48 protein-coding genes (2 of these 48 only partly in view) are annotated in these 57671 nt (G+C 65.7%); 34 read left to right on the top strand and 14 right to left on the bottom strand.

Going from position 1 to position 57671, the window contains the following annotated elements; translation table 11 throughout:
- A protein-coding gene (ileS, locus tag ACRVY7_RS19930) for an isoleucine--tRNA ligase (RefSeq protein WP_431818431.1) crosses the window boundary here: on the top strand, positions 1 to 3160 show its 3' portion. The gene continues 29 nt to the left of window position 1, outside the view; the window shows 3160 of its 3189 coding nt (coding positions 30-3189); its start codon lies off the left edge, out of view; its stop codon occupies positions 3158 to 3160.
- 23 nt (positions 3161 to 3183) lie between these two features.
- On the opposite strand, the gene ACRVY7_RS19925 is transcribed toward ileS, so the two are convergent.
- On the bottom strand, positions 3184 to 3888 hold the full coding sequence (locus ACRVY7_RS19925; protein ID WP_431818357.1) for a TetR/AcrR family transcriptional regulator: 705 nt from the start codon (positions 3886 to 3888) through the stop codon (positions 3184 to 3186).
- 116 nt (positions 3889 to 4004) lie between these two features.
- On the opposite strand from ACRVY7_RS19925, the gene ACRVY7_RS19920 reads away from it, so the two are divergent.
- Entirely contained in the window at positions 4005 to 4466 is a 462-nt protein-coding gene (locus ACRVY7_RS19920) for a nitroreductase/quinone reductase family protein (protein ID WP_431818356.1), read from the top strand.
- A gap of 95 nt (positions 4467 to 4561) precedes the next feature.
- Positions 4562 to 5980 carry a DNA polymerase IV gene (locus tag ACRVY7_RS19915; protein WP_431818430.1) on the top strand — a complete coding sequence of 473 codons (1419 nt, stop codon included), beginning with the start codon at positions 4562 to 4564 and terminating at the stop codon, positions 5978 to 5980.
- Positions 5981 to 5998: 18 nt separating this feature from the next.
- Here the strand turns inward: ACRVY7_RS19915 and ACRVY7_RS19910 are convergent, their stop codons facing one another.
- Positions 5999 to 6949, bottom strand: a complete 951-nt coding sequence (locus ACRVY7_RS19910; RefSeq protein WP_431818355.1) for an asparaginase — start codon at positions 6947 to 6949, stop codon at positions 5999 to 6001.
- A gap of 23 nt (positions 6950 to 6972) precedes the next feature.
- On the opposite strand from ACRVY7_RS19910, the gene ACRVY7_RS19905 reads away from it, so the two are divergent.
- Positions 6973 to 7107: a hypothetical protein gene (locus tag ACRVY7_RS19905; RefSeq protein ID WP_268760660.1), complete on the top strand. Its 135-nt coding sequence runs from the start codon at positions 6973 to 6975 to the stop codon at positions 7105 to 7107.
- Between the two features lie 116 nt (positions 7108 to 7223).
- Positions 7224 to 7760 carry a WKL family lipoprotein gene (locus tag ACRVY7_RS19900; RefSeq protein WP_049698224.1) on the top strand — a complete coding sequence of 179 codons (537 nt, stop codon included), beginning with the start codon at positions 7224 to 7226 and terminating at the stop codon, positions 7758 to 7760.
- Positions 7761 to 7865: 105 nt separating this feature from the next.
- Here the strand turns inward: ACRVY7_RS19900 and ACRVY7_RS19895 are convergent, their stop codons facing one another.
- The gene (locus tag ACRVY7_RS19895) at positions 7866 to 8855 is read right to left on the bottom strand and encodes a hypothetical protein (protein ID WP_431818354.1); all 990 of its coding nucleotides are present in this window, start codon (positions 8853 to 8855) and stop codon (positions 7866 to 7868) included.
- 39 nt (positions 8856 to 8894) lie between these two features.
- Here ACRVY7_RS19895 and lspA point away from each other — a divergent pair, with 39 nt between their 5' ends.
- The 5 genes from lspA to ACRVY7_RS19870 all read left to right on the top strand — a co-directional run bounded on the left by lspA (position 8895) and on the right by ACRVY7_RS19870 (position 16405).
- Complete coding sequence (gene lspA, locus ACRVY7_RS19890; RefSeq protein WP_049698223.1) at positions 8895 to 9503, top strand: signal peptidase II; 609 nt, start codon at positions 8895 to 8897, stop codon at positions 9501 to 9503.
- A complete protein-coding gene (locus ACRVY7_RS19885) occupies positions 9496 to 10422 on the top strand; it encodes an RluA family pseudouridine synthase (protein WP_431818353.1) in 927 nt (308 codons plus the stop codon). Before lspA ends, ACRVY7_RS19885 begins: the two co-directional genes overlap by 8 nt.
- Positions 10423 to 10681: 259 nt before the next feature.
- A complete protein-coding gene (gene dnaE / locus ACRVY7_RS19880) occupies positions 10682 to 14227 on the top strand; it encodes a DNA polymerase III subunit alpha (RefSeq protein ID WP_431818352.1) in 3546 nt (1181 codons plus the stop codon).
- A gap of 22 nt (positions 14228 to 14249) precedes the next feature.
- Positions 14250 to 15929, top strand: a complete 1680-nt coding sequence (locus tag ACRVY7_RS19875; protein WP_431818351.1) for an NAD-binding protein — start codon at positions 14250 to 14252, stop codon at positions 15927 to 15929.
- Positions 15930 to 16126: 197 nt separating this feature from the next.
- The gene (locus ACRVY7_RS19870) at positions 16127 to 16405 is read left to right on the top strand and encodes a hypothetical protein (RefSeq protein ID WP_049698220.1); all 279 of its coding nucleotides are present in this window, start codon (positions 16127 to 16129) and stop codon (positions 16403 to 16405) included.
- Here the strand turns inward: ACRVY7_RS19870 and ACRVY7_RS19865 are convergent.
- Positions 16366 to 17373: an SMP-30/gluconolactonase/LRE family protein gene (locus tag ACRVY7_RS19865; protein ID WP_431818429.1), complete on the bottom strand. Its 1008-nt coding sequence runs from the start codon at positions 17371 to 17373 to the stop codon at positions 16366 to 16368. The genes ACRVY7_RS19870 and ACRVY7_RS19865 overlap by 40 nt on opposite strands.
- A gap of 159 nt (positions 17374 to 17532) precedes the next feature.
- Here ACRVY7_RS19865 and ilvA point away from each other — a divergent pair, with 159 nt between their 5' ends.
- On the top strand, positions 17533 to 18936 hold the full coding sequence (ilvA, locus tag ACRVY7_RS19860) for a threonine ammonia-lyase IlvA (RefSeq protein ID WP_431818350.1): 1404 nt from the start codon (positions 17533 to 17535) through the stop codon (positions 18934 to 18936).
- 18 nt (positions 18937 to 18954) lie between these two features.
- Here ilvA and treZ read toward each other — a convergent pair whose 3' ends face one another.
- Positions 18955 to 20886, bottom strand: a complete 1932-nt coding sequence (gene treZ / locus ACRVY7_RS19855) for a malto-oligosyltrehalose trehalohydrolase (protein ID WP_431818349.1) — start codon at positions 20884 to 20886, stop codon at positions 18955 to 18957.
- 216 nt (positions 20887 to 21102) lie between these two features.
- Between treZ and ACRVY7_RS19850 the strand changes: the two genes are divergently transcribed.
- The 9 genes from ACRVY7_RS19850 to ACRVY7_RS19810 all read left to right on the top strand — a co-directional run bounded on the left by ACRVY7_RS19850 (position 21103) and on the right by ACRVY7_RS19810 (position 30855).
- A complete protein-coding gene (locus ACRVY7_RS19850) occupies positions 21103 to 21972 on the top strand; it encodes an MlaE family ABC transporter permease (protein ID WP_152930027.1) in 870 nt (289 codons plus the stop codon).
- A gap of 1 nt (position 21973) precedes the next feature.
- Positions 21974 to 22840: an MlaE family ABC transporter permease gene (locus ACRVY7_RS19845; protein ID WP_049698217.1), complete on the top strand. Its 867-nt coding sequence runs from the start codon at positions 21974 to 21976 to the stop codon at positions 22838 to 22840.
- Between the two features lie 10 nt (positions 22841 to 22850).
- Positions 22851 to 24200, top strand: a complete 1350-nt coding sequence (locus tag ACRVY7_RS19840) for an MlaD family protein (protein WP_431818348.1) — start codon at positions 22851 to 22853, stop codon at positions 24198 to 24200.
- Positions 24197 to 25231 carry an MCE family protein gene (locus tag ACRVY7_RS19835; protein WP_431818347.1) on the top strand — a complete coding sequence of 345 codons (1035 nt, stop codon included), beginning with the start codon at positions 24197 to 24199 and terminating at the stop codon, positions 25229 to 25231. The genes ACRVY7_RS19840 and ACRVY7_RS19835 overlap by 4 nt, the downstream gene beginning before the upstream one ends.
- A gap of 8 nt (positions 25232 to 25239) precedes the next feature.
- The gene (locus ACRVY7_RS19830; RefSeq protein ID WP_313318875.1) at positions 25240 to 26220 is read left to right on the top strand and encodes an MCE family protein; all 981 of its coding nucleotides are present in this window, start codon (positions 25240 to 25242) and stop codon (positions 26218 to 26220) included.
- Positions 26214 to 27347 (top strand): MCE family protein, encoded by a 1134-nt coding sequence (locus tag ACRVY7_RS19825; protein ID WP_431818428.1) that lies wholly within the window; start codon positions 26214 to 26216, stop codon positions 27345 to 27347. Before ACRVY7_RS19830 ends, ACRVY7_RS19825 begins: the two co-directional genes overlap by 7 nt.
- Positions 27348 to 27451: 104 nt before the next feature.
- Positions 27452 to 28624: an MlaD family protein gene (locus ACRVY7_RS19820; RefSeq protein WP_431818427.1), complete on the top strand. Its 1173-nt coding sequence runs from the start codon at positions 27452 to 27454 to the stop codon at positions 28622 to 28624.
- Positions 28612 to 29784 (top strand): MlaD family protein, encoded by a 1173-nt coding sequence (locus ACRVY7_RS19815; protein WP_431818346.1) that lies wholly within the window; start codon positions 28612 to 28614, stop codon positions 29782 to 29784. Before ACRVY7_RS19820 ends, ACRVY7_RS19815 begins: the two co-directional genes overlap by 13 nt.
- 120 nt (positions 29785 to 29904) lie before the next feature.
- On the top strand, positions 29905 to 30855 hold the full coding sequence (locus ACRVY7_RS19810) for an Rv1363c family protein (protein WP_431818345.1): 951 nt from the start codon (positions 29905 to 29907) through the stop codon (positions 30853 to 30855).
- Here ACRVY7_RS19810 and treY read toward each other — a convergent pair.
- From treY to ACRVY7_RS19790, 4 genes are all read right to left on the bottom strand, one after another.
- Positions 30820 to 33243 (bottom strand): malto-oligosyltrehalose synthase, encoded by a 2424-nt coding sequence (treY, locus tag ACRVY7_RS19805; RefSeq protein WP_431818344.1) that lies wholly within the window; start codon positions 33241 to 33243, stop codon positions 30820 to 30822. The two genes, ACRVY7_RS19810 and treY, sit on opposite strands and share 36 nt — an antisense overlap.
- Positions 33240 to 35885, bottom strand: a complete 2646-nt coding sequence (gene glgX / locus ACRVY7_RS19800; RefSeq protein WP_431818343.1) for a glycogen debranching protein GlgX — start codon at positions 35883 to 35885, stop codon at positions 33240 to 33242. Before glgX ends, treY begins: the two co-directional genes overlap by 4 nt.
- Before the next feature lie 157 nt (positions 35886 to 36042).
- On the bottom strand, positions 36043 to 38241 hold the full coding sequence (locus ACRVY7_RS19795) for an acyltransferase family protein (protein WP_431818342.1): 2199 nt from the start codon (positions 38239 to 38241) through the stop codon (positions 36043 to 36045).
- Positions 38242 to 38420: 179 nt separating this feature from the next.
- On the bottom strand, positions 38421 to 38984 hold the full coding sequence (locus ACRVY7_RS19790; RefSeq protein ID WP_431818341.1) for a TetR family transcriptional regulator: 564 nt from the start codon (positions 38982 to 38984) through the stop codon (positions 38421 to 38423).
- Positions 38985 to 39119: 135 nt separating this feature from the next.
- Here ACRVY7_RS19790 and ACRVY7_RS19785 point away from each other — a divergent pair, with 135 nt between their 5' ends.
- From ACRVY7_RS19785 to ACRVY7_RS19760, 6 genes are all read left to right on the top strand, one after another.
- Positions 39120 to 40421 carry an adenosylmethionine--8-amino-7-oxononanoate transaminase gene (locus ACRVY7_RS19785; protein ID WP_431818340.1) on the top strand — a complete coding sequence of 434 codons (1302 nt, stop codon included), beginning with the start codon at positions 39120 to 39122 and terminating at the stop codon, positions 40419 to 40421.
- Between the two features lie 56 nt (positions 40422 to 40477).
- The gene (locus ACRVY7_RS19780) at positions 40478 to 41647 is read left to right on the top strand and encodes an 8-amino-7-oxononanoate synthase (RefSeq protein WP_431818426.1); all 1170 of its coding nucleotides are present in this window, start codon (positions 40478 to 40480) and stop codon (positions 41645 to 41647) included.
- Positions 41644 to 42408 (top strand): dethiobiotin synthase, encoded by a 765-nt coding sequence (gene bioD / locus ACRVY7_RS19775; protein WP_431818339.1) that lies wholly within the window; start codon positions 41644 to 41646, stop codon positions 42406 to 42408. The genes ACRVY7_RS19780 and bioD overlap by 4 nt, the downstream gene beginning before the upstream one ends.
- Positions 42405 to 43463: a biotin synthase BioB gene (gene bioB / locus ACRVY7_RS19770; protein WP_431818338.1), complete on the top strand. Its 1059-nt coding sequence runs from the start codon at positions 42405 to 42407 to the stop codon at positions 43461 to 43463. Before bioD ends, bioB begins: the two co-directional genes overlap by 4 nt.
- A gap of 85 nt (positions 43464 to 43548) precedes the next feature.
- A complete protein-coding gene (gene bsaP, locus ACRVY7_RS19765; protein WP_431818337.1) occupies positions 43549 to 43824 on the top strand; it encodes a biotin synthase auxiliary protein BsaP in 276 nt (91 codons plus the stop codon).
- Positions 43821 to 44441 (top strand): DUF2567 domain-containing protein, encoded by a 621-nt coding sequence (locus tag ACRVY7_RS19760; RefSeq protein WP_287004993.1) that lies wholly within the window; start codon positions 43821 to 43823, stop codon positions 44439 to 44441. Before bsaP ends, ACRVY7_RS19760 begins: the two co-directional genes overlap by 4 nt.
- Here the strand turns inward: ACRVY7_RS19760 and ACRVY7_RS19755 are convergent.
- Both ACRVY7_RS19755 and ACRVY7_RS19750 read right to left on the bottom strand, forming a co-directional pair.
- Positions 44425 to 45222 carry an NUDIX hydrolase gene (locus ACRVY7_RS19755; RefSeq protein WP_431818336.1) on the bottom strand — a complete coding sequence of 266 codons (798 nt, stop codon included), beginning with the start codon at positions 45220 to 45222 and terminating at the stop codon, positions 44425 to 44427. The two genes, ACRVY7_RS19760 and ACRVY7_RS19755, sit on opposite strands and share 17 nt — an antisense overlap.
- 97 nt (positions 45223 to 45319) lie before the next feature.
- The gene (locus ACRVY7_RS19750; protein ID WP_287004995.1) at positions 45320 to 45844 is read right to left on the bottom strand and encodes a response regulator transcription factor; all 525 of its coding nucleotides are present in this window, start codon (positions 45842 to 45844) and stop codon (positions 45320 to 45322) included.
- Between the two features lie 225 nt (positions 45845 to 46069).
- On the opposite strand from ACRVY7_RS19750, the gene nadA reads away from it, so the two are divergent.
- A complete protein-coding gene (gene nadA / locus ACRVY7_RS19745; protein ID WP_431818335.1) occupies positions 46070 to 47128 on the top strand; it encodes a quinolinate synthase NadA in 1059 nt (352 codons plus the stop codon).
- A 4-nt stretch (positions 47129 to 47132) separates the two neighbouring features.
- The gene (nadC, locus tag ACRVY7_RS19740) at positions 47133 to 48029 is read left to right on the top strand and encodes a carboxylating nicotinate-nucleotide diphosphorylase (protein ID WP_431818334.1); all 897 of its coding nucleotides are present in this window, start codon (positions 47133 to 47135) and stop codon (positions 48027 to 48029) included.
- Between the two features lie 162 nt (positions 48030 to 48191).
- Here nadC and ACRVY7_RS19735 read toward each other — a convergent pair whose 3' ends face one another.
- The 3 genes from ACRVY7_RS19735 to ACRVY7_RS19725 form a co-directional block, all read right to left on the bottom strand.
- Positions 48192 to 49931, bottom strand: coding sequence for an MDR family MFS transporter (locus tag ACRVY7_RS19735; protein ID WP_488184325.1), 1740 nt, complete (start codon positions 49929 to 49931; stop codon positions 48192 to 48194).
- 307 nt (positions 49932 to 50238) lie between these two features.
- The gene (locus ACRVY7_RS19730; RefSeq protein WP_049698562.1) at positions 50239 to 50736 is read right to left on the bottom strand and encodes a MarR family winged helix-turn-helix transcriptional regulator; all 498 of its coding nucleotides are present in this window, start codon (positions 50734 to 50736) and stop codon (positions 50239 to 50241) included.
- A 316-nt stretch (positions 50737 to 51052) separates the two neighbouring features.
- Positions 51053 to 53011, bottom strand: coding sequence for an HNH endonuclease signature motif containing protein (locus tag ACRVY7_RS19725; protein ID WP_431818332.1), 1959 nt, complete (start codon positions 53009 to 53011; stop codon positions 51053 to 51055).
- Between the two features lie 241 nt (positions 53012 to 53252).
- Here ACRVY7_RS19725 and hisD point away from each other — a divergent pair, with 241 nt between their 5' ends.
- The 6 genes from hisD to priA all read left to right on the top strand — a co-directional run.
- Positions 53253 to 54590, top strand: a complete 1338-nt coding sequence (gene hisD, locus ACRVY7_RS19720) for a histidinol dehydrogenase (RefSeq protein ID WP_431818331.1) — start codon at positions 53253 to 53255, stop codon at positions 54588 to 54590.
- Positions 54587 to 55732, top strand: coding sequence for a histidinol-phosphate transaminase (locus ACRVY7_RS19715; RefSeq protein ID WP_431818330.1), 1146 nt, complete (start codon positions 54587 to 54589; stop codon positions 55730 to 55732). The genes hisD and ACRVY7_RS19715 overlap by 4 nt, the downstream gene beginning before the upstream one ends.
- On the top strand, positions 55729 to 56352 hold the full coding sequence (hisB, locus tag ACRVY7_RS19710; RefSeq protein ID WP_431818329.1) for an imidazoleglycerol-phosphate dehydratase HisB: 624 nt from the start codon (positions 55729 to 55731) through the stop codon (positions 56350 to 56352). Before ACRVY7_RS19715 ends, hisB begins: the two co-directional genes overlap by 4 nt.
- Positions 56349 to 56990 (top strand): imidazole glycerol phosphate synthase subunit HisH, encoded by a 642-nt coding sequence (hisH, locus tag ACRVY7_RS19705; protein WP_431818328.1) that lies wholly within the window; start codon positions 56349 to 56351, stop codon positions 56988 to 56990. The genes hisB and hisH overlap by 4 nt, the downstream gene beginning before the upstream one ends.
- Positions 56987 to 57253 carry a hypothetical protein gene (locus ACRVY7_RS19700; protein WP_431818327.1) on the top strand — a complete coding sequence of 89 codons (267 nt, stop codon included), beginning with the start codon at positions 56987 to 56989 and terminating at the stop codon, positions 57251 to 57253. Before hisH ends, ACRVY7_RS19700 begins: the two co-directional genes overlap by 4 nt.
- 103 nt (positions 57254 to 57356) lie before the next feature.
- Positions 57357 to 57671: the start of a bifunctional 1-(5-phosphoribosyl)-5-((5-phosphoribosylamino)methylideneamino)imidazole-4-carboxamide isomerase/phosphoribosylanthranilate isomerase PriA gene (gene priA, locus ACRVY7_RS19695; RefSeq protein ID WP_049698196.1), read on the top strand. It continues 429 nt past the right edge of the window; only the first 315 of its 744 coding nucleotides appear in the window; it begins with the start codon at positions 57357 to 57359; its stop codon lies off the right edge, out of view.

Here is a 57671-nt window from a genome sequence, read left to right as displayed (position 1 = left end):
TTCATTCCCCGACGTCGAGCTCAACGTGCTCGACTACTGGAAGAACGACGACACGTTCGCCGCATCCATCGCCAACAGAGCCGACGCCCCCGAGTTCGTCTTCTACGACGGGCCGCCGTTCGCCAACGGCCTGCCCCACTACGGTCACCTGCTGACCGGTTACGTGAAGGATCTGGTACCGAGGTACCAGACGATGCGCGGCAAGAAGGTCGAGCGTCGATTCGGCTGGGACACACACGGTCTGCCCGCAGAGCTCGAAGCCGAACGTCAACTCGGAATCACCGACAAGTCGGAGATCGAGAAGATGGGCGTCGAGAAGTTCAACGACTTCTGCCGCGACTCGGTGCTTCGTTACACCGGTGAGTGGCGTGACTACGTCACCCGCCAGGCTCGCTGGGTCGACTTCGACAACGACTACAAGACCCTCGACATCGACTTCATGGAGTCGGTGATGTGGGCATTCAGGCGGCTCTGGGACAAGGGACTCATCTATCAGGGATACCGCGTGCTGCCGTACTCCTGGTACGAGCAGACACCGTTGAGCAACCAGGAATCCAAGCTCGACGACGCCTACCGCATGCGCCAGGATCCCGCCCTCACGGTCAGCATGCCGCTGGTCGTCGACTCCGACGGTCCGTTGTCGGCACTGAACGGGGTCAACGCGCTGATCTGGACGACGACACCCTGGACGCTGCCGTCGAACCTCGCGATCGCCGTCAACCCCGATGTCTCCTACGTGCATGTGCGCGCGGCGGACGGTCGCGAGTACCTGCTCGCCGAGCCTTTGCTCGGCAGCTACGCCAAGGAGATCGTCGACCCGGAGGTGCTGGGCACGTATCAGGGCCGCGACCTGGAGGGTTTGGCCTACACACCGCCGTTCGACTTCTTCGTCGGGCATCCCAACGCGCACCGCGTCTTGCTCGGTGATTACGTCACCACCGACAGCGGCACCGGAATCGTCCATCTCGCGCCCGCTTTCGGTGAGGAGGACATGGAGCTCTCGACCGCCAACGGCATCGAGGTCGTGCAACCACTCGACGCCGGTGGCCGATTCACCTCGCAGGTCCCGCCGTACGAGGGTCTCATGGTGTTCGACGCCAACGCGCCGATCATCAAAGACCTCAAGGCCGGTGGGTCGCACGTTCTCGCTGCGCCGGACGGGCACGAGGGGCGCGTTGTCCGGCACGAGACCATCGAACACTCCTACCCACACTCGTGGCGGTCGGGAAAGCCGTTGATCTACATGGCCGTTCCGTCGTGGTTCGTCGCGGTCGACCCGATCAAGGACCGCATGATCGAGCTGAACAAGCAGATCACCTGGTCGCCGGCACACATCCGCGACGGGCAGTTCGGCAAGTGGCTCGAGGGTGCACGCGACTGGAACATCAGTCGTAATCGCTACTGGGGCGCGCCGATCCCGGTGTGGGTCTCCGACGACCCGGAGTACCCCCGCACCGACGTCTACGGCTCGCTCGACGAGCTCGAGCGCGACTTCGGCGTGCGCCCGAACAACTTGCACCGGCCCTACATCGACGAGCTGACGCGGCCCAATCCCGATGACCCGACCGGAAATTCGACGATGCGTCGCGTTCCCGAGGTCCTCGACTGCTGGTTCGAGTCGGGCTCGATGCCGTACGCCCAGGTGCATTACCCGTTCGAGAACTCGGAATGGTTCGACGGGGCGAGCGACGGCTCGGCGCCTGCGCATAATCCGGGTGACTTCATCGTCGAGTACAACGGTCAGACGCGTGGATGGTTCTACAACCTGCACGTGCTCGCGACTGCGCTGTTCGATCGTCCGGCATTCAGAACCGTTGCGGCGCATGGCATCGTGCTCGGCGACGACGGCCAGAAGATGTCGAAGTCCAAGCGCAATTATCCCGACGTCAACGAGGTGTTCGACCGCGACGGCAGCGATGCGATGCGGTGGTTCCTGATGGCTTCGCCGATTCTGCGTGGCGGCAATCTCGTGGTGACGGAGAAGGGAATCCGCGAGGGCGTGCGTCAGGCGCTGCTCCCGTTGTGGAATGCCTACAGCTTCCTGCAGCTCTACGCCGACCGGCCCGCCACGTGGCGCACCGATTCGTCGAACGTGCTCGACCGGTACATCCTGGCGAAGCTCGCCGTCACGCGCGACGCCATGACAGAGGCCCTCGACGTCTACGACGTCTCCGGGGCGTGTGATGCGTTCCGCGAGTTCGTCGAGTCGCTCACCAATTGGTATGTGCGCCGTTCGCGGGCACGTTTCTGGGCGGGCCAGGATGAGGACCCGGAGGCTTTCGACACCCTGTACACGGTGCTGGAGGTTGCGAGTCGCCTTGCGGCACCGCTGCTTCCGCTGGCGACCGAAGCGATCTGGCGTGGGCTGACCGGTGAGCGGTCGGTGCACCTGACCGACTGGCCGACGAGTGACGAACTGCCTGGCGACCCCGACCTCGTTGCGGCGATGGACGACGTGCAAGCGGTGTGCTCGACGGCGTCGAGCGTGCGCAAGGCCAACAAGCTCCGTGTGCGACTGCCGTTGCCGCAGTTGACCGTCGCGTCGCCCAACGCCGATCGCCTCGCGCCCTACACCGATCTGATCGCCGATGAAATGAACGTCAAGTCCGTGGAATTGTCCACTGACGCAGATCAATACGGTCATTACGAGCTCGCGGTCAATGCGCGCGCCGCAGGACCACGCCTCGGCAAGGATGTGCAGCGCGTCATCAAGGCGGTCAAGGCGGGGAATTGGAGCGTGCGGACCGCCGACGACGGTAGCGAGATCGTGTCGGCCGACGGCATCGACCTCGAACCGGGCGAGTACAGCAGGAAACTCGTTGCGGAGGAACCGGATTCGACGGCCGAACTCCCCGGTGGGGGCGGACTCGTCGTCCTCGATACGAACGTCACCGAAGACCTCGAGTCGGAGGGTTGGGCGAAGGATCGCGTGCGTGAACTCCAGGAGGCACGTCGCAATCTCGGGCTCGACGTGTCGGATCGCATCGAGGTGCGCTTCGTGGTGCCCGAGCAGCGACTCGAATGGGCTCGACGCCACGCCGACATGATTGCCGGTGAGGTGCTCGCGACGTCGTTCGTCGTCGAATCGGCAGACGACTCGGCCGCGGGTGCGATCGAACTCGGCGACGGGGTGACGGCAGACGTCAACAAGGCGGGCTGAGCAGCAGTCCGTCGGTGCGGCAGTCAGTCGTCGAACAGCAGCGACAGGACGGCGTCGACCTGCGTGGTGAACAACGCGTCAGGATGTGTGAAGGTGTCGGCGCCGTACTGTCCGAAGACGTCGAGGCTGATCCCGCCGATGATGGTCGCCCAGAGGGTTGTCGCCGCGGCGACGACCTCTGCGGGCATGTCGACGCCGAACTCGTCGAGGATCTGTCGCATGTCGGCGGCGATCTCCGGCGAGATCGGCGGCAGTTGCGCACGCAGGTCACCGTCCCGGTGCGCGGCCGCCAGCTCGACGACGAGTCGACCGACCACGCGCGTTCCGGGAAGCGTCGTACGCTCGGCCGGTGCCGAGTACCCGGGCACCGGACTGCCGTACAGCAGCGCCCATCGCGCGGGGTCGTCGACTGCCCACGCGCGCATCGCAACGGCCATGCGCCGCAGACGTTCCCGCGAGTCGCCGACGCCGTCCGGGCTATCAGCGTCAGCGGCGGCGTCGACGGTGTCGGCGAGGTCGCTGTAGCCCTCCACCAGAAGTAGGGTCAATAGCTCGTCGCGGCTGGGAACGTACCGGTAGACCGCGGAGGAAACGACGCCGAGGTCGCGAGCGATCGCCCGTAGTGACAGCCCGGCAGCGCCCTGCGTGCGCAGGTGCTCGCGGCCAAGCCGCATGATCCCGGCCTCCATCGCCGCGCGATTGTCGGCCCGTGTCCTTCCCGTTCCCATGCCGACAGTCTGCCAGGTCAGAGAGCGGTGCTCTTGCATTTCCTCGACGCAGGGCGCACACTCGACTATCGAGAGCGGTGCTCTCAGTTCATCTGCGACGTCGAGGAGTAACCGCCATGCACTCAACGCAACACCACGTCACGCCCGGCCGCTCGGACCGCGTCTTCAATTCCGTCGTGCGCTGGCTCGCCGACCGTGGGGTCAACCTCGCCGGTGCGCAGACACTGACCATCGTCGGACGAAAATCTGGTACACCACAAAGCATTCCGGTGAATCCCATTGCGTTCGACGGTCGCGAGTACCTCGTGGCGGTACGGGGCAACACCCAGTGGGTCCGCAACGCCAGAGCCGCGGGGACCGCGCACCTGCGTCGTGGGCGCAACGATCGAACGGTGAAGCTCGCCGAGGTCGACGTCGCCGACCGTGGTCCGATCATCCGCGCATATCTGGAGCGTTGGGGGTGGGAGGTCGGCCGATTCCTGCCCGACGGCATGACGACCGACCCATCCGACGAACAACTGCACACACACGCGGCGTCGATCCCGGTCTTTGCCGTCGGCAGGGCGACTACCGGGTAAGTCCCCAATGAGGCTCTGATCGACCTGCTTAGTCTTGATGTGTGTCAGCAGTGTCCGGTTCGCCCGCAGACGGGGAACGCAGCACCCGGTGGGTGATGCATCTGGACATGGACGCATTCTTCGCCTCGGTGGAGCAGCTGACGAGGCCGACGCTCGCCGGTCGCCCCGTGCTCGTCGGTGGGACAGGGGGCCGCGGTGTCGTCGCGGGCGCCAGCTACGCCGCACGCCGATTCGGAGCGCACTCGGCCATGCCGATGCATCAGGCCCGACGCCTCGTCGGAGCGTCGGCGGTGGTGCTTCCACCACGCGGCTCGGTGTATCGCGTGGTGAGCAGCAGGATCTTCGGCATCGTGCGTGACGCCGTGCCGGTCATCGAGATGTTGTCGTTCGACGAGGCATTCGGTGAGCCCGTCGACCTCGTCGGTGCCACCGCGGCCGATGCCGAGGCCTTCGCGCAGGAGATCCGTGCCCGCATCTTCGAGGGCGTGGGGTTGGCCGCCTCCGTCGGTGTCGGCAGCGGCAAGCAGATCGCGAAGATCGCCTCGGGAATGGCCAAACCCGATGGGGTCATGGTCATTCCGCCGAGCAGACAACTCGACTTCCTCCACGCACTGCCGGTCCGCAAACTCTGGGGGATCGGGCCCGTCTCCGGAGAACGGTTGGCGCGCCTCGGTATTGACACGATCGGCGACCTCGCCGCGATGTCTGACATCGAGGTCGCCTCGGTACTCGGTTCCAGTGTCGGACCGGCACTGCACATGCTCGCGCGCGGACACGACGACCGGCCCGTCACCGAACGCGCAGCGGCCAAACAGATCAGCGCCGAATCGACCTTCGCACGCGACATCGTCGACCTTGCCGGCCTGCGACCCGCAATCGACAAGTCGGCGGCGGACGCGCATCGTCGACTCCTCTCCGACGGACGCGGTGCGCGCACCGTCGTACTGAAACTCAAGCGATCGGACATGTCGATCCTGACCCGGTCGTCGACGCTGCCCGCCGCGACGACCGATCTCGACACCCTTACATCGATGGCCCGTCGGCTTGCCCTCGATCCGCACGAGGTTGGCCCCATTCGCCTTGTCGGAGTTGGCTTCTCGGGTCTGTCCGCCGTCGAGCAGTACGCACTGTTCGGCGACGGTGATATCGCACCGACAGCCGACCTCGCGCCGATCACCGACGCAGATCTCGAAGCGCCAGATCGTGAAGGCGCCATCGCCATCGACACGGTTCCACCCTCGGACGGCTTCGAAACCACCCACTCCGCCGTCTCCGACAGCGGCGCTGGATCTGCTGTCTCCGACAGCGGGAGCTGGGCGACGACCGGCGTCGACGTGGTGCACCCCGAGTTCGGGCACGGCTGGGTGCAGGGGAGCGGGCACGGCGTGGTGACCGTGCGATTCGAAACGCGGGCAACAGGACCCGGCATCGCGCGCACATTCTCAGCCGACGATGACGCGTTGCGACGCGGTGACCCACTCGACAGTCTCGCGTGGCCCGATGTACCGCGCTGAGCCCTCAGGCCACGACAGTCAGGCGGCAGGTTCCGAACGGCGGAAGAAGTCGGCGACGTCGTCGGCGTCATGCCCGGTGGACAGCAGCGCGATCAGGGCCATGCGTGCCTGTGGCGCGCGCAACCAGCGGGACACCACCGCGCCTGCGCGTTCGAGGTCGACGGCTCCGCCGCCACCGCCATAGGTCGCGACGACCGGGCCGTAGGGAACGCGTGTCGTGACGACGACGGCGACCCCCGCGCGTCGCGCGGCGACGACCTCGGCGGTGATGTCGGGATGGGTGTTGCCCGAACCCGTCGCCGCGAGCACGATTCCCGAGGCACGCTGCGCGACGGCTGCGGCGATGATTCCCGCGGCGACGCCGGGATACAACGCGTAGGTATCCACGCGGGCCAGGCGTTCGGGGAGCGCGTCGACGACGAGGGGGCGCGGAAGCGCGGCGTGCACGGTGTCGAAGGCCTCGGTCGCTGTGGTCGAGACCTTGAACGCTCCCCGAACCGGCAGCACGCGTCCGCCCAAGGCAAGCACGACGCCTCGTCCACGACTATCCGGATCGGCTGCCACCTCGATGGCCGCCGCGATGTTCGCGGGCCCGTCGGCCTCGGGGGTGTCGGCGGGGTACTGGGCACCGGTGAACACGATGGGGCGGGGATCGTCGGAGACGAGGTCGGCCAGAAATGCCGTCTCTTCCATCGTGTCGGTGCCGTGGGTGACGACGACCCCGGTCACGTCGGGATCGGCAAGCGTGGCCGTGACCGCGCGCACGACCTGCGCCTGCTGAGTCACCGTCATCGCCGAGCTGTCCACGGACATGAGGTCGTTGGTCTCGATGACGGGAGTGACCGCCGAGGGCGTCGTTGCTTGGGCAAGCAGTTCGGACGCGCTCAAGACCGGCACCGCCCCGTCAGCGCTCTGGCGAGCTGCGACCGTTCCGCCCGTGGTGATCAGCGCGATTCGGGGTTGCGTCATGCCAGACAGCGTCCCTGGAACCGATGTCGGCCGTCAACCGTTTCACCCGTCGGCACTGCTCGTACGACGCCGCAATGCTCATCGAGATCGCGACAACTGGCGATCTCGGCGGGTACGCGTCGTGGGGCGGAGTCGATGTGTTTGGCATAGTGGTGTGAGTTTGTGGCCACGGGGGTGGATATGGCGACCGTTGTGACGGTCGCCGTGAACCGCGTACGACTCGCGAATCACCGCCGAACACGATCATCGCCGACGTTGAATGTGAGGAAGATCCTTGAAGTTCCCTAAGTTCGTAGGTGCCGCCATCATGGCTGCCGCAGTCGCCACGTCCCTCGCGGCGTGCAGCAGCAGCGACGATTCCGACGACGTCCCCACGGTCGCCACGACGACCAGTGCCGCAGCCACCTCTGAGGCAGGCGCGTCGGGTGCCGACGCCGGGGTCACCAACCCGAACGTCCGCCCGAGCGTCGCGACACTGAACGCGATGCTGGACAAGGCTCTCGATCCGAACGTGCCGAACTCGGAGAAGACCGAACTCGTGCAGGGTTCCGAGAAGGATCCGCAGCTCTTCGACAAGCTCGTCAAGGCACGCGAGGACAACAAGGACGTCACCTACCAGATCTTTCCGCCGGTGATCCCGGCCGGACCGAACAAGGCCACGGTGAAGGTTCAGGTGAAGCTCCCCGACAACCCGCCGACCAAGCTCGACGCCCAGATCGTGTACGCGGACGGACGTTGGAAGCTCGCGAGCGACTCGGTGTGCCCGATCCTGTCCGGCAACAACATCAAGAGCGCCATGTGCACCCAGTGATTCAAGTGCACGCCTGGATTCAAGTGCACGCCTGAGCGCGCTTGCACCACAACGAGAGCCCCTGTCCCGCCCGGGACAGGGGCTCTCGTGTGTGTGAGGAGCTCTTTACTTCCAGGTGTAGGAGAAGCCGATCTTCTGGAGCAGCGGGTTGGCAGGGTCGGCTCCGACCAGTTCACGCGCGCCTGTGTATGTGCCGGAGCCGCTGAGCGGCAGACCGCGGGTCACGTCGGAGACCAGGGTCCCCGAGCCGGTGTAGGAGTAGCGGGAGATGGTCAGCGTGGTGTCGGAGCCGGGAATCGCGTACACCGAGTTGACCGGTGATTCCTCGGTGGTGAAGTCGATGGTCACGCGGTTGCCGTCCCACGCCTTGAGCGTCGCGGTGATCGTCTGGGTGAGTGTGGTCGCAGCCGTGATGGTCCGCTCGGTTCGCCACGTCGCACCCACACCGATCGGCTCTGTGGGCAAGGGAATCGAGTTCTGGAACGCCTGAACCAGCGACTGCTCGATCGCGCTCCTCGCTTCCGAACCCGAATCCTTCGTGGGGATCAGTCGTAACGAGACAGGCGCCGCGCCGGGTCCGAGCGCTACGCCGGCCTTGGCGTCCCTGGCTGCCTTCAGTTGGTCGTTCAACGTCGGGTCGGGAGAGGTCGACGCGCCGAGTGTCATCTCGAGATCTGTGTTGTCGGTGCAATGGAACGTCGCAGTGATCGGGATGTCGACGGTCTGCTCGGTCGTGCCGTCGGCCGCTGTGACAGACGACGTCGTCGACAACGTCGAATGCTGGGGCGTCGAACGGTCGGGCGCGCCGCCGACCACTCGTTGTGGTTGATTGCCCGTGGATGTGACGGTCACCGCTGCGGGAGGGATGGGGATCAGATTGGCGTCGCGTTGACCGGAGGTCGAGGTGGTAGTGCAGCCCGATTGGGCTCCCGACGACTGCCCCGACTCGGCATCAGAACCCGAGTCGGTGCCGCACGCCGACACCAGGAGCCCGCACACCAGTGCTGCTGCGGTCGACCCGAGCGTGACCCGGCGGCGAACCGAGCGGCGTCGAGGGGGTGGTTCTTCGGCAGTTCGACGGGTCGGATCGGACACGCCAGTCAGCGTATTGCACGTGTCAGGGATGATGGTGGGGTGGATGACCGACCCGACCAGACGCACAACCTCTCCGACGCCGAGGACACCAGCGAGAACGACCGTGGCGGAATGCTGCGCAGCTCGACCTCGGTACTGGCCTGGCTCGCGGGCATCGCCCTGACGGTGATCGCGCTCGACGTGCTCACCAAGTCGCTGGTCGTCGCGCTGCTCGACCCGCAGCGACCGGTGCACATCATCGGTGATGCGGTCACGCTTCGGCTCGTGCGAAACAGCGGCGCGGCATTCTCCATGGCATCCGGCTACACCTGGATATTGACGCTGATCGCGCTCGCTGTCGTGGTGGTCATCATCCGGTTCAGCCGCAGACTCCGCTCGGGGTGGTGGGTCCTCGGCCTCGGTCTGGTCCTCGGCGGAGCCATCGGCAACCTGATCGATCGCATCTTCCGCGACCCCGCACCGTTGCGCGGGCACGTCGTCGACTTCATCTCGGTCGGCTGGTGGCCCGTGTTCAACGTCGCCGACTCATCGGTTGTCTGCGGTGCCGTGCTGCTCGTCGTGCTGTCGCTGCTCGGATACGACTACGACGGCTCGCGCTCCGGCTTCGCCGCTCGGCGCGCCGAGAAGGTCGAGGCCGAGAATGCGTGAATCGCGTGCCATGCCGGTTCCCGACGGGATCGCGGGCATGCGCCTCGATGCCGGGGTCTCCCGCATCCTCGGCTTGTCGCGGACCGTCGTGGCCAATCTCGCCGACGCGGGCGACGTGACCGTCGACGGCGTCGCAGTCGGCAAGTCGCACAAGCTCGCGGCCGGAAGTTGGCTCGACGTGTTGCTTCCCGAGCCGGACGAGCCGCTGCGAGTAGAGCCGACACCTGTCGAGGACCTGTCGGTGATCTACCACGACTCCGACATCATCGTCGTCGACAAGCCCGTCGGCGTGGCTGCCCATCCGTCACTGGGGTGGAGCGGGCCAACCGTCGTCGGCGCGTTGGACGCCGCGGGTTTCCGGATCTCGACCTCCGGCGCAGCCGAACGGCAGGGCATCGTGTCGCGCCTCGACGTCGGAACGTCGGGGTTGATGGTGGTCGCGGCGTCGGAGCACGGATACACGTTGCTCAAGCGCGCGTTCCGCGACCGTGAGGTCGACAAGGGGTACCACGCGCTGGTGCAGGGTCACCTCGATCCGCCGACCGGGACCATCGACGCGGCGATCGGACGTCATCGGGGAGCCGACTGGAAGTTCGCGGTCACCGCGAACGGCAAGCCGAGCATCACCCACTACGACACGCTCGAGATGTTCGCCGCGGCGTCGCTCCTCGACATCCACCTCGAAACGGGACGGACGCACCAGATTCGCGTGCACTTTTCCGCGCTGCACCACCCGTGCTGTGGTGACCTGACCTACGGAGCCGACCCGGTGTTGGCTGCGCGACTCGGGCTCGAGCGCCAGTGGCTGCATGCTCGTTCGCTCGGGTTCGCCCATCCTGCCGACGGGCGCTGGGTGGAGTTCGTCAGCCCCTATCCGGCCGACCTTCAGCACGCTCTGGACGTCTTGCGCGACACCTGAGTTCGTCGCCCGCGCCGACACGCCGCGAGCGACACTCCGGGATCCTCGCCTCATCTGTCACAGCCTGGCGCGGCACGTTCGTGAGTGTCAGAGGCGAGTCCTACAGTGGTTGGGATCGACCAGTGGCTGGGTTCGACCTGAGATTGGGTGCGACCTGAGTTTGGGCTCGACCTGAGGTTGGTATCGATCACGCACATAGCAAGACACGCACATTCAGCGACGTTCCGTTCGGAACGTTCCTTCGAGGTGAGAGGCATCCGTGGCCGGTTCGTTTGTCCACCTGCACAACCACACCGAGTATTCGATGCTCGACGGTGCAGCAAAGGTGTCGCCCCTGTTCGCGGAGGCCAAACGCCTGGGCATGACCGCGATCGGGATGACCGACCACGGCAACATGTTCGGTGCGAGTGAGTTCTACAACACCGCGATCAAGAACGAGATCAAGCCGATCATCGGCATCGAGGCGTACATCGCACCGGAGTCGCGGTTCAACACCAAACGCATCCAGTGGGGTACGCGCGATCAGAAGGGCGACGACGTCTCGGGTTCGGGTGCCTACACCCACATGACGATGGTCGCCGAGAACGCGACCGGTCTGCGTAACCTGTTCAAGCTGTCGTCGCTGGCGTCCATCGAGGGCCAGCTCGGCAAGTGGGCCCGAATGGATGCCGACCTCATCGCCGAACACGCCGAGGGAATCATCGCCACTACAGGCTGCCCGTCCGGCGAGGTCCAGACCCGTCTCCGCCTCGGTCATGACCGCGAAGCCCTCGAAGCCGCCGCCAAATGGCAGGAGATCTTCGGTAAGGAGAACTTCTACCTCGAGCTGATGGAACACGGACTCGAGATCGAACGCCGGGTCCGCGACGGCCTGCTCGACATCGGCCGCAAACTCGGCATCAAGCCGATCGTCACCAACGACTGCCACTACGTCACCAAAGACCACGCCGCGAGCCACGAGGCGCTGCTGTGTGTGCAGACCGGTAAGACCCTGACCGACCCGACACGATTCAAGTTCGACGGGGACGGCTACTACCTGAAGTCCGCCGACGAGATGCGAGCCCAGTGGGACTCGGTCATCCCGGGGGCCTGCGACAACACCCTCGAGATCGGCGAGCGGGTGCAGTCCTACGCCGACGTCTTCACCCACCGCGACCGTATGCCCATCTTCCCGGTCCCCGATGGCGAATCGCAGCAGACGTGGCTGCGCAAAGAGGTCGCCAACGGTCTCGCCGAGCGTCGTTTCCCCGGCGTCGAGGTGCCGGAGGACTACCTGCGTCGCGCCAACTACGAACTCGACGTCATCATCCAGATGGGTTTCCCCGCCTACTTCCTCGTGGTCGGCGACCTCATTCGGCACGCCCACGAGGTGGGTATCCGCGTCGGCCCCGGCCGTGGTTCCGCGGCGGGCTCGCTGGTCGCGTGGGCGCTCGGGATCACCAACATCGACCCGATCCCGCACGGACTGCTGTTCGAGCGATTCCTCAACCCCGAGCGTGTGTCGATGCCCGATATCGATATCGATTTCGACGACCGTCGGCGCGGCGAGATGGTCCGCTACGCCACCGACCGGTGGGGCAGCGACAAGGTCGCCCAGGTCATCACATTCGGAACGATCAAGACCAAGGCTGCGATCAAGGACTCCGCGCGAGTTCAGTTCGGCCAGCCCGGCTTTGCCATCGCCGACCGCATCACCAAGGCGTTGCCGCCGCCGATCATGGCCAAGGACATCCCGGTGTGGGGTATCACGAACCCCGAACACGAGCGGTTCGGTGAGGCCACAGAGGTTCGCACCCTCATCGAGACCGATCCCGACGTCAAGAAGATCTACGACACCGCGATCGGCCTCGAAGGTCTGATCCGTAACGCGGGCGTTCACGCGTGTGCGGTCATCATGTCGTCCGAACCGCTGACCGACGCGATTCCGGTGTGGAAACGCGCACAGGACGGCGCGATCATCACCGGCTGGGACTATCCGTCGTGTGAGGCCATCGGTCTGTTGAAGATGGACTTCCTCGGCCTGCGCAACCTGACAGTCATCGGCGACGCGCTCGAGAACATCAAGCTCAACCGCGGCATCGATCTCGACCTCGACACCCTGCCGCTCGAAGACACCAAGACCTACGAGTTGCTCGCCAAGGGCGACACCCTCGGTGTGTTCCAGCTCGACGGCGCGGCGATGCGCGAACTGCTGAAGATGATGCAGCCGACCGGCTTCGAGGACATCGTCGCCGTGCTCGCGCTGTATCGCCCGGGACCGATGGGCGTGAACGCGCATACCGACTACGCCAAGCGTAAAAACGGGCTGCAGCAGATCAAGCCGATCCATCCCGAGCTCGAAGAGCCGCTCAAGGAAATCCTGGCCGAGACCTACGGTCTGATCGTCTACCAAGAGCAGATCATGCAGATCGCTCAGAAGGTGGCGGGCTACTCGCTCGGCCAGGCAGACCTGCTGCGCCGCGCGATGGGTAAGAAGAAGAAGGAGATCCTCGACGAGGCCTACGACGGCTTCGCAGAGGGGATGCGCAACAACGGGTTCTCCCAGGCCGCCATCACCGCCCTGTGGGACACGGTGTTGCCCTTCGCCGGCTACGCGTTCAACAAGTCGCACGCGGCGGGCTACGGTCTGGTCTCCTTCTGGACCGCCTACCTCAAGGCGAACTACCCGGCCGAATACATGGCAGGACTGCTCACCTCCGTCGGCGACGACAAGGACAAAGCAGCCATCTATCTCGCCGATTGCCGCAAGCTGGGCATCACGGTGCTCCCGCCGGACGTCAACGAGTCGCAGCACAACTTCGCCGCAGTCGGAACCGACATCCGCTTCGGCCTCGCCGCGATCCGCAACGTCGGGTCAGGCGTCGTGTCGTCGATCCTCGCCGCGCGCGATGAGAAGGGGAAGTTCACCAGTTTCTCCGACTACCTCAACAAGATCGATGTCACGGCGTGCAACAAGAAGGTCACCGAGTCGTTGGTGAAGGCGGGCGCATTCGATTCGCTCGACCATCCCCGTAAGGGCCTGTTCCTGATCCACGTCGAGGCTGTCGAGTCGGTCATCGGCACCAAAAAAGCCGAAGCGATCGGACAGTTCGACCTCTTCGGCGATGCAGGCGGCGGAGCCGATGACACCATGGCCGAGGTGTTCGCGGTCAAGGTGCCCGACCAGGAGTGGGATTCCAAACACAAGCTCGCACTCGAACGAGAGATGTTGGGGCTCTACGTGTCCGGGCATCCGCTCAGCGGCGTCGAGCACGCGATCGCGGCCCAGACCGACACCTCGATCACGCAGTTGCTCGAGGGCAACATCTCCGACGGCGCGCAGATCACCATCGGCGGCATCATCTCGTCGGTGACCCGCAGGGTGAACAAGAAGGGCGAGCCGTGGGCGGCCGTCACGCTCGAGGACATGGTCGGTGGCGTCGAGGTCTACTTCTTCCCGCGCGCGTTCCAGACGTACGGGATGGACATCGTCGCCGACAACATCGTGTTGGTGAAGGCGCGCGTCAACATGCGCGACGACTCGATGATGATCAGCGCCAACGACCTCGCCGTTCCCGATCTCAATGCCGCGGGGGCCACCAAACCGGTCGCGCTGACACTTGCGGCTCGTGCCTGCACACCTGATCGCGTGCAGGCACTCAAGCAGGTGCTCACCCGACATCCCGGCCCGGCCGACGTGCACGTCACGCTGGTCAGCGACGAGCGGTCGACGGTGCTGAAGCTGACCGAGTCGTTGCGCGTCACGCCCAGTTCGGCGTTGATGGGCGACCTGAAGGCGCTACTCGGGCCGACCTGCCTGGGCTGACCAACGCGGGTACGCTCCATCAATGCCCGGCCACATCATCGTGCACGGCGATGACGCCCTCACCGAGCGCATCACCGAAGAACTACGGCTCGCGGGAGCGACCATCGTGTCGCTGCACGACCCGGCAGAACTGCCGGACGTCGGCGTCGAGACCGCCGCGGCCGTCGTCTGTGCGGGTTCCGACGACGCGCTCAACCTCGAGATCGCCCTTCTGACACGTCAACTCAGCGCCGAAGTGCGCGTCGTGACCAACCTGTCGAGCGGTGTCCTACGCGACGCTGTCGCGCTCGGCAACGGTCCGGGGGCGGTGCTCGATGTTGCAGAACTCGCGGGTCCGTCGGTGGTCGAGGCGTGCTTGGGCCGCACCACACACCCGATTCCCGTGGCGGGCAACGACTTCCTCGTCGCGGGCGACTACGCGCCCCGCGACGCCACGTTGCGCGAGCTCTACGGCGATCTCGCTCCCGTCGCTGTGCTGCGCGGTGAGCACAGCGCCGAGCCGGGGGAGGTGGTTCCCTGTCCCGGACGCGATCTGGCCGTGACAGCGGGAGACTGGGTCGCGATGATCGGCACCGCCGACGAGTTGGCGGACCAGAGCATCGCAGTCAACGGCGATACCGAGCGTGTGCACCGTCGACGCTACCGGCCCTTCTCGATGCGTCTGCTCGGCGGACTCCGTGCGTTCCGAGACGACGTGAATCCCAACCTGTTCCGTGCACTCGGTGTCTCGTTTGCCCTGTTGCTGGGCGCCACGGTGCTGCTGCGCTTCACCTACCACCGACCGGGAATGAGCTTCGTCGACGCCCTCTACTTCTCCACCGAAACCATCGCGACCGTCGGCTACGGCGACTTCAGCTTCGTCGGACAGCCGACGTGGCTGCGTCTCTTCGCGATCGTGTTGATGTTCGCGGGTATCACCACGACGGCGATCCTCATGGCGTTCATCGCCGACCTGCTCCTGTCGCGTCGTATCGAGACATCAGCCGGACGACGGCGCGCGAGCCAGATGTCGGGCCATGTGATCGTGGTGGGTCTCGGCTCATTCGGTATCCGGGTCGCGACCGACCTCGTAGCGCTCGGTCACCCGGTCGCGGTCGTCGAGCGTAACGACGACAACCGTTACCTCGGTGCGGCAGCGGAACTCGATATCCCGGTCGTGTTCGGTGATGCGACCCTCCGCGACACTCTGCACGACGCCGGCCTCGCGCGGGCGCGGGCCGTGGCAGTGCTGACCCACGACGACATGGTGAACATCGAGAGCGGCATCGTGCTGCGCGAACTACTCGGCGCACGGTGGTCTCGCGGCGTCGACGGCCGACCGGGGGTCCCCGTCGTCATGCGCGTCTACGACCACTCGCTCGGTACGGCCGTCGCGCATCGTTTCGGATTCCAGAACGTCCGATCGACGGTCGATCTCGCGGCGCCGTGGTTCATCGGGGCGGCCCTGGGCCTGCAGGTGATCTCGACGTTCTCCGTCGGACAGCGCTCGTTCATGGTCGGTGGTTTGTTCATCCGCGCCGGCAGCCCGCTCGACGGCATGACCATGGCCGACCTGCCGACGCGCACACGCATCATCGCCATCGTGCGGGGCACCGAGACCATCGTGCATCCCCGCCGCGACGATCGCCTCGCCGCAGAAGACACCGCGTACCTTGTCGGTCCCTATCACGAACTCTTCGACACCCTGCGTGACGGACGCTGACAGACGCTGACAGACGCTGAGGGATGAGGACGAGGACGAGGGCGAGAACGAGAACACCGGCTGACCAGCAGTTCCAGGTATGTCGGGCTGCAAGGTTTCGGCTCACCGAACATTTTCTCGTGGGTATGTCTATACTCGACGCATAGCCAACCCGAACGGGTAGACGAACAGCCAGCCGAATCGTTGCGAGGTATCCGATGACAGTCCTGATCGAGTCCAACGGAGCTCACCGCGGACACGCAACCGGCCACGGCCACACCGTCGACATCGCCGGCGTGAGCTGGCCCGTCCACAAGCTGTACGCCGCGGTGGCGGCCACCGTGGTCGCGTTGATCGCCCTCGTCGTGACCCGTTCGCCCGAGATCGCCGCATGGTCGTCGGCGGCAGCAGGCGTCGCCGTGTGGATCGTCGCCGCGAGCCTCACGCGCCAGTCAGCTCAACGGCCGGGGAACGCCGCCACCGATCCGGCCGAGTAGCCACTCGGGATCTCGAAGATCCGGCCGTCGAAGCCCGCCCGGTACAGATGTCCGGCCGAGAAACCGCTCGCGGAACGCCCGTACGACACCACGCTCGACAGCGGTAGGCCGCTCGCGAGAACGCAGTAGCGTCCGGGCGAGGTGATCCGCACGATCTGACCACTCGCGTTGAACGGAACCACCGGACGGTCGGCGGCGTCGAGTGTCAATCCGTCTGGTGCGGCGAGCGTGTCCGCCCCGCCCAGCGTCAACAGGCTCTGCACGACACGGGGATTGCCGGTGGAGATTCGGCTGACTCCCGGGTTGCTGAACGTGCGCGACACGTACAGGAAGCTGTCGTCACGATTGAGGACGGCGCCGTTCGCGCTCGGAATCGAAGCCCAGTTGGCCTGCACCGCCCCGGCGGGCGTGATGCGTCCGACCAAATTGCCGAAGTCGTTGGTGGCGTACACATTTCCACGTGCCGACACGTCCATCCCGTCGGCTGCGGAGAGGCCGCCGACCCACGGGCGCAGGGCCAGGCTGTTGACGTCGAGCCGTGCAATCGCGCCGGGACGGATCGCATCGCCGAGGAACACGCGTGGGTCCGACCCGTAGCCGACGAGGAGCGTGCCGTCAGGGGTCCACGCGAGTGCTCCTGCGCCACCGGAGGGGACCTTGGCTATCGGCACGGCACCCGCGCCGGGCCGATCGAGTCGGAACACCCGACCGCTCACGAGGTCGGTGGTGTAGAGCCGTCCGCGCGAATCGACGGTCAATCCCTCCAACGCTGCTCCGGGGACGGTGCCGACCAGCCGTGCCGGTGCGGCGCCACCCGGACACGGCGCCGCGGCATTCGCGGTACCGGTGCCGGTGACGGCGGTGACGATCACCGTCGCGCAGGCTGCCGCGCAGGCGGTGGCAAGAGCGGTGGTCCGCCGAAGAGTTGCCGTCCGAAGGGATGGTGTCAGAACGCGGTGTCGGAGCATGCCGACCTCCTGCTTGTCGTCCGCCGCGATGCGGTGAGGTGTCGCCACTGTGCTGGACGACGGCGTGTCGACGACGCGCGGCGAAATGGGTGGACGCCACCGATGCTACGTCGGTCGGGTCGCGCGACGAGGGATTTCGTGAGGTGAGACGATAAGAGGGTGAGTACGCAACACCTCGGAATCGACAATTCGCAGCCCACAGCGTCGGATCAGCAGCTCTCCGCCGACGCGATCGAAGCGGCTGTCGAGCGAATTTCGCCCGCGGTCACTCGTACCCCGCTCGAGGCCGTACCGCGTATTTCGGAGGCGTACGGCGCTCGTATCCACGTGAAGCGCGAAGACCTGCAAACCGTTCGGTCCTACAAGATCCGCGGCGCGTACAACACCATGTCGCTGCTGTCCGAGGACGAGCTCGCGCCGGGCGTCGTCGCGGCGAGTGCGGGCAACCACGCGCAGGGCGTCGCCTATGCCTGCCGCACGATGAAGGTGCCGGGGCGCATCTACGTACCCACCACGACGCCCAAGCAGAAACGCGACCGTATCCGTTGGCACGGAGGCGAATTCGTCGAACTCATCGCGGTCGGCGACACCTACGACGCTGCCGCGGCGGCTGCGCAGGACGATGTGATCCGGACCGGTGCCGCGTGGATTCACGCATTCGACGACCCGCGGACCGCAGCCGGGCAGGGCACCAGTGCGGTGGAAATCGTCGAGCAACTCGGCAGGGTTCCCGACGTCGTCGTCCTTCCGGTCGGCGGAGGTGGTTGTCTGGCGGGCATCGCCACCTACCTGCGGTCGAAATCCGACGACGTCGCGATCATCGGCGTCGAACCGCACGGTGCGGCATCGCTGTCGGCCGCGCTGGTGGCGGGAGGGCCGGTCACGCTCGGCGCGATCGACCCGTTCGTCGACGGTGCTGCGGTCAAGCGGATCGGCGCACTCGGTCACCGCGTACTCGCCTCGATGGGTGCGACCGTCGCCGACCATCCCGAGGTGCGACGGCAGGTCGCGCGGCAGGGCGGAACGTCGCACGTGCCGGTGCTGTCCGTCGACGATCCGCTGGTCGTGACACCGGGTACCACTCACATCACCCACGTCGACGAGGGCGCGATCTGTTCGGAGATGCTCGACCTGTACCAGAACGAGGGGATCATCGCCGAGCCCGCGGGCGCGTTGGCCGTCACCGGGCTGTCGAGACTGTCACTGCCTGCCGACGCCGACGTCGTCTGCCTGATCTCCGGCGGCAACAACGACGTGTCGCGGTACAACGAGATCATCGAAAGGTCCCTCGTCCACAAGGGACTCAAGCACTACTTCCTCGTCGACTTCCCGCAGGAGCCGGGCGCACTGCGGAGGTTCCTCGACGAAGTCCTCGGTCCCGACGACGACATCACGGTGTTCGAGTACGTCAAACGCAACAACCGTGAGACGGGTGCGGCGCTCGTCGGCATCGAGCTCGGTTCACCGGAGGGGCTCGGCGACCTCATGGAGCGGATGTCGCACTCCCGACTCAACTGCGAGCGACTCGAGCCGGGCTCGTCGGCGTACAACTATCTGACCTGAACCGGGGTGACGTGGCCGTCACCGAACTCGGGTGCCGACAACCACGTTGTGGCCGGGGCTGTGCAGACCGTCGTCGGTGATGTCGACCTCGGCCCAGCTCAGCGCCGGTTCGAGCCGGATCGGCACGTCGGTCGGCTCTGCGCCGATCACCGCGACGACGCTCTGGTCGCCACGGTGCATCGCGAACCAGCCCGCCTGCTCGTCGTACTCGACGTCGAGTGAGGCAAATGACGTGTCGGCGAACGCGTTTCGGGTCTTGCGCAGCTCGATGAGTGCTCGATAGAACTCGAGTACCCGCGCGTGGACTCCGGTGCCGGGCTCGCTCCAGTCGAGCTTCGAGTCGGCAAACGTCTGCGGTGATTGCGGATCGGGGATCTCGGCACTATCCCAACCGTGCTCGGCGAATTCGGCCTTGCGTCCCTCGGCGGTTGCGCGGCCCAGCTCGGGCTCGGGATGCGAGGTGAAGAACTGGAACGGGGTACTCGCCGCCCACTCCTCACCCATGAACAGCATGGGAGTGAACGGGGAGAGAAGCACCAGAGCCGCTTTGATGGCGAGTTGGCCGGGATCGAGATAGGCCGACGGTCGGTCGCCGATGGCGCGGTTGCCGATCTGGTCGTGGTTGCAGGTGTAGGCGAGCAGGGTCGCTGCCGCGATCTCGTCGGTCGGAATGGGCCTGCCGTGGTGTCGACGTCGAAACGACGAATAGGTGCCGTCGTGAAAGAAGCCGCCCCGCAACACCTTTGCCAGCGCGTCGTAGCTGCCGAAGTCGGCGTAGTAGCCTTGCCGCTCCCCGGATATGAGTGTGTGGATCGCGTGGTGGATGTCGTCGTCCCACTGCGCGGTCAGTCCGAAGCCGCCACGATCACGCGGTGTGACCAGACGGGGGTCGTTGAGGTCGCTCTCGGCGATGAGTGACAGCGGTCTGCCGAGTTCTGCTGCGAGAGAATCTGTTTCGGTGGCAAGCTCCTCGAGGATGTGTACCGCCCGGTGATCGTTGAGGGCATGGACGGCGTCGAGTCGCAGTGCGTCGATGTGGAAGTCGCGTAGCCAGCGCAGTGCGTTGGAGACGATGTAGTCGCGCACGGTGTCGGAGTCCGGCCCGGCCAGGTTGAGTCCGGCGCCCCACGAGGTGGCGCCGTCGCTGAGGTACGGCCCGAACTCCGGCAGATAGTTTCCCGACGGCCCGAGATGGTTGTAGACGACGTCGAGGACGACTCCGATCCCGCGCGCATGGCATGCGTCGACGAACCGCACGAGCGCGTCGGGACCACCGTAGGATTCCTGGACGGCGAACCAGTCGACGCCGTCGTATCCCCATCCGACGTCGCCGTTGAACGCATTGACCGGCATGAGTTCGACGAAGTCGACGCCGAGGTCGACGAGGTAATCGAGTTTGTCGATGGCGGAGTCGAGTGTGCCTGCGGGAGTGAACGTCCCGACGTGGAGCTCGTAGATGATCGCGCCGAGAACCGACCGTCCGTGCCACTCGTCGTCGGTCCAGATCGATTCGTCGACGACGTGCAACGCCGACATGCCGTGCACGCCGTCGGGCTGGCGGACAGACCTGGGGTCCGGACGCACCGGGGCGTCGGCGCTCGAGTCGTCCGATGTCGCGGCGTCGCGGAAGATTCTGAAGCCGTAGCGGCGCTGCGGCTCCGAACCTGATTGCAACGCCGCACCGGAACCCGCGCCGCCGACAGTGTCGACCCGCCACCAGCCCGGTGCGTCGGTCACGGGCGTCATCGGACTGCCGTCGGCGTCCGGTGTGTCGGTCACGAGAATGACCGAACTCGCGGCCGGGGCCCACACCTCGACATCGTCGATGAGACGGGGTGGGTCGAATCGTCTCTGTGGTGAACTCCTGTGAACGTTTTCCTCCGACCTCGAGGCGCCTGTCGCTATGGTGTCTGCGTCGCGAGGGCTGCGGGGTCCGGGGGTGGTCTCCATGGCCCAACCGTAGATCCGCTGGCGCGTGAGCGCCGACTCGCCGCCATGTGACCCATCGCACATGCCGTCGGTCGGGCGATGTATATTACCGCGCAGTTAGTTCGGTAAAGGTAAACAGCTTGTTGGCGTGGTGCCAACAGTGGCATGATCTCCGGCATACGCGACACCGGAGGTGCGCACAGCACGGGCAGGGGTGGTTGTCATCGAGAGTCGGGCATGAGTGAAACCGCGGAGCAGGAGAGTACGGCGCCAGACCGTGGCGTGACCATCAGGTCTCGTCATAATGGCGCTGCCGTGTGGTTTCGCGAGCATGTCGTGGCCTCGTTCGACACGTTCGGGCGGCAACTCGGTCTTTTCGTCGAGGTGTTCCGGACCCTCTTCGTCGACATCGCCAAGAGGCGGTTTCCGTTCGCGGAGTTCATCCGTCAGTGCGCGTTCATGGCCAGCACGTCCGTCTTGCCGACCCTGCTCGTCGCCATCCCGATCGGCGTCATCGTGTCGATCCAGGTGAGCAACATCGCCGGACAGATCGGAGCAACGTCGTTCTCCGGCGCGGCAACGGGTCTGGGCGTGATTCGTCAGGGTGCACCCCTGGTGACGTCGCTATTGCTCGCGGGTGCCGTCGGCTCTGCCATCGCCGCCGATCTCGGCTCGCGGACGATCCGCGACGAGATCGATGCGATGAAGGTGATGGGCGTCAACCCGATCGAGCGCCTCATCTCGCCGCGACTCCTCGCGACGATGGTCGTGAGTTTCCTGCTATGCGGCTTCGTGTGCTTCGTCGGCTTCATCACCGGCTACGTGTTCAACGTGTACTTCCAGGGCGGCACACCCGGTAGCTATACCGGAACCTTCGCATCGTTCGCCTCTGTCTCCGACCTCTCGTTCGCGCTCATCAAGTCGGTCATCTTCGGGGCGATCGTGGCAATCGTCGCGTGCGACCGCGGGTTGTCGACCAAGGGTGGGCCTGCGGGAGTGGCGAATTCGGTCAACGCCGCCGTCGTCAATTCGGTCCTCCTCTTGTTCACGGTGAACGTCATTCTCACGCAGATGTTCGCTCTCCTCGTCCCGACAAAGGTGGTGTGAGGTGACTGCATCACGGTATGTGGCACCGGTTCTGCGTCCGCTCAACGCGGGCAAGGTGGTCGTCACCGCACCCCGCGACGCGCTCGCCCGGATGGGGCATCTCGTCACGTTCCTCGTGCGGTCGATCGGTGCGGTGCCGCTGACCTTCGTCCACTACCGCAAAGAAGTCTGGCGTCTGCTCTCCGACGTCGCATGGGGCAATGGGGCGATCGTCGTCGGCGGTGGAACCGTCGGGGTGATGCTCATCCTCGGTGTCATGGGTGGCGCGACGGTCGGTATCGAGGGCTACACCGCGCTGAATCTGCTCGGCATGGCACCGGTGACCGGCGGACTCTCGGCCTTCGCGACGACCCGCGAGATAGGACCACTACTCGCCGCTACGGCGTTCACCGCGCAGTCGGGATGTCGGTTCACCGCACAGCTTGGGTCGATGCGAATCAGTGAGGAGATCGACGCCCTCGAGTCGATCGCGATTCGGCCGATGCCGTATCTCGTGACCACGCGCATGCTCGCGGCCGTGATCGCGATCGTGCCGCTCTACTCGGTGTCGTTGGCCGCGAACTACATTGCGTGCCAGGTCATGTTCCAGCTCCAGAGCGGCAAGGGGGCAGGTGACTACCTCTCCTACTTCGACTCGTTCATCCGCTCTCAGGACGTGTTCTTCTCGTTCGTCAAGGTGATCATCTTCGTGCTGCTGACCACCTTCATCCAGTGCTACTACGGGTATTTCGCTTCAGGCGGACCGGAGGGAGTCGGCGTTGCGGCGGGCCACGCGATCCGTCTCGCGATCATCGTCATCGTCTTCGCGAACCTCATCATGACGCTCGTCTTCTGGGGCATGTCGTCGGGCGTTCGGATATCGGGATGAGGGGAGACCGATGAACATCGCCACCGACGGACGCAACCCGTCGCTACGCCAGTACATCCTGCGCGGATTGATCTTCGTGGTCGTGCTCGCCATCATGTTCGTCGTCCTGTTCATGCGGTATCAGGGTGCGTTCGACTCGGTCGTCGGGGTGCACGCCGAAATGGAGGACATCGGCGACGGACTCGTCGACAGCGCGGACGTTCGATACAACGGCCTGATCGTCGGCGAGGTCAAGACCATGCAGCTCTCCACCGAGACGGGGGCGGGCGGCAAACAGATCAAGGTCGTCGACATCGACCTCGATCCCGCACAGGCCGAAGGGATTCCGGCCAATGTGACGGCGCGGACCGTGCCGTCGAATCTGTTCGGCGTGAACTCGGTGGAGTTGGTCGCCCCGGGACAACCAGCACAAGAACGTCTTTCCGACGGCGCGACCATTCCCGCCGACCGGTCACTTGCGACGATCAAACTGCAAGACGCGCAGAACGATCTGCAGACGCTGCTGACGGCTGTGCCTCCTGAGCAATTGGCGGCCGTGCTCGGCACCATCGCGGACGCGCTTCGCGGCGGTGGCGCGGTGTTCGGGATGTTCTCCGGCGAACTCAAGACATATTTCGAATCCATCAACGCGCAGTTCCCCACGGGGGCGCCGTCCGGGTTCGACAACTTCAACGATTCGGTACTCGGACTGGCGAAGTCGGCGCCCGAATTGCTGAATACTCTGGGCCGCAGCATCATCCCCGCGATGACCATCGCATCACATCAACGTGACCTCACCGCGCTCCTCACCGCGGCGTCGGGCACGCTCGACCAGGCGCAGACCCTGTTCGCGCGCAACGGCGACGTGGCCAAGCGGTTGGTTCCCGATTTGGACACGATGATCGGCGCGGTGACACTCGAGCCGAACTCGCTTCCGCAGGCGCTCACCGCGCTGAATCAACTGGCCGCCAAGGCGGTCACGGTGTTCACCGGGCTCAACGGCCTCGTGCAGGTCAACATCGGTATCAGTTTCGGTGCGCTGCAGCACTATTCACGTGCCAACTGCCCGGTCTACAACGGTGGGCCGTATGGTCAGGCGCGTGGTCCGGGATGCGTCGGGCCGGGAACAGGTACCGGCCCCACCAGTTCCGGACCGCTGCTCGTCGCGCCTGCATCGAACCAGCAGGGATTGAACCAGCAGGGATCGAATGCCGACCGGTCGTCGGCGGGTGCGGTCACGACCAGCGCTGACAACCGGACGCTGACGACGGCACTCGACCGCGCGCCGCGTGCCGCTGACACGTTGATGCTGGGCCCGCTCGTGCAGTCGGTGTCACTCGAACGAGACGGCGACGGCAACGACACTGGGGGAGGACGATGAGCGCGGTTGAGGGATCGATCCGAAAGCCGTTGATAGGCTTCACCATTTTCGCGCTGGTCGCGCTATTGCTGACCTACATCATCTATTCGACGCTCGAGCGTTCCGTGCCGGGCCCGACACGGGATTTCTCGGCCTATTTCAACGACACGTCGGGGCTCCTCTCCGGCGACGACGTGCGTATGGCCGGGGTTCGCGTCGGACGCGTCCAGTCGATCGACCTCGACCACGGACGCGCCAAGGTGACGTTCGAGGTGCAACAGGACCAGCCGGTGTTCACCACCACGCAGGCGGCAATTCGATACCAGAACCTCGTCGGACAGCGCTACCTCGCGCTCTCGCGCACCGACGCCGCGTCCGAGGCGCCGTTGTCTCCCGGATCGACGCTGCAGCAGCCATCGCAGGATTCGTTCGACGTCACCAAGTTGTTGGCCGGATTCCAGCCGGTGTTCGACACGCTGCAGCCCGAGCAGGTCAACGCGCTGTCGAACGGGCTGGTGCAGGCGTTCCAGGGCGACACCGTGTCGTTGAACACCACCGTTGCGCAGATCAGCAAACTTGCCTCTGACATGGCCAACCGCGACGTCGTGATCGGAGCGATCATCGACAACCTCAGCGGCGTGATGCGCGACCTCTCGGTTCAGAAGAGTCAGCTCACCGGGGTCGTGACCAGCGTCGCGTCGCTCATCGAGAAACTCAACGCGAACTCGGCGGCGCTGGGCAAGTCCGTCGACCAGGTCGGGCGTACCGCAGCAGGATTCGCCGATGTTCTCGGTCGGTCACGCACCGATTTGGCCGCGGCCGCGAACAACACCAGGTACGCGACGAATGGGCTGATCTCGGCGGGAGCGGCGCTCGACCAGACCGTGATCGATCTGCCCAAGTTCCTCGCTCTTCTCTCGAAGGCCATGCAGGAGGGGGCGTACCTGAACGTGTACGCATGCGATCTCGACATCTCGATCGGCAATGTCCTACTCCCGCCGGGAATCCTCAACAAGATCGGCGGCACCAAACACTCACCGGTGTGCCAATGAGTGGGCGCATGCGAAGAAGCTTCCGCCGGCACCGTCGTACGTGGTACGGCGTCATCGGCGCCGCCGTGATCGTGGCGCTCATTCTGCTGGTCACGGGAATTGGGCAGGCGCACATCGGAAAGAAGTCGTACACAGCCGATTTCGCGCAGGCGGGAGGTATCCGGCCGGGCGACAAGGTGCGCGTCGCGGGAATCGACGTCGGAGAGGTGGCCGACACCTCGCTCGAGCGTGACCACGTCAAGGTCACCATGAAGGTCGATCGCGAGGTCAATGTCACGTCAAACGGCTCGGCCGAAATCAAGATGTCGACGCTGCTCGGCCAGCGCTACGTCGATGTGTCACTGGGCAATTCGTCGCAACCTGCGCCCGACGGTCGGATCGCCAAGACCGCTGTGCCCTACGACCTGCAGAAGACCCTCGAAGTGGGCACCCCGGTGATCGCCGGTGTCGACGACAAGGCGTTGGCGCAGAGCATCACGACGCTCAATGCGCAGCTCTCCGACGCCCCGGCACTTGCTCGCCCGACGATCGACTCGCTGGTCGAGATGTCGAAGATCATCACCAACCGCAAAGACCAGATCACCCAACTGCTCGCCGACACGAACACCGTCACCACGGTGGTGAACGACACCCAGACGCAATTGGCGGTCATCGTCGGTCAGGGCGGGCAACTCGCTCAGAAGATCGTCGCGCGTGAGGCCTTGGTGACCAAACTTCTCGACGGCGTTGCGGCGCTGACCGATCAGACGCGAGCTGTCGCCGCGGAGAACGGCGGCAGCTTCGCGCCGATCCTGGCCAACCTCAACACGATCAGCCAGGGCCTCCAGAAGAACCAGGAGAATCTGCGCAAGCTCTTGCAGATACTTCCGGTCACCACGCGCGTGCTGAACAACATCATGGCCGACGGCCCGCATTCCAGGGGATATCTCCCATGGGGTCTCTTCCCCGACAACTGGCTGTGTACCGCGCGTGTGGTGGATGGGTGCTGAGCATGGGAACGAGTCGACACGTGAACGCGCATCCACACTGGCGCAGGCCGACGATCATCGTCGCGCTGACCGTCCTGGTCGTCGCGCTTCTCTCCGGGTGCTCACTGGTCCCGGCCAGTTGGAAGGTGGCCGTCGGGTCGCAGATCCAGGTGACCGCCTACTTCGCCAACGTCGCAGGTCTGTACAAGGACAACGACGTCGCGGTCCTCGGAATGCCTGTCGGACAGGTGACTTCCGTTGAGCAAGAAGGCAATCGCGTCAAGGTGACCTTCAGCATCGACAAGAACATCCCCGTCCCGGTCGACGCGACGCCTGCGATCGTGAACACCTCGATCGTCACCACGCGCCACATCGAGTTGACGCCGACGTACTCCGGCGGGCCGAAACTGACAGACGGCGCGGTCCTGAAGAACGAGGGGCGTAGTCCGGTAGCTGTCGGTGATCTCTTCGACGCCGTCGATCGTCTGGTGTCGTCGTTGAGTACCGACACGGCAGGCGAGGGCCCGATCGCAGATCTGGTCGACATCACGTCGGGAACGACGTCGGGAAACGGCGAACGTATCCGCGAGGCCATCAACCAACTCGGTTCTGCGACAAACGTCTTCGCAGGCAACGGAGATCAGCTCACGCAGATCATCAAGAACACGCAGAAGCTCACCGGCGCGTTGACCGCGAACTACCCGAAGATGAAGCAGTTCTCGTCGTCGATCACTCAGGTGGCGTCAATGCTCGGGCAACAAGCTCCTGGGCTGACGGCGACACTCGACGATCTCAATCAGACGCTGCTCAACACGTCGCAGTTCCTCGGCAACAACTCGACGACCATCAGCGACTCGACGGGCAGACTGAGCGCGCTGGTGCGCAATCTGAGTGATTACTCGCGTCAGGTGGTCGAGACGATCGACGTCGCGCCGCTGCTGTTCCAAAACCTGGCCAACACCGTGTCGCCGGAGCAACGCGCGTGGCGCTTGCAGGTGCTCCTTGACAAGTCTCTGATCGACGGTGAGGCGCTCAACCAATTCTGCCAGTCGATCAACCTGCAGAAGAACGGCTGCCGAACCGGTCAGCTCAAGGATTTCGGGCCAGACCTCGGCGTGTTCTCGAGTCTGCTGGAGATGAGCAAATGAGGCAGTACACGATCACGCTGGGCAGACCGCTATCGCCCATCTCGCGCGCCGCGATCGCGGAACATCTGTGGCCGATGCGTCGGACCCGGATGACTCGGATGCAGATGGGTCGGACGCAGATGGGTCAAACGCCGTCGGGTCGGACGCACGGAATGCGCCGACGCCGCGACGCGCGTCGTGGTGTCCCGGCGATCCTCACGCTGATCGTCGCGGCGACCGTCGGACTGTGCGGCTGCAGTGCGATGCCCGGCCTCACCGTCGAACAGCTCCCGCTACCTGCTCCCGGTGGGATCGGCGACGGCAAGACGCTCATCGCGCACTTCGACAACGCATTGAACCTGCCGACCCGCGCGAAGGTGAAACTCAACGGCACCGACGTAGGTGAGGTCAGCGACATCGCGGTGCGCGACTACACCGCGATCGTGCAGATGAAGGTCGCAGGCGACGCGCAGATCCCCGCGGGTACCGGGGCGCAACTGCGACAGGCGACGCCCCTCGGTGATGTCTTCGTCGCGCTCATGCCTCCGGCGAACGCATCGGGTCCCTCGGTTGCCGACGGCACGGTGCTCACCGGCCCGACGTCGGCTGCGGCGACCGTCGAGGACATCCTCGTCTCCGCGGCCGCAGTGGTCGACGGGGGATCGCTGGGGTCGTTGCAGCAGATCGTCACCGAGCTGAGCGCTGCCGTGGCGGGCGGACCGAGCAGCCCCGGCAATCTGCAGGGCGCCATCAAGGAATTCACCACCGCGATCAGCAGACTGAACGCCAACTCCGCCGAGGTCGACCGTTCGTTCCGCAACACCTCCGTACTGACCGCGGATCTCGCCGCGGGTCGACCGCAGATCATGGCGGCCATCAACAAGCTCGGCCCGGCGATCGACACCATCGACGACCAGATGAACCTGATCTTGTCGACGCTCGACAAGACGAACAGCGTCACCGACGCGGCGAATGACTTCCTCGGCAGCAACTCCGACAGCTTCGTCTCACTGGTCGGGAGTTTGCGAACCCTGACCGCCGAATTGCGCGACATACCACCGATTCTCGGGCCGGTGTCGCGCAATCTGGGTGAGCTGACGCCGAAGTTCGCCAAGACGATTCGAGGCAACTCTGTTGCGAGTTCAGCAAAGTTGTACTGGCTCACAACGGGATTCGGGTTCGATTCGGCCAGCCGACTGCCCGAACTGCAAGACCTCCAGGCTGGTGGGCAGTCGCTCGAGCAGACGCTGACCCGGGTTCTTGCGCAACTCAGCGGCACGAAGGGATGCTGCGGATGATCACCTGGTTGCGAAAGCACTCGAGTCTGCTCGGCAACATCGGGCTCGTCGTCGTCATGCTGGTCGGCCTCGCCTACATCGGGTTCGGTGCGCTGAGTTGGCGCCCCTGGCAGGGCTCCTACCACCTCACGGTCAACTTCCCGATTTCCGGTGGACTACAAGACAGTTCACGTGTGACGCTCCGCGGCGTCAACATCGGAAAGGTCGAGTCGCTTCAGGTGCAACCGCAGTCGGTGCAGGCCAACCTCACCATCGACGACGACGTCAAGATCAACCGGAATTCCCTGGTATCGGCATTGGGCTTGTCGGCGGCGGGCGAGCAGTACGTCGACTTCACGCCCACAACGAGCAGCGGTCCCTATTTCACCGACGGCGACACGATCGAGGTCAATCAGACGCACGTCACCGCGCCGTTCCCGGCGTTGCTCGAGTCGTCGTTGAATGTCATCAGTCAGATAGACCCCGTGAAACTCCGTGCCACAGTGTCGAGTCTCGACACCGCGCTGACCCCGGAGGCCGGGCAGGCCAACCAACTCCGAGTGTTCTTCGACGCCGCGGGCACAGTCTTCACCGACCTGCGTCGGGTGCTGCCCGAGACCACGAAACTCATTCAGCAGACCGGCACGATCCTCGCCACGACCGCCAACGTCCAGCCCGACCTGGGGACGGCGGTGTCGGGCGCGAGTGCAGTGGTGAACTCGGCCGTTGCCGCGAACGGAGAACTCAACACGTTGCTCGGCAAGGGACCCGCCCAGCTCACCAGCCTGAGCGGCTCACTGAGTCAGATCCGAGACCCGTTGACCGGGGTGGTCCAACAGGTCGCCGACATCGCGCGTCAGGGCGCACTGCGCGCACCCGCTCTGGCGACCCTGCTGCCGTCGATCCGCGACGCCTCCTACATCAGCCAGGACATGTTCCACGACGGTGCGTGGTGGGTCATGGCGTCGATCTTCCCGCGGCCCTACTGCAACTACGCGGTCACCCCGATCCGCCCGACCAAGGTGCTCGAAACGGTGATTCCGACCAATCTGTACTGTGTCACCGAAGACAAGAACCAGCAGATCCGAGGTTCGGCCAACGCGCCCCGACCTCCCGGGGACGACACCGCGGGACCGGCACTGGGAGCCGACCCGAACGCACGGACGGTACCGCTGGGATAGGACTGGTCTACCGCCGGGATACGACGGTGTGGCCGCCGTGACGACCACGGCCGAATCCACCCGCGAAGCCGCACATCGCGTCCGCACCCGGGGCGGGCGAGCACACTGAACTGGAAGCACATGACAGCCGACAAGAACAGCACCGACGACAACAACGTCGACGACAACAGCACCGACAAGATCGACACCGACGACGCGCAAGAAGTCGGCACCGGTAAGACAGGCGCCGAGAAGACAGGCGCCGAGAAGGTAGATGCCGAGAAGGTAGATGCCGCAGCGTCGGACGATGTCACCGAGCGGCAGGCTCCTCGGACGAAGAGTGCGCGTGCCGCGGCTCGCAGGTCCAGCGCAGCCGCCGACGGGACCCCTCAGGAGACTGCCGCTCAGAAGACCGAGGGCGGTGCAGCAGGCGACGCGGCAGAGCCGGAGAAGAAGGAGCGCAAGGGTTCTCGCCAGGTTTCTGTCACCATCAGCACCGCGGGAATTCTCAAGGTGCTCGCAGGGATCGTGGTTCTCGCGCTGATCGTGGGTGTCGGACTGCTCGGTTGGGGCTACTACCGCGACCAACAGAAGTTGGCCGCCTTCGACGATGCGAAGTCGGCGTCGTCGGTCTTCACGGTCAAACTCGTCAGCACCATGAATTCCGATGCCGTCGGCGACATGAAGACTCTGCTGGGGCCGCTGAGTACCGGAGAGTTCAGACAAAATCTCGAGCGTGAGCAGACAGACGGCTCCAAGGCGCTGCGCGATCTCAACGTCAAGGCCACTCCGACGGTCAAGTCGGTGTCGGTCGAGTCTTTCGACGCCGATCGTGCGTCGACCGCCGTGCTCGTCGAGGTGTCCGGTACGAGCACGATCGCACCCAGCGGCGGTAAGGAGCTAATGCTCGTCTGGCTCAACCTGGTGAAGGAAGACGGTTCCTGGAAGGTGTCCAAACTCAGTGGGGCACAGGCCGGTTTGGGGCAGCAGCAGGGAGCGAGCGGTCCGGCCGCCGATACGCAGGGCGGTTCGCAGAGCCCCGCGCCGGCCGCACCATCACCCGCCGCGCCTGCTCCTGCTCCCGGCGGCTGAGCCAACCGCGGCGACGTCGGCCCCAGTCGCCGACGCCGCGCCGGTTGCCACAGAGGTGTCACCATCGCCTGCACGTACCAGGATGGCCACAGGGTTCGCGGCACGCAGTTCCCCGAGGTCTGCGACGCCCCGATAGACCTTGTCCGACAACACATCACGCCAGGTCCCAGAGGGTAGGTCGAGGAAGGTCAGCGCCGCGTCGTCGATGAGGCTGTGGGTGAATCGGGCCGTCACGACGAGCACCTCGGGCACCTCGTCGACGACGCGTCCGAACGCGATCGCGTGGTCGGCGCCCGGCCCGTCGGCGTAGAGCGGTAGATAACCGCTATCGCGATCGAATGCTGCCGGACGTGCTGCGCGTACCGCGAGTGCCGCACGCACGACCCGCGCTTTGGGGTGATCGAGCGAACGGTCGTAGTCGACGGGGCGGCGGTTGTCGGGATCGACGAGCGAGTCGTCCCACCACTCGGTGCCCTGGTAGATGTCCGGTACGCCCGGGCACAGAAGCGCAATCGCCTTGCGTGCCAGCGCCTCTTGCTCCCACGCCGAGGCGATCCGCGAGACAAAACGTGAGATCAACTCGGCTGCAGCACCTTTGGTGATCTCGTCGATCCAGGCGTCGATCTGGCCCTCGAACTCCTCGTTGACGTCGGTCCACGACGTGTGCAGTTCGGCCTCCCGCGTCGCCTTGCGCGCGTAGTCGTACAGGCGCTGTCGGAGTTCGTCGCTGACGGTCGCGCTGCCGGGGGGATCGCCGATCGGCCAGACGCCGATGATGTTCTGCAAGAGGAAGTAGCCGGTGAGGTCATCCGGCGGGGGCCAATTCGACCAGAGCTCGTCGACGAGGAGCGACCACCGTTCGGGTACCTGGGCGAGCAACGCGATCCGAGCACGCACGTCCTCACCGCGTTTGGTGTCGTGGGTGCTGGTCGCCGTCATGGCCAATGGCCATTGCACCGCACGAATCGCGTTGTGGTTGTGGAAGTTCTGCAGGCTCATGGTGGGGTCGGCGGGGTCGCTACCCACCTCGAGCGACGAGACGAGTCGCGCTGTCCGGTAGAAGAGGCTGTCCTCGATACTCTTGGCCGTCACGGCACCGCCGGTCTGTGCCAGCCGAGAACTCGCGGCGCCGTCCTGCGTTGTCGCACTGATCACGGTATCGATGGCAGCAGCGAGATCTGCTCTGCGCGCGGCTATCTCGGTCGCGGTGGTGATCAGTAGGGGACGCAGCGACGGATAGTCGGCGCGGTACACGGGCAGCGCCGCGATCAGCTCTGCGGTCGCTTCGGCGACCGCGTCCGAATCGGCGTCGGGATCAGAATGAGTGATCGCGCGGACCAATCTGCGGTGTTCGCTGCCGAACTTGTCGTGCAGCGTCTGCAGTTTGCGTTCGCGCTCCTGTGTGTGCAGCCAATGCGAATCACCCGGTACGCCGGTGACGCGCAGGTGGATCTCGTCGAGTTCGACGACTCCCGACGGTGCGGTGAACACCGCGTCGATGATCCGCATCTGGTCGTATCCGGTCGTCCCCTCGACGGGCAAGGTCGGTTCGAGTTGTTCGTCGGCCGCCAGGATCTTCTCGATGTACAGCAGCGAGTCGGGACCGATGTCGCTTCGCAACTCGTCGAGGTAGGCCATCGGTTGCCAGAGTCCGTCGGGATGGTCGACGCGTAGGCCGTCGATGAGCTCGGCGTCGAAGAGTTCGTTGATCCAGGTGTGCGTTGCGCGATAGACCTCATGGTCTTCTTGGCGTAGGCCCGCGAGCTCGTTGACCGTGAAGAATCTGCGGTAGCCGATGAGGCCGCTGTCCCACGGCACCAGCCGATAGTGTTGGCGCGCATGCACATCCTGTGCGCTACCACCCAGAGTTCCCGGGGCGGTGGGGAATTCGTGGTCGTAATAGCGCAGCACGCCGTGCGAGTCGACGGTCAGCGGCGACAGGTCGCCGTCGGAGGCGACCACAGGAATCGCGATTTTGCCGTCGCAACCGTTCTCCGACGAGAAATCGACGTCGAAGTACGACGCGTACCGCGAGCCGGAGCCGCGCCGGAGTAGATCGGCGAACCACGGGTTGCGCATCACCTCGGCGACACCGGTGTGGTTGGGCACGATGTCGATGATGATTCCCAGGCCGCGCTCGGACGCCGCGACCCGGAGTGCGCGGAGCCCCTCGAGGCCACCGAGTGTGGCAGACACCTGGGGTGGTGGAACCCAGTCGTAGCCATGCGTCGACCCTGGCATGGCGGTCCCGATCGGTGACAGATAGATGTGGCTGATGCCCAGCGCCACAAGGTGATCCAGGATGCCGACGGTGGCGGCGAAGTCGAAATCCGGTGTCAGTTGTACCCGGTAGGTGGCGATCGGGTGTGGGCGATCGCTTGTCGTCATGCCAGCGTGCGCAAGACGAGGAGTGAACGCGCGCCGATCGTGACCGTGCTGCCGCATGGCGCCGACTCGATGTGGGAGTCGCCCTGCGGATGTGTGGTGTCCAAGACGCCCTCCCACTCGTGGCCGAGCCGTTCGGAGGCCAACGTGAACTCGATGTCCTCGTAGTGTGCGTTGAAGCAGATCATGAAGCTGTTGTCGGAGATGACCTCACCGCGTTCGTTCTTCTCCGCGATGCCGTTGCCGTTGAGGAAGACTGCGAGGCTCTTGCCGAATCCGCTGTCCCAGTCGGCGGTCGTCATCGCCTCGCCCGAGGGCGTCAGCCACACGATGTCGAGCATGTCCTCCCCCCACCGGATCGGCTTGCCCGCGAAGAAGCGTCGACGCCGGAACACCGCATGCTTGGTGCGCAGGTCGATGGCCTTGCGGGTGAACGCGAGAAGGTCCGAATTCTTGTCGGCGAGAGACCAATCCATCCACGCCAGCGGCGAGTCCTGGCAGTACACGTTGTTGTTGCCCTGCTGGGTACGACCGATCTCATCACCGTGCGCCAGCATCGGGGTGCCCTGTGACAGAAACATCGTCGCGAGGATGTTGCGCTGTTGGCGCGCGCGGAGCTCGTTCACTTCCGGATCGTCGGTGGGACCCTCGACGCCGCAGTTCCACGACCGGTTGTGGCTCTCGCCGTCACGGTTGTCCTCACCGTTGGCCATGTTGTGTTTCTCGTTGTAGGACACCAGGTCTCGCAACGTGAAGCCGTCATGCGCGATGACGAAGTTGATACTCGCCGACGGCCGTCGGCCCGTGGACTCGTAGAGATCCGACGAACCGGTGAGCCGAGAGGCGAACTCTCCCAACGTCGCAGGCTCACCGCGCCAATAGTCGCGCACGGTGTCGCGATACTTGCCGTTCCACTCTGTCCACAGCGGCGGGAAGTTGCCGACCTGATAGCCGCCCTCGCCGATATCCCACGGCTCGGCGATCAGCTTCACCTGGCTGACCACCGGATCCTGTTGCACCAGATCGAAAAAGGCTGACAGGCGGTCGACGTCATGCAGTTCGCGGGCGAGCGTCGATGCGAGGTCGAAGCGGAAACCGTCGACGTGCATCTCGAGCACCCAGTAGCGCAGCGAGTCCATGATGAGCTGCAGCGTGTGCGGATGGCGTCCGTTGAGGCTGTTGCCGGTGCCCGTGTAGTCCATGTACATCTCGGGCTGACCGTCGACGAGTCGGTAGTAGGCGCCGTTGTCGATGCCGCGGAAGCAGACGGTCGGACCGAGGTGGTTGCCCTCGGCGGTGTGGTTGTAGACCACGTCGAGGATCACCTCGATGCCTGCGGTGTGGTAGGCACGCACCATCGCCTTGAACTCGGTCACCGCGCTGGCGGGCTGGTCCGGGTTGGACGCGTACTCGAGATGCGGCGCGAAGAAACCAAACGTGTTGTAGCCCCAGTAATTGCGTAAACCCTTGTCGCGCAGCACGAAGTCCTGCATGAACTGGTGCACGGGCATGAGTTCGATCGCCGTGATGCCAAGCTCTTTGAGGTGGTCGATGATCACCGGGTGGGCAAGGCCGGCATAGGTGCCACGCAACTGCTCCGGGATGTCGGGATGGGTCGCGGTCATGCCTTTGACATGCGCTTCGTAGATGACCGTCTGGTGATAGGGGCGTCGTGGCGCGCGGTCGTGCTGCCAGTCGAAGTACGGGTTGATGACCACGGACAACATCGTGTGACCGAGTGAATCGAGCTGCGGCATCGACGGCGACCGGTCGGCCGACACGTCCTCGGCGGGCGTGATCGTCTCCGTGTCGGCGTCTTCGATGAGGACTTCGGCGTCTTCGGCGGTGGTCTCGGCGTCGTCGACGGGGGTCTCGGTGTCAGCTGCGGGGGCGTCGGTCTCGCCTGTCGACGGGCCCGCGTCTCCGTTGGCGGTCTCGGTCGCCGATTCCTCGGACGACGAGTCTCCGGTGTCCGCGGTGGGGTTGTGCGCGCCGGCAGTGGTGGCCGACGAGGTCTCGTAGTCGTCGGAGACGGGGTCGGCGGTGGCGCGCAACGACTGTTCGGCGGGGACGACGGGCGGTTCACCACCATCGTCGTCGGACTCGGACGACGCCATGGGATAGGAGAACAACGACTCGTCGCCGTCGAAATCCCCGTGAAATGCCTTGCCGTAAGGGTCGAGCAGCAGCTTTGACGGGTCGCAGCGCAACCCGCTCGCCGGATCGTAGGGGCCGTGGACGCGATATCCGTAGAACTGGCCTGGGCCGATGTTCGGCAGATAGCAATGCCAGCAGTAGCCGTCGACCTCGTCGAGACGAATGCGACGCTCGTGTCCGTCCCTGTCGATCAGACACAGGTCGACGGCCTCGGCGACCTCGGAGAACAGCGAAAAGTTGGTTCCCACACCGTCATACGTTGCGCCGAGCGGATATGGCGTACCCGGCCAGACCGGGATGGGCTCGGGCTCGGGAGCGACGAGCGCGTCAGCCTGTTCGGGGCTGTCCGGCGGCAGCGATCCCGGCGTCGACTCTGATGTACGCGGGGGAGTGGCCGTCGTCGCGTCGGCTGTCTGTCCGACGCTCTGGGCATCGGTGCCGGGTGCCGGCTCGTGAGGTGCCGTGTCGTCGGTCGGCGGTACGGTCATGCCCACCTTTTCGCAGTCATGCCATGACCCTAGTCGCGATACGCGCCGTCTTCATCTCGGGGAAAAGCCGCACCCGTGTGCGTTAGACGACACCCCACGGTCGGTCTGCATCGGCGTACTCCGCGAGGAGGTCACTGAGCCGACGACCGCTGGCGCGTCAGCGGTGGTTGGGACCGGTCCAGGGCACGGCCTGTGCCATCTGGCGTTCGAGCTCGTCGGTCAGACTGCGCACGTACGTCGCGCTCAGATGATGCCAATCCTTGTAGACGATGATGTTGCCCACGACTGCCGGGCATTCCGTCGGGGTGCAGATGCCGTTCGACACGTCGAGCGGATGGAACAGTGGCTTGCCGTCGGCGAACGGCGCTGCGGGATCGGTCGGGGAGAGCACCCGCGCCCGATCGGAGCCGCATTCGGATGCGGTTCCGCCGTCGGACAGGCACGTCGGAGTGTCGAGAGCGCCCGTCGGTCCCATCGGCCACGGTGTGTCGCGCATGCCGAGAACGGGGATGCCCGCATCCATGAACTGCGTGAAGATCGGCTTGTAGTCGTCGGGCATCCAGTCGCCCGGCTTGTAGTCGCGTGGACGGGTCGAGTTGGTGAACACCGCGTCGGGTTTGTCGGCGATCACCTTCGCCATCACGCGCTGCACCCAGTCGTGGCATTGCGGATACGGCACACCCCGCTGCTTGGGCACCAGCTCCGTGGACAGCGGGCACCCCATCTTCAGGTAGGTCGTGACCTTGAAGTGGTTGCGCTTGCCCAGTTCGTCGAGGGCGGTGATCCAGAACTCGGCATGCGAGCCACCCGCTAGGGCGATCGTTCTCGTCGCAGTCGGGTCACCGTAGACGCCGACATGGATCTCCGGGTCCTCGAACGAACTCATGAAGCCCTGCGTCGACGTCGCGGGAAAGTCGCCGAGTACTGCCAGCGGTGTCGGTTGGGGATCGAGCGCGGGCACCGGCCAGCCGTTGAGCAGAGCGCGGGCGCCGGGGTAGGAGTGCGGGTCGAGATTCGCTGTGTTGACGACGGTGTTCGCGACGTGGCGGTCCCATGCATTGACCCCGACCGCGACGCCGATCGACGCGACGACCAGTACGGTCGTCACCACCGACGTGTAGCTGAGCCAACGCGAACGTCCCTGTCGGTCGCCGCGGGCCAGCTTCGCGCGGTCGCCGCCCCGCAGCGGATCCTCGACGTAGCGCTTGGTCAGCCAGGCCAGACCGATGGACACGGCGAGGAGCCCGATGCCCTCGATGACGTTGGCGTGGTCCTTGCCGCGCCAGGTCAGATAGAAGATCAGCAGTGGCCAATGCCAGAGGTACAGCGAGTACGCGATGGTGCCGAGCCATACCGGTACCCGGCTGGACAGCGCACGGTTGACCGCCGGTTGCGACTGATCGATCGCTTCATGCCTGGACCGAGGACGCTCGAGCGCGGTGGCTCCCGCCCAGATGATGACGAGCGTCGAACCGACCGGCACCAGTGCCCACGGACCCGGGTACGAGTCGACGCCGTCGATCCACCACCCACAGGTGATGATCAGGCCGAGAGCGATGATCGCCGCACCGTTGCGGATCCAACGGGGAACGTGCCAGCGCGGCAACCAGATGGCGAGCAGACCGCCGGCGAGTGGCTCCCACAGGCGCGAGAGGGTGTCGTAGTAGTTCCACTGTTGATTGACGCCCATCCGCATGTGCGCCCAGTAGAACGAGACAGCAGCGACCGTCAGCAGGGCGAGGCCGACGAGAAGACGGATCGTGGGCTCGGCGATCGGTCGGATGATCGCCGACAGCAGCTTGATCGTCCCGGCCGCGATGACCGCGGCGAACAGCATGCCGACGAAGAACTGCCCCTGCACCGACATCGACCAGATGTGCTGCAGCGGACTGTTCGCGGAACTCGCCGCGAGATAGTCCTGCGAGTTCAGCGCGAGATACCAATTCTGGTAGTACAGCGCCGACGCACGCAGCTCGCGTCCGATGTTGAGCCAGCGGGTCTGCGGAAGCACGATGACGGTCAGGATCGCGACCGCGATGAGGACCGTGAACAGCGCCGGGAGCAGTCGACGCAGCAGTCGTTTGAGGCGCGGCCACGGGTTGAGCGCCTCGATGAACGTGACGTGCGACGCCTGGCTGTTGATCGCGTGACGCAGCAGCGATCCGATGAAGAAGTAACCCGACAGTGCGAGGAAGACATCGACGCCGCCGGACACCCGGCCGAACCAGATGTGGAAGCAGGCAACCAGCATGATCGCGATCCCGCGGAGGCCGTCGAGATCGGTGCGATACGCGGGGAGCGGTGGGACGGGCTCGTTCCGGTTAGGGGTCGTCACCACTTGGGTTGGGGCTGCCACGTCTGTCGTGCTTGCTTCCGTGTCGGGGGCTGGGACGAGTCGGTGGCGACCTATCCACACACACGCGCGGTGGACGACAACCGCCGTACTCCGCGTAGGAGGCTACCCGCCGCAACTGTGAAAAACCCATTCCAGCGGGTCCGACACACTGAGCAGAGGGGTGTCGCGACGACCTCGGGTCAGCGAGTGGCGCGCGCCCGGTGTCGAGCGCCGTCGAGTAGTACGCCGAGCGCGTCGTCGAATTCTGCTGCGAAGTCGCGACCCGACGGGCCGGTGACCCCGAGCCGGTCCATCTGGGCCCGCGTCTGTTCCTCGATCGTCAGCCCGATGATGAGCTGGCATATCGCGGTGGCGACTCCGTGCGCGTCGCGCGGGGTGAGTCCGCCGGAAAGCGCGACGTCGGTCAGGTCGTCGGACACCGTTCTCGTCGCGAGTCCGGAGGCCCACGCCGACGAGACCACCTCCGCGCTGTCGGGAACAGCGAGCAGCGCCGTCCGCATCCCGATCGCGATGTCGGCGAGTCTGGCGTCCCACGGCTGATCGGGATTCGACGGGTCGATGTCGCCGAGGATGTCGTCGGCGAGCGCGGCGAGCAGCGACTGCTTGTTGGGAAAGTGCCAGTACAGCGCATTGGGGCGAACACCGACCTCGGTTGCCAGCCTGCGCATCGAGAGGTCGGCGAGGCTGTAGTCGGTCAGGATGCCGCGCGCGGCGCGCAGGACGTCGGCGCGGTTGTTGCTCACCGGGTCAGGGTATCCAGGCCGTCTGGCCGTGACGCAACCTGTACAGCGTTCAGGAGGAGCCTGTACAGTGTCCAGGAGTTCGGGTCCTGAACAGTGTCCAGGACCACTCTAAGCTGGCGAGGAGGGACGCACCACATGGATGCAGCCGACATCAGCCGCGTCGACGCAGCACACATCTGGCATCCCTACGGCGCCATGCCGTCGCCGACGCAGCCGCGCGTCGTCCGCGGCGCCGACGGCGTGCGACTCACACTCGCCGACGGCGGTGCGGTCATCGACGGAATGAGCTCGTGGTGGGCCGCCATCCACGGTTATCGCCACCCGGTCCTCGACGCCGCGGCGCGCGATCAACTGGAGTCGATGAGCCACGTGATGTTCGGCGGATTGACCCACGAGCCCGCCGCGCGGCTCGCGCAGTTGCTCGTCGACATCACACCAGCACCCCTGCAGAAGGTGTTCTTCTGCGATTCGGGTTCGGTGTCGGTCGAGGTCGCGGTGAAGATGGCGCTGCAGTATTGGCGCAGTCGTGGCAAGCCTGGCCGCACGCGCCTGCTGACCTGGCGCGGTGGGTACCACGGCGACACCTTCACCCCGATGAGCGTCTGCGATCCCGAGGGTGGGATGCACGCGATGTGGCGTCGGGTTCTGGCCGACCAGGTGTTCGTGCCTTCCCCGCCCGCGGAGTTCGATGCCGACTACGTCGACTCCATAGAGGCCGCTGTCGTCGCGCACCGCGACGAACTGGCCGCGATCATCGTCGAACCCGTCGTCCAGGGCGCCGGAGGTATGCGCTTCCACGACCCCGCCTATCTCGGGGAACTGCGTCGACTCTGCGACGAGCACGATGTGCTGCTGATCTTCGACGAGATCGCCACCGGATTCGGCCGCACCGGCGAGCTGTTCGCCGCCGACCACGCGCGCGTCTCGCCCGACATCATGTGCGTCGGTAAGGCGCTGACCGGCGGCTACCTGACGTTGGCCGCAACGCTGTGCACCACGGCGATCGCCGAGACGATCAGTGCGGGTGAGGCCGGTGGATTGGCGCACGGTCCCACGTTCATGGCCAATCCGCTCGCCTGTGCGATCGCGGTCGCCTCCACCGAACTGCTGCTCGACGGCCCGTGGCGACGCCGCGTCGCCGACATCTCCGACCTTCTCGCGCGAGGACTCGCGCCACTGACCGACGTGGCCGGGGTTCGTGATGTCCGCACGTTCGGGGCCATCGGCGTCGTCGAACTCGACGACGAGGTCGACATCGCCGCGGCCACGGATGCTGCTGTCGCCGCCGGCGTGTGGTTGCGGCCCTTCCGCAACCTGATCTACACGATGCCGCCGTTCGTCTGCACCGACTCCGACGTCGAGACGATCTGCTCCGGAATCGCCGCGGCCACAACGGCGTCGTGTGCACAGTTGGTCGGCGCGGGAGGTGCCCGATGACACCGGATCAAGCCACCCTGCGTTCAGGGCTGGGCTCTGAGTTCGGCGAGGTCGACATGCTGCGGGCGGCCGGCACGACGGTCGACGACGCGTCGGCTCTCGACTGGCTCACCGACGCCGCCGCGGCGCGCGATTCGGCTGGGCTGCACCGTGTTCCGTTCGTTCGCGAGGCCGGAGCGTCGATGCTCAACCTGGCGTCCAACGACTACCTCGGACTCTCGACGCACCCCGCAGTGCTCGCAGGTGCGCATGCCGCGCTGGATGAGTTCGGGGCGGGGGCTACGGCGTCGCGCCTCGTCGCGGGTACAACGCGGTTGCACGTCGACTTCGAGGACGACATCGCCGACTTCATGGGTTTTGATGCGGCACTGTGCTTTTCGTCCGGCTACCTCGCCAACGTCGGAGCCATCACCGCGCTCGTCGGGCGCGGCGACCTCATCGTGTCCGACACCGGAACCCACGCGTCGCTCATCGACGGATGCCGACTGTCGCGTGCGCGAGTCGTCGTCGTCGACCGTGGCGATGTCGCCGCCGTCGCAGCGGCGCTCCGCGATCGCCCCGAGGAGCGAGCACTGGTCGTCACCGATTCCGTGTACTCGGTCGACGGCGAGCCTGCGCCGGTCGCGCAGCTCTATCGCGTTGCGCGCGAGCACTCGGCGGCGCTGCTCGTCGACGAAGCGCATGCACTCGGAGTGCGTGGGCCGGGGGGTCGGGGACTGATCGCAGAAGTCGGACTCTCCGGTGCGCGCGACCTCGTCGTCACGACCGTGTGCTCCAAGTCGCTCGGCGCGCAGGGCGGCGTCGTGCTCGCGACTTCTGCTGTCCGTGAGCACCTCATCGACGTCGCGCGCACCTTCATCTTCGACACCGGACTCAACCCGGCAGCGGTCGGTGCGGCGCGTGCGGCTCTCGGTGTCCTGCGTGCTCAGCCCGAGCTACCAGACCGATTGCGGCACAACGCGACACGCATGGCGCGCAGCCTCGGTGCGCCGGTCCCGGCCGCCGCGGTGATCTCGCGCATCGTCGGCGACCCGCAGCCCGCAGTCGACGCCGCAGCGCGGTGTCGGGACAGCGGAGTGTTGGTCGGGTGTTTCCGGCCGCCATCGGTCCCGCCGGGGACGTCGAGACTGCGACTGACCGTCCGCGCCGATCTCGACGACGCGACCGTCGACCGCGCCGCCGAGGTCATCGGCGAGGCGCTGGCCGAAGGCGGGGGTGAACGGTGACCCGCCCGGGACGTGCCCTCTTGATCACCGGTACCTCGACCGACGTCGGTAAGACGATCGTCACCGCTGCGCTCGCGTGCGCTGCGGGAGAGTCGCCGAGCGGCGTCGGCGTCGGCGTGGCGGTGTGCAAACCCGCGCAGACCGGCGTCGAGCCAGGGGAGCCGGGCGATCTCGCGACCGTCGCTCACCTCGCGGGTGTCGTCGATGTGGTCGAGTGTGCGCGCTACCCCGAGCCGCTGGCGCCGGAGACCGCGGCTATCCGCGCGGGACTCGCCCCACTGCAACTCTCGACTGTCGTAGAGGCCGTCACCGAGCTCGTTTCGACTCATCGGTTGACCCTCGTCGAGGGAGCCGGCGGGGTACTGGTGCGCCTCGCGCCCGACCTCACCGCGCTCGACGTCGCGCACGCGGTAGGAGCCGAAGCCGTCGTCGTCGTCCAGGCGGGCCTCGGTGCGCTCAATCACGCCGAGCTGACCGTCGACGCGTTGCGGGCGAGGGGAATTCGTCCCGCAGGCCTTGTCATCGGCTCGTGGCCGCGCGACCCAGACCTCGCCATGCGATGCAATCGCGTCGACCTGCCCCGGCTGACGCGGGTACCCGTCGTCGGTGTCATACCCGACGGTGTCGGGGAGCTCGAACCCTCTCAGTTCCGGGCCGCGGCGCCCACCTGGTTCGATCCCGACTTCGTCGCAGACCTCACCTCCCGTTCCGCGCCCGACAACATCGCGGCCGTTCAGCCCATCGAAGGAGTTCACGCATGACACAGGCACCCGTAGATCCGACGCTCGACGCCGCGACCGTGCAGGCCTCGGGCGCGTCGTCGACCGACATCCTCGACGTCGCGCGCGCTCAGGTTCTCGAACGCGGCGAGCCGCTCGACCGCGACCAGGTGCTCGAGGTACTGCGGCTTCCCGACGAGCGCCTCACCGAACTGCTGCAAGTCGCCCACGACGTCCGGATGCGGTGGTGCGGACCGGAGGTCGAGGTCGAGGGCATCATTTCGCTCAAGACCGGCGGCTGCCCGGAGGACTGCCATTTCTGTTCGCAGTCAGGGCTTTTCGCATCGCCGGTGCGCAGTGCGTGGATAGACATCCCGTCGTTGGTGGAGGCCGCCAAGCAGACGGCGAAGACCGGCGCCACGGAGTTCTGCATCGTCGCGGCCGTGCGCGGTCCGGACAAGCGGCTGCTGTCGCAGGTGGCCGCGGGAATCGAAGCCATTCGCAATGAGGTCGACATCCAGATCGCCTGCAGCCTCGGCATGCTGACGCAGGAGCAGGTGGATCAGTTGCGGGACATGGGTGTTCACCGCTACAACCACAACCTCGAGACGGCCCGCAGTCATTTCCCGAACGTGGTCACCACCCACACGTGGGAGGAGCGCTGGGACACGCTGCGCATGGTTCGCGACGCGGGCATGGAGGTGTGCTGTGGCGGCATTCTCGGCATGGGGGAGAGCCTCGAACAGCGCGCCGAGTTCGCGGCAGACCTGGCCTCGCTCGAGCCCGACGAGGTTCCGCTCAACTTCCTCAATCCGCGCCCGGGGACGCCGTTCGGTGACCTCGACGTGCTGCCTGCGGCCGAGGCGCTCAAGGCTGTGGCGGCGTTCCGCCTCGCTCTTCCGCGCACGATCCTGCGTTTCGCCGGTGGCCGGGAGATCACGCTGGGCGACCTCGGCGCCAAGCAGGGCATCCTGGGCGGCATCAACGCGGTCATCGTCGGTAACTACCTGACCACGCTCGGCAGGCCCGCCGAGGACGACCTCGACCTCCTCGACGACCTCTCGATGCCGATCAAGGCGCTCAACGACAGCATCTGAGGCCGGCGCCGGGAGCGTGCGAGCGGGCCGCTTCAGTTCGGCGTGCATACTCGAATTCGATGACCTTTGAGCTGAGAGGACGCCGATGACTCCGACGCCCACTGTCGATCCGGGTGCCAGAAGCCCCATCGACATCCCCGGTCCGCTCGACGAGCCGTGCCGGTACGGCGTGTACACCGGCATCGAACTCGACCTGCAGGCGGCCGACGAGGTGCCGCAGGCGGCACGTCTCGGTTTGGAGCCGCCTCGGTTCTGTGGTCAGTGCGGCAGGCGGATGGTGGTGCAGGTGCGTCCCGACGGGTGGGATGCGCGTTGTTCGCGCCACGGTGTCGTCGATTCGTCGCAACTCGGTCGACGATGATGGCGCAGGTCTATCCGGGCACGCCCGTCAACCCGGTGTCGGTTCGGCGCAAGCACTCGCCTGCACCGCTGGTCGTCGTCGGCGCTGTCGTGCTGCTGCTCGGCGCCGTATTCGGTGTGGCGTGGGCGGTCACGACCCCGGCGATGACCGGGACTGTGACTGCACAGGGCGCAGCCGTGCCGTCGGAACAGCTTGGTGAGGAATTCGCCGGTGTCGCGGTTTTCGCGTTCTGGATGCTCGCCTACGGTGCGGTCGCGGCGGCGCTCGCATGGTTCGCCGCGCGGTATTGGCGAGGCCTCGTCGGTTATGGCGTGACGTTCGTGACCGCGGTGATCGGCACTGTGATCGCGGGATCTATCGGCACCTGGGTCGCGCATCTGCACTTCCCGGACCCGCACGACGTCGGGATGGGGCAGACCTTCCGTGTGGTTCCCGACCTCGTGCTCGACGGCGCCACGCGCAACGGGTTCTCGGCGCCGTGGATTCTCCTCATCTGTGCACCGTTGACCGTGAGTCTCGTCTATCTGGTGTGTGCGCTCGCCACCAGCGACGCCGACCTCGGTGTGGGCGACGGCGTCGTCGACGACGCAGATCAGTCGCTCACGGTGGGGGTTTGAGCGTCGCGAACTCGTCGGTGACGCGTAACTCGTTGTCGGCGAAGGCGTAGAGCGCGGGCGGCCGCCCACCTGAGCGGCCCGTTTTTCCGACGGTCCCGGTGGCCACGACAACGCCGCGCCGGCTGAGGATCCGCAGCAGGTTGGTTGTGTCGACGGGGTAACCCAGTGCGGCACAATAGATTTCGGACAGCTCCGACATCGGGAACCGGGACGGCGCCAACGCGAACGCGATATTCGTATACGAGAGTTTCCCTGCGAGACGTCGACGCGCCGCGGCGATGATGTCGGCGTGGTCGTGAGCCAGTACGCCAAGGGAATCCACCGGCTCCCATGCCGCGGTGTCGGGCAGGCGTGCAGGCGCATCCGTGGGAACCAGGCCAAGGTACGTCGAGGCGATCGTCCGCCGACCCGGTGTGCGATGAGGTGCCGAGAACACCGAAAGCTGTTCGAGATGGGCGACCTTGCGGATATCCATTGTGTCGGCGAGCTGACGGCGGGCGGTTTCCGAGAGGCTCTCGTCTCCCGCGACCTCGCCGCCCGGAAGCGCGAACGGCTCATCGTCGTGCTGCCGCCACAGAAGTACGCACAGTTGCGGCTCGACGTCCGGCGTCGGGCGGCGTACCTGGAAAACCGCGCTCAGGACCTCAACGCCCGCAGTTCCGGCCGACTCGGACGTCGGGCGCCCCGCGTCGTGTGTGACGGCTTCCTGTGTGACCGATTCCTGTGTGACCGATTCCGGGGAGGCGGCGCCATCGGAACTGGCGGGAATCGGCGCAGGCATGCGGTCGATTCTAGGGCTCGCTCCGTGAGGCAACCGCGAGGCGCTCCGCGCAGAAACCCGCGAGGCGCTCGACGCACGAACCCGCGAAGCGCTCCGCTCAGAGTTCGTCGAGGCTGATCAGGCCATCCTGGATCGCACGAGCAACCAGCGACGCCTTGGTGCGAGCCGGACGTCCGGCGTCTGCGTACTTCGTCCGAATGCGTGCCAGGTGCGTGTTGACGGTGCCCACCGAGATCATCAACCGCGACGCCGCCACTGACTTGGAGTCGGTGAGGAGCCACGTCCGCAGCACCTCGATCTCCCGAGTGGTCAGGGGTACGCGCGGGTGGCTCAATTCGGCGTCGTGGGGGATGGACTGCCCGCCGGGGCTCACCGAGGCCGACACCACAGGGCGTAGATGGGCGACGTCGGCTGAGCGTCCAGCGGTCGAAGGCGCCATGGGCGGCGGAGTCACGATTCGACGCGCGGCCAGCCTTTCGAGTGCTTCCTGGCGACGTCGGACCGCTTCGAGTGGAGTGGAGAACGATGATCTGCGCGTGGGGATCGAGGGCGCGATGGCCATCGGGTTGGGGGTTGTCGAAGGGGTGCCTTGGCCGGCGCGGGGGCCAATCGTGGAGGTCATCGGGGTATCTCCTGTGATTCTTGTCGAGCAGTGGCGGTGTTGTCGCTGACCTCTTCGACGCTATTGCCGCAGGCGACCACAGAAACGCGTAGTGCGCTACTCGAATTGGAGACCGACGGTACCCACCGGGCATGGTGCTACGATCTAGGTGTTTTCGACCGACAGTCGAAAACCTGTCTCGGAGCACGAACCGCGTTCTCCGGTCGCAGGCTGAAGGAGCGACCCATGAGTATCACCAGCGACCGTTCGGTAGCAGTCACCGAACCTGGTCTGATTGACGCGGTGTGGACAGACGGTCCCACCGGATTCACCGGAGTGGAACCGACCGCGGCGTGGGCAGAAGAGGTTCGTCGACTAGCACGTGCGCGCAATGCGACCATACTCGCGCACAACTATGAGTTACCGGCGATTCAAGATGTTGCAGATCACGTCGGCGACTCGCTCGCGCTCTCCCGGATCGCGGCGGAGGTCGACTCCGACGAAATCGTGTTCTGCGGCGTCCACTTCATGGCCGAGACCGCGAAGATCCTCAGCCCCGACAAGCGCGTCCTGATCCCCGACGCCAGGGCGGGATGTTCTCTCGCCGACTCGATCACCGCCGACGATCTGCGGGCGTGGAAGGCCGAGTACCCCGATGCTGTCGTGGTCTCCTACGTCAACACGACCGCCGAGGTGAAGGGCCTCACCGACATCTGCTGTACGTCGTCGAACGCGGTGGATGTGGTCGCGTCGATCGATCCCGATCGCGACGTTCTCTTCCTGCCCGACCAGTTCCTCGGCGCGCACGTCAAGCGGGAGACCGGCCGCGACAACATCCACATCTGGGCCGGCGAATGCCACGTCCACGCCGGTATCAACGGCGACGAGCTGACCGCCAAGGCCAACTCGCACCCCGACGCCGACCTCTTCATCCACCCCGAGTGCGGGTGCGCGACGTCGGCGCTCTATCTGGCGGGCGAGGGAGCAGTGCCCGACAACCGCGTGAAGATCCTGTCCACCGGCGGAATGATCGACGCTGCTCGGCAGACTGGTGCCAAGCAGGTTCTGGTCGCCACGGAGATCGGCATGCTGCACCAGCTACGTAAGGCTGCGCCGGGTATCGACTTCCAGGCGGTCAACGATCGCGCGTCGTGCCCGTACATGAAGATGATCACGCCGGCTGCGCTGTTGCGTGCGTTGCGTGAGGGTAAGGACGAGGTGTTCGTCGCTGACGATGTCGCCGAGCGCGCACGCAAGAGCGTCGAGCGGATGATCGCGATCGGCAATCCGGGTTCGGGTGAATGAGTCGATGAGCGCGTTCATCGGCCAGCGCGAGGCAGCCGGAGAACTCGACCTGGCGATCACCGACGAGGTGCGGGCGTTGATTCGGACGGCGCTCGACGAGGATCTCCGCTACGGCCCCGACATCACGACCGCGTCGACGGTGCCTGCCGGCGCGACGGTCGACGCGCAGATCGTCAGCCGTGCGCTCGGCGTGGTCGCCGGGCTTCCCGTCGTACTTGCCGTCCTCGACGAGGTCGTCGGTGCCGGTGCGTACGAGGTGACCGCTGCGGTTGCCGACGGAACGAGAGTCGCACCGGGAGACGTGGTGTTGGCGGTGCATGCGCCGACCGCCGCTCTGCTGACCGCGGAGCGCACGGCACTCAACCTCGCGTGCCATCTCTCCGGGATCGCCACCGCGACAGCTCATTGGGTCGACGCCGTCGACGGAACGGCGGCGAGGATTCGCGACTCACGAAAGACGTTGCCGGGCATGCGCTATCTGCAGAAGTATGCGGTGCGCGCAGGTGGCGGCGTCAATCACCGCATGGGGCTCGGTGACGCCGCGCTGATCAAAGACAATCACGTTGCCGCCGCGGGATCGGTGAGCGCGGCGCTCCGCGCTGTGCGTGCGGCGGCACCCGACCTGCCGGTCGAGGTCGAGGTGGACTCGCTCGACCAACTCGACGAGGTGCTCGACCTCGCACCCCAACTCGTGTTGCTCGACAACTTCGAACTCTGGGCAACCCAGATGGCCGTCTCCCGCCGCAACAACAGGTCGCCGGAGACAAAGCTCGAGTCCTCCGGCGGGTTGAGTCTGGACCAGGCCGCCGACTACGCCCGCACGGGCGTCGACTACCTCGCCGTCGGCGCGCTGACGCATTCGGTAACCGCGCTCGACCTCGGACTCGACATTCCTCTCTGAGCGCTGCGCCGTGCAGACAACAGTTTTGAGATGCACCAGTTCTGAGATGCAACGGTTCTGAGATGCACTGTGGCCCACAGCGAAAGGCTGTGGGCCACAGTGTGTCTGGAACCAGTGTGTCTGGAATCAGTGCGCGCTAGTGCGCGTACATCGTTTCGACGGCTACTCCGTGCGCTCGTGACGTCCGTGCTGAGCGTCGGTTTCGCCGGCGGCGGCCGTTGAGCGCGCAGTGGCTGCCGGTCCGTCGACGAGTTTCGCGAACTCCTCGTCGATGTCGTCCACGCCTGAGCCGCCAGCGTGGCTGTCGCTGGTCCGTCCGCTGTCCACGGTGACCGGAGCTACGTCGAACGACGCGGCGGGGGTGACGTCGATGACTTCCTCACGAACAGCGGCCATCCGCTGTTCGTCGAAGCTTTGCGTCTTGAGTGCGACCTCCTTGATGAACACGATCGCGACGAAGCTGATCGCGGCCATCACACCGGCGATGAAGAAGACGCGCGCGATGGCGTCACCGTAGGAACCGCGGACGATCTCGGCGATCGGTCCCGGCAGATCCTTGAGGTTCGAGAGCCCTGCACCCGACCCGCCGGTCTGTGCCGGATTGACACCCGCTGCAACCAGACCCTTGGTGATCAGGTCGGTGACGTGGGTTGCCAGCACCGCACCGAGAACCGACACGCCTGCCGCGCCTCCGAGTGAACGGAAGAACGTCACCGTCGACGTCGCTGAACCGAGGTCATCGGGTCCGATGTTGTTCTGCACAGCCATCACGAGGTTCTGCATGGTCATTCCCATGCCGAGTCCGAGGATGAACAGGAACGCTCCGATGACGACCATGTCGGTATGGGCGTCGATGGTCGACAGGAGGAAGAAGCCTGCTGTCATCAGGGCAGCACCTGCGACGAGGAAGCGCTTCCACCGACCGAACCGTGTGATCAGGGCGCCCGAGACCGTTGCGGCGAGCATCGAGCCGATGATCATCGGAAGGGTGAGCAGACCTGCCGCCGTGGGGGAGTAGCCGCGGGCGATCTGGAAGTACTGACCGAGGAACACGGCACCACCGAACAGTGCGACACCCACTGCAACGCTCGCCAGTGTGGCGAGAGTCGTCGTGCGGTCACGGAACAACCGAAGCGGAATGATCGGGTCCTTGGCGCGCGATTCGACGAACAATGCACCTGCGATGAGGACGATTCCGAGTGCGACGAGTCCGAACGTCATTCCCGAGAGCCAGGCGAAGCTGTCACCGGCGAGGGTGACCCAGATGAGCAGTGTGCTCACGCCTGCCGCGATCAGGAACGCGCCGAGGTAGTCGATGCGAACGTCCTTGCGGACCGTCGGAAGATTCAGCGTGCGCTGGATGACCAGCAACGCGATCACCGCGAGCGGAACACAGACGTAGAACGTCCAGCGCCAACCGAGCCAGCTGGTGTCGACGATCACGCCACCGATCAGCGGGCCGGCGACCGTCGCGAGCGACATCACGGCTGCGATCGGACCCTGATAGCGGCCGCGTTCGCGGGGGCTGAACATGGATGCGATCACGATGACGACCAGCGCCTGCAGGCCACCGAGTCCGAGGCCCTGGATGACACGGAAACCGATCAGCATGCCGACCGACTGTGAGAGTCCGGCGAGGACTGAACCGAGGGTGAACAACGCCAACGACGCCTGGACCAGGATCTTCTTGCTCACCAGGTCGGAAAGCTTGCCCCAGATGGGTGTGGTCGCCGTGGATGCGAGGAGAGTCGCCGTGACGACCCAGGTGTACTGACCCTGCGTTCCATGCAGGTCAGTGATGATGACGGGGAGTGCGTTGGACACGATCGTCGACGAGAGAAACGCGACGAACATCCCGAGGAGCAAACCGACGAGTGCTTCGAGCTTCTGTCGATGGGTCATCGGTGCGCCCGCTGCGGAAGCAACCTCCCGCGTGGCGGTTAGAGACATGGGAGAACCTCCTGAGGTAGTGGCTGATCCCGCACGGTCTGCCGAGCGGGAGAGGGATGTCGGGGGCGCGGCGACAATGGCCGGCCGATTGCTGGCTGCAGACACGTCACGCAACCAACTAGTTGAGTGAAGCAACTATAACCATTGATAGTTGTAACGCGCAACTATCTTGAGTATTCCCGGCTCCGGCGGAGTTTCTCGACGCGGCGTTGCGCCGTTATGTCAGCGCCGCGATGTCGGCGCCGGGGCACGCCGCCGATCAGGTCAGGTCGGGTTCGAACTCCGCGTCGTCGACAAGGAGGCGGTTGAGCAGCCGGGTGAGTGTCCGGATGTCCTCGGGGTCCCATTCGGACAACCGTGCCCGCCAGTCTGCGACCGCCGCATCGGCTACGTGATCTACGCGTGCGCGGCCGGTAGGAGTCAAGGAGACCAGTCGAGCGCGGGCATCATGCGGGTCGGCGTGTCGCTCGGCCAGACCGAGGCGCACGAGGGCGTCGATCTGTCTGCTCACAGTCGACTTCTCGAGTCCGAGCTGCGCGACGAGTGTTGATACCGGCAGAGATCCGTCGGCGCTGGCGAGCATCGCGATCAGGGGATAGTTCGACGGGTCGAGGTGGGGGTCAACCGCACGAGCACGGGTGCGCAGTCGAATCCGTCCCTGCCGCATCAGGTCAGCGAAGCCTGTCTCCAGGTCGGTAATCGGGTCATCGGATACGTCGTCGGCGTCCACTGGGTGGTCGGAGCGAGCGTCGCCCATCTGCGGTGAATCCTGTCCGTCGCGGTTCGTCGGATGATGCGCCACAGGTTACCGCGCAGTTGAACATGATTCATGATTCGACTTGGCGTATCGGCGGCGCCGGCGAGGGTGTGGAAGATCCTGGCGAGGGCAGCCACTCACGACGTGGCGCCGTGGCCTGCCGGGGCTGAACGTCTGCACACTCCGTTCGCGCCTGTCCCTCACACAACCACGTCTGCCCCGCCACCGTGTGTGGTGGCGGGCTGTGGACGGGTTGCGGCACAACCAGATTCGACGTTGCGCCCGGTTCGGCGCGTCGTACTGGTAGGCGCGACGGTCAGGCTGCGTCGGCCAACGGTGGGCCGAGGCTGTCTGGCGGGTCGACGCCGCCGAGCCGGTCGGGGCCGTCTGGTGGGGCTGGACCTGTTGGCGCTTCCGGGTCTGTGGGCGGCTCGGGGTCGAGTTCGAGCGGCCTGGTTAGGTTCCATCGGATGTCGACCCGCCTGCTGAGAGGCCGAGTATCAGCGGAGGGCATCCCATCCGCCAGCGCGAGTTCGACGCCGGTGAGCGTCTGACGTGCCACCTGCCTGCTCGGCGGGTCCGGCACTGAGGACGGCGACACCATCCAGGCACCCACTGCGTCCGCGACCACCATCTGGCCGCTGGCCGTGTCTGGGACGTTCTCGGCGCCCGCTCTGCCGAAGGCTCGCGCACCGATCTCGATAACCGTCGCGTCTGTGCCTGTGCCTGTGCCTGTTGTGCGTGCTGCGGCTGCGGTTTGATTGCTGGCGTGTTCGGCGGTGAGGTAGTCGTGGAAGTCGGCTTTGACGTCGGCGATGCGGTTGATGCGTTCGGGATTCTCCGGCATACCCGGCTTGGCGTTGAGCCGCCATGCGACCCGCCCGGTGTCGGGGCCTTCGGTGATCATCCGGGTGGTGAACTGGCCGGGTTTCGGGCCGACCCGCCGGTTGTGCACATCGCAGGCGGGCACCAACTGGTCGATGTCGGTCAAGCCGCCGTCGGCCCAGTCTTTGGCGGCGTGATGCATCTGCACCCGTGATGCGGGTTGATTACATCCGGGTGCCGAGCACATCTTTCCGCCGGGTGAGGCGAATGAGGCGAGTCGTTGCCCCAGTGACGCGATCCGTTTCGACCGACCCAGGTAGAGCGGGATGCTGGTGTGCTCACTGAACACCGCCAAATACTGGCTCGCTCCGGTGGAGGCGGCCATGTTGATCACGTCTTGGATGGGCAGGAGTGTTCCGGACGTGGTTTGTGCGATCCCTGCCTGCTCTTCGAGTTCGTGCAGGCTGGTGGTGACGATCACCTGGATCGGCAACCCACGATGCGTGTTGCCCAACATCCCTGATTCAAGTACTTGCTGCAGGAGGGCGGAGAAGGCGTCGTGGTTGCGTTGCGCGGGTGAGCGTTCATCACGCAGGGCAGCCGCCGCGACCTGTTCGGCATTCGCCATGGTGATCGGACCGACCGGCGACTCCGGATCATCCGGATTGTTCATGCCAGGTTTGGCCCACGCATCCAACACCGTATCGAGCCGGGCGCGGGCGATCGGATCCAAATCCGCCGTCAACCGCGACATGAGTTGCGCGTTCTGCCGGTTCACCCACAACCGGCGTCGACGTTTACGGTCCTTCGAGGTGGTCAGCGTCCCATCCGGATCCAGATGCGCCAACAACCGTGAACCCAAATTAGTGATCTCGGCAGGCGTGAACTGGACCGCATACCCAGCCATCTGTGCCTCGGCGGCAGCTTTCGTCTCGGCCGACACCTCACCGGGGATCGCTTCGAGCACCTCCAACACCGCACGCACATGCGCACCCGCGACCCGACCCTCCACCACGTAGCCGGCCAGGGTGGGACACGACGGCGGCAGTCGGTCGCCGCAGATCGTGGTGAACGATCCGGTCGCCGCGATCACCCGATGCCGCGCCGCCGGATCACCAATGTGCAGACCATGCCCCATGAAATTGCGAACATCGCGGAAACCCAGGGCGCGGGGCAGATCCCGGTCGGACGCTTCCACAATCAAGCGATCCGTCACCGCACCTGCAGTCCGCAACGCCAGCCGTTCCGCCTCAACAGTGGCTTCCACCAGCGCCGCGTCGGACACCAACGACACATCGACGGCAGCCAACTCATCCAACACCGATGCCAAGCGCGACAGCTTCTCCGCCACCACCGCATCCGCCGACCCCACCGCAGCAGAGACCAACACAGACGACCCCAAAGCTGAAGGCGCACGGCCATTCTCGCTGTTGTTGCGATTGCTGTTCACGTGCCGCCACCCCCGCCCCACTTCATGTCGAATATGTGTTCTACATTACCCGGCAATACCGACACTGTCGAGGAATAATCGAAGAAACTTTCGACAGATCGTGATCGGGTCGCCGAGGCTGTACGACTATGCGACTGCCTCCTCGCCTTACTGCCGCGTTGGTCCTGACAGACCGCATTCGGAAACCGGTGGTGCCGCCACATATCCTGGACACATCACCCCGACCGATCAGGAGACACCCATGCTCGCCCGAACCGACCTGCGCGGTAGCTCGCCGACGCTCGCTGAGCTGCGTCGCGCGTTGCCCCGTGGGGGCACCGACGTCAATGCCGTGCTGGATACGGTGACGCCGGTGGTGCATGCGATCGCCGATCGCGGCGTCGAGGCAGCACTCGAGTACGGCGAGAAGTTTGACGGCGTCCGTCCGTCGAGTGTTCGGGTTCCCTCTGATGTGATCGCCGATGCGCTGGCGAAACTCGATCCGGTGGTCGCTGATGCGCTGCGTGAGTCGATCACTCGCGCTCGGCTCGTCCATGCCGATCAGCGTCGTACGACGTCGCGCACACAGGTCGTGGACGGGGGAGCCGTCAGCGAAAAGTGGATTCCCGTCAGGCGGGTCGGCCTGTACGTCCCCGGCGGCAACGCTGTCTACCCGTCGTCGGTCATCATGAACGTCGTTCCCGCGCAGGAGGCGGGCGTCGGGTCGCTCGTCGTTGCGTCGCCCCCGCAGAAGGACTTCGGCGGTTGGCCGCACCCGACCATCCTTGCCGCGTGCGCTCTTCTCGGCGTCGATGAGGTCTGGGCCGTCGGTGGCGCGCAAGGTGTCGCGCTCCTTACATATGGCGGTACTGATACCGACGGTGCGGTCCTCGACCCGGTCGATCTCATCACCGGTCCCGGCAACATCTACGTCACGGCAGCCAAGCGCCTGTGTCGCGGACTCGTCGGCATCGATGCCGAGGCCGGTCCCACCGAGATCGCCATCCTCGCCGACGATTCGGCAAACCCGGCCTTCGTCGCCGCAGACCTCATCAGCCAGGCCGAGCACGACGTCCTCGCGGCGTCGGTGCTCGTGACCGACAGCGTCGCCCTGGCCGACGCCGTCGACGCAGAACTCGACCGCCAGGTCGCCGAGACCAAACACCGCGAGCGGGTCACCACAGCGCTCAGCGGCAAGCAGTCGGGTGTCGTGCTCGTCGACGACGTCGAGGCCGGTCTTGCCGTTGTCGACGCCTACGCGGCCGAGCACCTCGAGATCCAGACCCGAGACGCCGCGCAGGTCGCCGATCGCGTGCACAACGCCGGCGCGATCTTCGTCGGCGACTTTGCGCCGGTCAGCCTCGGAGACTATTGCGCGGGATCGAATCACGTTCTGCCGACGTCGGGTTCGGCTCGGTTCGCGTCGGGTCTCTCGGTGCAGACCTTCCTGCGTGGCGTGCACGTCATCGACTACGACGAGGCGGCGCTGCGCGACGTCTCCGCCCAGGTGGTCACCTTGGCGCAGGCCGAAGACCTTCCGGCACACGGCGATGCGATCACCCGCAGGTTCTCGGGGGCTGTCGCCGAGGCCGCCAAGTGACGCCCGCAACCACGGGAGCCCAGATTCCCGGAGCTCAGATCACCGTCGACGATCTTCCGCTCCGCGACAACCTGCGCGGCAAAAGCGCTTATGGCGCACCGCAATTGAAGGTTCCTGTCGTTCTCAACACCAACGAGAACCCGCACCCGCCGTCTGCGGAGCTGATCGCCGACGTCGCTGAATCAGCCGGCGCCGCTGCGGCCGAGCTGCACCGTTACCCGGACCGTGACGCCGTCGCGCTGCGTAGCGACCTCGCCGCCTACCTCAGCGCCGCCACCGGAACCCACCTCGGCGTCGAAAACGTCTGGGCGGCAAACGGTTCCAACGAGATCCTGCAGCAACTCCTGCAGGCGTTCGGCGGGCCCGGCCGTGCGGCGTTGGGCTTCGTGCCCAGTTACTCGATGCATCCGATCATCTCGGACGGCACCGACACCACGTGGCTCGAGGCCAAGCGCAGTTCCGACTTCTCCCTCGACATCGACTACGCGGTCGGCGAGATCTCCGCACGACGCCCCGACATCGTGTTCGTGACCTCTCCCAACAACCCGACGGGAGCGTCGATCGCGAATGACGGTCTCCGGGCGATCGTCGACGCCGCGCCGGGCATCGTGATCGTCGACGAGGCGTACGCGGAGTTTTCCGAGCAGCGCAGCGCCGTCGAGTTGATCGACGAGTTCCCGACGAAGGTCGTCGTCAGCCGGACGATGAGTAAGGCGTTCGCCTTCGCGGGCGGTCGGCTCGGGTACCTTGCGGCGTCACCTGCGATCGTCGACGCCCTGCAACTGGTGCGGCTGCCGTATCACCTGTCCGTGCTCACGCAGGCCGCTGCGCGAGCGGCGCTGCGCCACGCCGACGAGACGCTCGGCGGAGTCGCGAAGATCATCGCCGAGCGCAAACGCGTCGTCGCAGAGCTCGAGAAGGCGGGGTTCGACGTTGTTGATTCCGACGCCAACTTCGTGTTGTTCGGACGCTTCGCCGACGCTCCGGCATCGTGGCAGCGCTACCTCGACAACGGCGTGTTGATCCGCGACGTCGGAATTCCCGCGCATCTCCGTGTCACGATCGGATTGGCTGACGAGAACGACGCGTTCCTCGACGTCAGCCGGAAGCTCGCCACCACAGATCTGGAGAAGTCACAGTGACCACCCCGGCACCGCGTATCGCACGCGTCGAACGGACGACCAAGGAGTCGTCGATCGTCGTCGAACTCAACCTCGACGGCACCGGCGTCACAGCGATCTCGACGGGCATCCCGTTCTTCGACCACATGTTGACCGCCTTCGGCGCACACGGCAGCTTCGATCTGACCGTCGAGGCGAAGGGCGACGTCGAGGTCGAGGGACACCACACCATCGAAGACACCGCGATCGTGCTCGGTCAGGCACTTGGACAGGCTCTCGGCGACAAGAAGGGAATTCGACGCTTCGGCGACTCGTACATCCCGATGGACGAGACGCTCGCACACGCCGTCGTCGACGTGTCGGGCCGACCGTACTGCGTCCACTCCGGCGAACCCGAGCACATGTTGACCGCAGTCATCGGCGGATACCCCGGCGTGCCCTACTCCACGGTGATCAACCGGCACGTCTTCGAGTCCATCGCGCTCAACGCGCGTATCGCCCTGCACGTGCGCGTGCTCTACGGCCGCGATCAGCACCACATCACCGAGGCCGAGTTCAAGGCGGTCGCCCGCGCGCTTCGTGCGGCCACCGAGGCCGACCCGAGAGTCAGCGGAGTGCCATCCACCAAGGGCGCTCTATGAGTGCGACGAACATCATCGTCCTCGACTACGGCTCGGGCAATCTGCGCTCAGCCCAGCGCGCACTGGAGCGCACCGGCGCCGACGTCACCGTGACCAGCGACTTCACCGCTGCGCTTGAAGCCGACGGATTGGTCGTGCCGGGTGTCGGCGCGTTCGCGGCCTGCATGGACGGGTTGCGCGCGGTCCACGGCGACCGGATCATCGGCCGACGCCTCGCCGGCGGACGCCCGGTGCTCGGCATCTGTGTCGGCATGCAGATCCTGTTCGAGCGCGGCGTCGAATTCGGTGTCGAGGCCGACGGATGCGGCGAATGGCCGGGAACGGTGACGCGGCTCGACGCTCCCGTGCTGCCGCACATGGGGTGGAACACCGTCGACGCACCGACCGACTCGACGCTCTTCAAGGGAATCGACCCGGCAACCCGCTTCTACTTCGTGCACTCGTACGCGGCGCAGACGTGGGAGATGGACAACGTCGGATCACCACTCGCCGCACCGGCCCTGACGTGGGCCGAGCACGGCAGCCGCTTTCTTGCGGCGGTCGAGAACGGCGCGTTGAGTGCCACACAGTTCCACCCGGAGAAGTCGGGGGACGCGGGCGCCGAACTGCTGCGCAACTGGGTCGGGAGCATCGCATGAGCGGGTCCGACGGTGTGCCCGAGCGCCCACACTTCTCCTACGGGCGGTTCGTGACACTCGTCTTGGGTTCCGGGGTCCTCGTGCTGGTGATCGGCATTCCGATCATCCTGGCGCTGGCACACTGGTCACCGATCGCAGGCTTGGTCGCTGCGCTGCTCGTGGTGCTCGCGATGATCGGGACGATCGGCTGGATGTCGCGTCGGATCATCGGTAACTACGAGCGCAGGGTTCGCGCCCTCGACGAGGGAAACTCAAGCCCCTGACCTGGCGCGCGACCGCGATCGCACACTGAACAGTCCGAGATCAGCAGCTCGTACGAGACACACAGACCCGTACGAGAACAACAGACAGGAAAGACCTCACGTCATGGGGAAGACCCTCGAACTCCTACCAGCTGTCGATGTTGCCGATGGGCAGGCCGTTCGGCTCGTCCGGGGTGCGGCAGGCACCGAAACCGCCTACGGCTCGCCCCGCGACGCCGCGCTGGCATGGCAACGCGACGGTGCCGAGTGGATTCACCTCGTCGACCTCGACGCCGCTTTCGGTCGGGGCAACAACCGCGAACTGCTCGCCGGTGTGGTGGGCGAACTCGACGTGAAGGTCGAGTTGTCCGGCGGAATCCGCGACGACGAGTCCCTCGAAGCCGCACTGGCGACAGGTTGTACTCGCGTCAATCTCGGT

It is taken from the genome of Gordonia jacobaea, assembly GCF_965344965.1.
Classification (GTDB): Bacteria; Actinomycetota; Actinomycetes; order Mycobacteriales; family Mycobacteriaceae; genus Gordonia; species Gordonia jacobaea.
The sequence above is the reverse complement of the archived record's forward strand: the minus strand, read 5'-3'. Positions and strand labels throughout refer to the sequence as shown.

What these genes read in the sequence shown, in the direction of transcription:
- ACRVY7_RS19925 (WP_431818357.1), bottom strand. Translation starts at nt 3,888, where the DNA reads ATGGGAACGGGAAGGACACGGGCCGACAATCGCGCGGCGATGGAGGCC.
- ACRVY7_RS19920 (WP_431818356.1), top strand. Translation starts at nt 4,005, where the DNA reads ATGCACTCAACGCAACACCACGTCACGCCCGGCCGCTCGGACCGCGTC.
- ACRVY7_RS19915 (WP_431818430.1), top strand. Translation starts at nt 4,562, where the DNA reads ATGCATCTGGACATGGACGCATTCTTCGCCTCGGTGGAGCAGCTGACG.
- ACRVY7_RS19910 (WP_431818355.1), bottom strand. Translation starts at nt 6,949, where the DNA reads ATGACGCAACCCCGAATCGCGCTGATCACCACGGGCGGAACGGTCGCA.
- ACRVY7_RS19905 (WP_268760660.1), top strand. Translation starts at nt 6,973, where the DNA reads ATGTCGGCCGTCAACCGTTTCACCCGTCGGCACTGCTCGTACGACGCC.
- ACRVY7_RS19885 (WP_431818353.1), top strand. Translation starts at nt 9,496, where the DNA reads ATGCGTGAATCGCGTGCCATGCCGGTTCCCGACGGGATCGCGGGCATG.
- ACRVY7_RS19875 (WP_431818351.1), top strand. Translation starts at nt 14,250, where the DNA reads ATGCCCGGCCACATCATCGTGCACGGCGATGACGCCCTCACCGAGCGC.
- ACRVY7_RS19870 (WP_049698220.1), top strand. Translation starts at nt 16,127, where the DNA reads ATGACAGTCCTGATCGAGTCCAACGGAGCTCACCGCGGACACGCAACC.
- ACRVY7_RS19865 (WP_431818429.1), bottom strand. Translation starts at nt 17,373, where the DNA reads ATGCTCCGACACCGCGTTCTGACACCATCCCTTCGGACGGCAACTCTT.
- treZ (WP_431818349.1), bottom strand. Translation starts at nt 20,886, where the DNA reads ATGGAGACCACCCCCGGACCCCGCAGCCCTCGCGACGCAGACACCATA.
- ACRVY7_RS19850 (WP_152930027.1), top strand. Translation starts at nt 21,103, where the DNA reads ATGAGTGAAACCGCGGAGCAGGAGAGTACGGCGCCAGACCGTGGCGTG.
- ACRVY7_RS19840 (WP_431818348.1), top strand. Translation starts at nt 22,851, where the DNA reads ATGAACATCGCCACCGACGGACGCAACCCGTCGCTACGCCAGTACATC.
- ACRVY7_RS19835 (WP_431818347.1), top strand. Translation starts at nt 24,197, where the DNA reads ATGAGCGCGGTTGAGGGATCGATCCGAAAGCCGTTGATAGGCTTCACC.
- ACRVY7_RS19830 (WP_313318875.1), top strand. Translation starts at nt 25,240, where the DNA reads ATGCGAAGAAGCTTCCGCCGGCACCGTCGTACGTGGTACGGCGTCATC.
- ACRVY7_RS19820 (WP_431818427.1), top strand. Translation starts at nt 27,452, where the DNA reads ATGGGTCGGACGCAGATGGGTCAAACGCCGTCGGGTCGGACGCACGGA.
- ACRVY7_RS19815 (WP_431818346.1), top strand. Translation starts at nt 28,612, where the DNA reads ATGCTGCGGATGATCACCTGGTTGCGAAAGCACTCGAGTCTGCTCGGC.
- ACRVY7_RS19810 (WP_431818345.1), top strand. Translation starts at nt 29,905, where the DNA reads ATGACAGCCGACAAGAACAGCACCGACGACAACAACGTCGACGACAAC.
- treY (WP_431818344.1), bottom strand. Translation starts at nt 33,243, where the DNA reads ATGACGACAAGCGATCGCCCACACCCGATCGCCACCTACCGGGTACAA.
- glgX (WP_431818343.1), bottom strand. Translation starts at nt 35,885, where the DNA reads ATGACCGTACCGCCGACCGACGACACGGCACCTCACGAGCCGGCACCC.
- ACRVY7_RS19785 (WP_431818340.1), top strand. Translation starts at nt 39,120, where the DNA reads ATGGATGCAGCCGACATCAGCCGCGTCGACGCAGCACACATCTGGCAT.
- ACRVY7_RS19780 (WP_431818426.1), top strand. Translation starts at nt 40,478, where the DNA reads ATGCTGCGGGCGGCCGGCACGACGGTCGACGACGCGTCGGCTCTCGAC.
- bioB (WP_431818338.1), top strand. Translation starts at nt 42,405, where the DNA reads ATGACACAGGCACCCGTAGATCCGACGCTCGACGCCGCGACCGTGCAG.
- bsaP (WP_431818337.1), top strand. Translation starts at nt 43,549, where the DNA reads ATGACTCCGACGCCCACTGTCGATCCGGGTGCCAGAAGCCCCATCGAC.
- ACRVY7_RS19760 (WP_287004993.1), top strand. Translation starts at nt 43,821, where the DNA reads ATGATGGCGCAGGTCTATCCGGGCACGCCCGTCAACCCGGTGTCGGTT.
- ACRVY7_RS19755 (WP_431818336.1), bottom strand. Translation starts at nt 45,222, where the DNA reads ATGCCTGCGCCGATTCCCGCCAGTTCCGATGGCGCCGCCTCCCCGGAA.
- ACRVY7_RS19750 (WP_287004995.1), bottom strand. Translation starts at nt 45,844, where the DNA reads ATGACCTCCACGATTGGCCCCCGCGCCGGCCAAGGCACCCCTTCGACA.
- nadA (WP_431818335.1), top strand. Translation starts at nt 46,070, where the DNA reads ATGAGTATCACCAGCGACCGTTCGGTAGCAGTCACCGAACCTGGTCTG.
- nadC (WP_431818334.1), top strand. Translation starts at nt 47,133, where the DNA reads ATGAGCGCGTTCATCGGCCAGCGCGAGGCAGCCGGAGAACTCGACCTG.
- ACRVY7_RS19735 (WP_488184325.1), bottom strand. Translation starts at nt 49,931, where the DNA reads ATGACCCATCGACAGAAGCTCGAAGCACTCGTCGGTTTGCTCCTCGGG.
- ACRVY7_RS19730 (WP_049698562.1), bottom strand. Translation starts at nt 50,736, where the DNA reads ATGGGCGACGCTCGCTCCGACCACCCAGTGGACGCCGACGACGTATCC.
- hisD (WP_431818331.1), top strand. Translation starts at nt 53,253, where the DNA reads ATGCTCGCCCGAACCGACCTGCGCGGTAGCTCGCCGACGCTCGCTGAG.
- hisH (WP_431818328.1), top strand. Translation starts at nt 56,349, where the DNA reads ATGAGTGCGACGAACATCATCGTCCTCGACTACGGCTCGGGCAATCTG.
- ACRVY7_RS19700 (WP_431818327.1), top strand. Translation starts at nt 56,987, where the DNA reads ATGAGCGGGTCCGACGGTGTGCCCGAGCGCCCACACTTCTCCTACGGG.